Genomic DNA, 57,671 nt, shown 5'->3' on the forward strand with positions numbered 1-57,671 from the left:
CGATGCGCGTGCATGACTTACGTGAACCAGCCAGCCGGATACCGTCCAACGCTGTTGTGGGATAAAGGACGGCGTCGGTATCGCGATTGGCCGTCAGCCGTTACCCGGTGAACAGACGGCCAGTTTTACCTTCAGAGGTTAGCGGTTTTCGTAATGGCAAATAAAAAAGCCGACGCAAGCGTCGGCTTTTCAAAGCAGATTATCAACGTGGCAATCAGGCCAGTTTGTTGATCTGTGCAGTCAGGTTTGCTTTATGACGTGCTGCTTTGTTTTTGTGGATCAGGCCTTTAGCTGCCTGACGGTCCACGATAGGTTGCATATCGTTAAATGCTTTTTGTGCTGCTTCTTTATCGCCAGTAGCGATAGCCGCGTGTACTTTTTTGATAAAAGTACGCATCATGGAACGGCGGCTTGCATTATGTTTGCGACGTTTTTCTGACGTTACGGCGCGTTTCTTAGCTGATTTGATATTAGCCAAGGTCCAGACTCCCAAATGTGTTCTATTAGGACAAATCAAAGGCCGAGGACTATGCCTTTTCGGACTTCTGTTGTCAATGGATTTGTGCAAATAAGCGCCGATTTAACTGCGACGCCTGATTACGGATTTGATGGCGCAAGATTCTATCAGCTTCGCGGTAACGAATACAGCAGTAAACGTAAAAAAGGGCATAAATCTGCTCCGGCCGCGGCCTGCAGATGAAATGCAGACAGAAACAGGACAAAGCGGTGATTAGCGGGTTAACCTTCCGCGCGGTACAAGGTATAATCCGCCGATTTCCATACTGTTGGGCCAGCCATGAAGTTTATTCGCGGCATTCATAATCTGAAGGAGCAGCATCGCGGCTGCGTGCTGACTATTGGCAATTTTGATGGGGTGCATCGCGGTCACCAGGCGTTACTTGCCCGTTTGTGTGAAGAGGGACAAAAACGCCAGCTACCGGTTATGGTGATGCTGTTTGAACCTCAGCCAATGGAGCTTTTCTCGCCGCAAAATGCGCCGGCAAGGCTGACGCGGCTGCGTGAAAAAGTGCGTTATCTGGCCCAGGCGGGTGTTGATACCGTGCTTTGCCTGCGCTTTGACCGCCGTTTTGCCGCCCATTCTGCCGACAGCTTTATTACCGATCTGTTGGTCAGCAAACTGGGCGTTCGTTTTCTGGCGGTGGGGGATGACTTCCGTTTTGGGGCAGGACGCGCAGGGGATTTCGCATTATTACAGCAGGCTGGTAGTCGCTATGGTTTTGATGTTATCAGTACCCACACATTTTGCGAAAACGGTGTGCGTATCAGCAGTACGGCGGTGCGCCAGGCGCTGGCGGATGACAAACTGGATCTGGCCGCATCGCTATTAGGTCGGCCCTTTAGCCTTTCGGGGCGCGTGGTTCACGGCGATGCTCTTGGCAGAACTATTGGTTTCCCGACGGCTAATATTCCCCTGCGCCGTCCGGTGTCGCCGGTACAGGGGGTTTATGCGGTGGAAGTGTATGGGCTCGGGGATAAGCCAGTGCCTGCGGTGGCGAACATTGGTACCCGGCCAACGGTAGGCGGTGTGCGTCAACAGCTGGAAGTGCATCTGTTTGACGTTGAAATGAATCTGTATGGCCGCCATATTGAAGTGGTATTAAAACAGAAAATACGTAACGAGCAGCGCTTTGAATCATTCGGGGCGTTAAAGCAGCAAATTGCTAAAGATGCGGTGACTGCCCGCCAATTTTTTGGGCTGAATACACCGGCTTAAACCGAACCGAAATACGGAATCGAGAAACTGATGAGTGACTATAAATCAACCCTGAATTTGCCTGAAACGGGGTTCCCGATGCGTGGCGATCTGGCAAAACGCGAGCCGGGAATGCTGCAACGTTGGTATGATGACAACCTTTACGGCATCATCCGCGCGGCAAAAAAAGGGAAAAAAACCTTTATCCTGCATGATGGCCCTCCCTATGCGAACGGCAGTATTCATATTGGTCACTCAGTTAATAAGATTCTGAAAGATATTATCGTCAAGTCAAAAGGCATGGCAGGGTACGATTCGCCTTACGTGCCGGGCTGGGACTGCCATGGTTTACCTATTGAACACAAGGTAGAACAGACTATTGGTAAACCCGGGGAGAAAGTCAGCGCAGCGGCGTTTCGTGAAGCGTGCCGCAAATATGCCGCTGAACAGGTGGAAGCGCAGAAAAAAGACTTTATCCGTCTTGGGGTGTTGGGGGACTGGGAGCATCCCTACCTGACAATGGATTTTCGCACTGAAGCCAATATCATTCGTGCACTGGCAAAGATCATTGGTAACGGCCATTTGCATAAAGGTGCTAAACCGGTGCACTGGTGTCTTGACTGTCGCTCGGCGCTGGCAGAAGCCGAAGTGGAATATTATGACAAAGCGTCGCCTTCCATCGACGTCATGTTTGAAGCCGCAGATAAAGCGGCGGTGCAGGCCAAATTCGCTGCGGCACAGGTCAATGGTCCTGTCGATCTGGTTATCTGGACTACCACTCCGTGGACTATGCCAGCTAACCGCGCCATCTCATTGCATCCTGATTTTGACTATCAGCTAATACAGATTGACGGCCGTGCGCTGATCCTCGCCAAAGACCTGGTGACGAGTGTGATGGCGCGCGCAGGGATCAGCGACTGGACGGTTCTTGGCGAATGTAAAGGCGCCGCGCTGGAGCGGCAAGCGTTTCGCCACCCGTTCCTGGCGATCCTTTCGCCGGTAGTCCTGGGGGAGCACGTTACCCTGGAAGCCGGTACCGGTGCGGTACATACCGCCCCGGGACACGGCCCTGACGACTACGTGATTGGCCAGAAATATGGCATTGAAATTGCCAATCCAGTGGGGCCGGATGGCTGCTATCTGCCGGGTACTTATCCCACGCTGGATGGCGTGAATGTCTTCAAAGCTAACGATCTGGTGGTGGATTTACTGAAGGAAAAAGGTGCGTTGCTGCACGTGGAAAAACTGCAGCATAGCTATCCACACTGCTGGCGGCATAAAACCCCGATCATTTTCCGTGCCACCCCACAGTGGTTTATCAGCATGGATCAGAAGGGGCTGCGCGCGCAGTCGCTTAAGGAAATTAAAGGCGTGCAGTGGATCCCAGGCTGGGGCCAGGCGCGCATTGAATCTATGGTCGCTAACCGCCCGGACTGGTGTATCTCGCGTCAGCGTACCTGGGGTGTACCTATGGCGCTGTTTGTGCACAAAGAGAACGAGCAGCTGCATCCGGATAGTCTGGCGCTGATGGAGAAAGTCGCCCAGCGCGTTGAGCAGGATGGCATACAGGCCTGGTGGGATCTCGACCCACGTGACCTGATGGGCGACGACGCCGACAGCTATGTTAAGGTTCCCGACACCCTGGACGTCTGGTTTGATTCCGGCTCTACCAGTTTTTCCGTGGTGGATAACCGTGCAGAGTTTGAAGGTCATCAACCGGATATCTATCTGGAAGGTTCGGATCAGCATCGTGGCTGGTTTATGTCATCATTGATGATTGGCGTGGCAATGAAAAATAAAGCGCCTTACCGCCAGGTACTGACTCACGGTTTCACTGTAGATGGACAAGGACGCAAAATGTCCAAATCTATCGGTAATACGGTGGCTCCGCAGGACGTGATGGATAAACTTGGCGCTGATATTCTGCGTCTGTGGGTCGCTTCCACCGATTACTCCGGCGAGATGGCCGTTTCCGATGAAATTCTTAAGCGTTCGGCGGATGCTTATCGCCGTATTCGTAATACCGCGCGTTTCCTGCTGGCGAATCTTGCCGGCTTTAATCCGGAAACCGATCGGCTGAAACCGGAAGAGATGGTAGTGCTTGACCGCTGGGCGGTTGGCAGAGCCTATGCGGCACAGCAGGATATCATTGCTTCATACGACAGCTATGATTTCCATGAAGTGGTCCAGCGTCTGATGCAGTTTTGTTCGGTAGAAATGGGTTCTTTTTATCTGGACATTATTAAAGACCGCCAGTATACCGCGAAAAGCGATGGCATTGCGCGCCGCAGCTGCCAGACCGCGCTGTGGTACATTGCCGAGGCGCTGGTGCGCTGGATGGCGCCAATTCTTTCTTTCACCGCCGATGAAATCTGGCAGGCCCTGCCAGGTAAACGTGCGCAGTATGTCTTTACTGAAGAGTGGTTCGACGGTTTATTTGGCCTGGCGGACAATGAGCCAATGAACGATGCTTTCTGGGCTGAGCTGCTGAACGTGCGTGGTGAAGTGAATAAAGTGATTGAGCAGGCGCGTAACGATAAACGGATAGGTGGTGCGCTGGAAGCCGCCGTCACGCTGTATGCCGATAAGACGCTGGCAACCTGCCTGACCAGTCTGGGTAATGAACTACGCTTTGTATTACTGACTTCCGCAGCGCAGGTTGCTGACTACGCGCTGGCACCGGAAGAGGCGCAGCAGAGTGAACAGATTAAAGGACTAAAAATCGCCCTGCATAAAGCGGAAGGGCGTAAGTGTCCACGTTGCTGGCACTATACGCATGATGTCGGTCAGAATGCTGAGCATCCTGAACTCTGTGGCCGTTGTGTCACTAACGTAGCCGGTAACGGCGAAGAGCGAAAGTTTGCCTGATGAGTAAGTCTGTATTTTCAACCGGATTATGCTGGCTATGGCTGGTGGTGATAGTAATAGCTGTTGATTTCGCCAGTAAGCAATGGGTCATCAATCACATGATGCTGCATGAAACATTGCCACTGATGCCGTTTTTTAACCTGTTCTATGCACATAACTATGGCGCAGCATTTAGTTTTCTTGCCGATAAAGGCGGCTGGCAGCGCTGGTTTTTTGCCGGCATCGCAATCGCAATTGTGGTGTCATTGCTGGTGATGATGTACCGCACTGCGGCCGGAAAGAAATTGAATAATATCGCCTACGCGCTGATTATCGGCGGTGCGCTCGGCAACCTGTTTGATCGCGCCTATCATGGATTTGTCGTCGATTTTATCGACTTCTACGTTGGAGACTGGCATTTTGCCACCTTCAATATTGCCGATTGTGCCATTTGTATTGGTGCGGCGCTGATCGTGCTGGAAGGCTTTATCTCGCCGTCCGGCAGGCAGGCGAAGGTAAAAGGTTAAGGTTATGTCTGATTCTGTAGAGCATGACAGCGCGCTGCTTGTACATTTTGTCCTGAAGCTGGAAGATGGCACTACGGCAGAGTCAACGCGTAACAACGGCAAACCGGCGCTGTTTCGCCTGGGAGACGGCAGTCTCTCTGACGGGCTGGAAGCGCAGCTGATTGGGTTGCGTACTGGTGATAAAAAAAGCTTTTCGCTGGCACCTGACGCCGCATTCGGGCTGAGCAGCTCCGACCTGATTCAGTATTTTTCGCGGCGTGATTTTGCCGCCGCCGGTGAACCGGAAATCGGGGCAATTATGCTGTTTACCGCGATGGACGGCAGTGAAATGCCCGGCGTCATCCGCGACATTTCCGGTGATTCAATCACCGTGGATTTTAATCATCCACTGGCTGGGCAAACGGTTCATTTTGAGGTTGAGGTTCTGGATACAGATCCTGACCTGGAGGCTACTCATGCGAATACTGCTCGCTAATCCACGCGGCTTTTGTGCCGGAGTGGATCGCGCCATCAGCATCGTTGAGCGTGCGCTGGAGATGTATGGCGCGCCAATTTATGTGCGTCATGAAGTGGTGCATAACCGCTATGTGGTTAACAGTCTGCGCGAGCGTGGCGCTATTTTTATTGAGCAGATTTCAGAAGTTCCGGATGGTGCGATTCTGATTTTTTCCGCTCACGGTGTTTCACAGGCGGTGCGGGCGGAAGCAAAAGCACGTCAGCTGACCATGCTGTTCGATGCCACCTGCCCGCTGGTGACCAAAGTGCATATGGAAGTGGCCCGTGCCAGTCGTAAAGGCGTGGAAGCGATCCTGATTGGTCATGCCGGCCATCCGGAAGTGGAAGGCACCATGGGGCAGTATAATAACAGTGCGGGGGGGATGTATCTGGTGGAATCCCCGCAGGACGTGTGGAATCTGCAGGTTAAAAACGAAAAAAATCTGTGTTTTATGACGCAGACGACACTGTCTGTCGACGATACTTCCGATGTTATTGACGCGCTGCGGGCGCGTTTTCCCGAGATTATTGGTCCGCGCAAAGATGATATATGTTATGCCACCACCAACCGTCAGGAGGCGGTACGTCATCTTTCCGGTGAAGCGCAGGTGGTGCTGGTTGTCGGTTCGAAAAATTCGTCGAACTCTAACCGTCTTGCTGAACTGGCACAGCGTGCTGGTAAGCTGGCGAAGCTGATTGATTCCGCCGATGACATTCAGGAAGAGTGGGTCACTGGCGTCGAGTGTATTGGCGTGACGGCTGGCGCTTCGGCACCGGATATTCTGGTTCAGCAGGTTATCCAGCGTCTGCGCGAGCTGGGCGGCGAAGCGGCGATTGAACTGATCGGTCGCGAAGAGAATATCGTATTTGAAGTGCCTAAAGAGCTGCGCGTTGAGGTCCGCCAGGTTATATAGCCATTCCTGCCTGAACATGCTTTCACCCCTACCGGCAGGCCGGCGTCTGACGGTAGTTTATCTTTTTTACCATTACATTTTCCATACACAATCTGTTTTACTGATAATAGTGTGCGCTTTCACTGAAATTCTTATTATGTGCGTTTAGAGGTGGCACAGGTAACGGCCTGCCGTTAACCTGATGTTGTAACTGAATACCGGGTTTAGGGAATGAATAGTTATGAGTAATGCACAGGTTCGTCTGGCTATTGTCGGGGCCTCCGGACGCATGGGGCGTCAGCTGATCGCCGCCAGTCATCAGATGGCGGGAGTGACGCTCGGCGCGGCGCTGGTCAGGCAGGAATCGACCTTGCTGGGCTCTGATGCCGGCGAACTGGCAGGCATGGGTGCCATTGGTGTCAGGCTGCATCACAGTCTGCAGGCAGTTGCCGACGATTTTGATGTGGTGATCGATTTCACCCGTCCGCAGGGTACGCTGGCCTGCCTCGATTTTTGTCGTCGTCATCATAAAGCGATGGTGATCGGTACCACCGGTTTTGACGAGGCTGGACGTGCGGCCATTGCGCAGGCAGCTGCGGATACGGCGATTGTTTTTGCCGCCAATTTCAGCGTTGGCGTTAATCTGGTACTGAAGTTGCTGGAAAAAACCGCCAGCGTGATGGGCAATGATTGCGACATCGAGATTGTTGAAGCTCACCATCGCCATAAGGTCGATGCGCCGTCAGGCACCGCGCTGGCAATGGGGGAAGCGATTGCCACGGCGATGGACTGGAATCTCAGTGAACACGCGGTGTACAGCCGTGAAGGCTATACCGGAGAACGTCCGCCCCAGGCGATCGGGTTTGCCACAGTGCGGGCTGGCGACATTGTCGGTGAACATACGGCAATGTTTGTCGATAGCGGCGAACGGGTAGAGATTACTCATAAGGCATCAAGCCGCATGACTTTTGCAAAAGGTGCAGTAAAAGCAGCATTATGGCTTAATGGCCGAAAAAACGGCCTTTATGACATGAAAAATGTGCTTGATCTTGATAGTTTGTAGTTTTTAATTACCATCGTGATGTGGTTATTCTGGTCATAACTTATTGACTGGAGGGGTAATAATTTTATTGCCCTTTTATTTTTTCGTGATTATGGTGTTATTTGTTTTTAATTCATTATTTTTGTCTTTTTCTCTCAGTAAAATGCCATAAAACCAACCTCTGTGCCCTGTTTTCGACCCCGCAATGCTGCTTTTCGCCGCCCGGCCAGTCTGTTGATGATAAACTTGCCTTTTAAGGTAAATTTTTCAGCTTTTAAGGCTGAATTTCAGGGCAATCAAACGCTAAAGCTCTCCAGTGACACAAAAATATAAAAAAATTACCTTTCAGGGTGGACAAGTACGAGGACGATCCGTAGAATGCGCGCAATTTGCCAAAAATTGACCAGTCAGGCGGTTTTTGCATTGATTAGCCCCTGCCTATGAATTAATATGCAAATATATTGACTTTTTATTCCCTGGAGGACGTTTTGATTAAGTCAGCGCTATTGGTTCTGGAAGACGGAACCCAATTCCACGGCCAGGCCATAGGAGCAGCGGGGTCGGCAGTGGGGGAAGTCGTTTTCAACACCTCAATGACCGGTTATCAAGAAATCCTCACTGATCCTTCCTATTCCCGCCAGATTGTCACTCTCACTTATCCCCATATTGGTAACGTCGGCACCAACGCCGCAGATGAAGAATCCTCTCAGGTACATGCACAAGGACTGGTCATCCGCGACCTTCCACTGATTGCCAGTAATTTTCGCAATGAAGAAAATCTTTCTGATTACCTCAAACGCCATAATATTGTTGCTATCGCCGGGATTGATACCCGCAAACTGACGCGTTTGCTGCGTGAAAAAGGGGCGCAGAATGGCTGCATTATTGCCGGCGACAATCTGGATAGTGCCCTGGCCTTGCAGAAAGCGCAGGCATTCCCTGGTCTGAAAGGAATGGATCTGGCAAAAGAGGTTACGGTAAGCAGCGCCTACAGCTGGCAGCAGGGAAGCTGGAGTCTGGACAACGGGTTGCCGTCAGCGCGTGCGGCTGCAACGTTGCCTTTCCACGTAGTTGCCTATGATTATGGGGCCAAGCGAAATATTTTACGTATGCTGGTCGACCGTGGTTGTCGCCTGACGGTAGTACCGGCGCAGACCCCGGCTGAAGAGGTGCTGCAAATGCAACCGGATGGCATATTCCTTTCCAACGGCCCTGGCGATCCGGAACCCTGCGACTATGCGATTGCCGCCATTAAAACCTTTTTGACAACGGAAATCCCGCTATTTGGCATCTGCCTTGGCCATCAGCTGCTGGCATTAGCCAGCGGTGCACGGACGGTGAAAATGAAACTTGGTCATCATGGGGGCAACCATCCGGTCAAAGATCTCGATAATAATACCGTGATGATCACCGCACAAAACCATGGCTTTGCCGTTGATGAACAAGGGCTGCCGGCTAACCTGCGCATCACGCATCGTTCCCTGTTTGATCATACGGTGCAGGGTATTCATCGCACGGATAAACCTGCATTCAGCTTTCAGGGACATCCGGAAGCCAGTCCCGGGCCGCATGATGCTGCTCCGCTGTTCGACCATTTTATTGCGCTGATTGAAGTTTACCGTTCTCACGCCCGTTAACCAGGAGCTAATAAATGCCAAAACGCACTGACATAAAATCCATCCTGATCCTGGGTGCGGGGCCGATTGTTATCGGTCAGGCCTGTGAATTTGACTATTCCGGCGCACAGGCTTGTAAAGCGTTACGCGAAGAAGGTTACCGCGTGATCCTGGTGAACTCTAACCCCGCCACTATCATGACTGACCCGGAGATGGCGGATGCAACATACATCGAGCCAATCCACTGGCAGGTTGTCCGTAAAATTATTGAAAAAGAGCGTCCGGATGCGGTGCTGCCAACCATGGGGGGCCAGACGGCACTCAACTGTGCGCTGGAGCTGGAGCGCCAGGGGGTGCTGGCGGAGTTTGGCGTTACCATGATTGGGGCTACCGCCGACGCGATTGATAAAGCCGAAGATCGCCAGCGTTTTGATAAAGCAATGAAAAACATTGGCCTGGGAACGGCACGTTCCGGTATTGCCCATAATATGGAAGAGGCGCTGGCGGTGGCAGAAGACGTCGGCTTTCCCTGTATTATTCGCCCCTCTTTTACCATGGGTGGAACCGGGGGCGGTATTGCCTATAACCGCGAAGAATTTGAAGAAATTTGCGAACGCGGGCTGGATTTATCGCCAACCAGTGAACTGTTGATAGACGAATCACTGATTGGCTGGAAAGAGTACGAAATGGAAGTGGTGCGCGACAAAAATGACAACTGCATTATTGTTTGCTCAATCGAAAACTTCGACGCGATGGGTATTCATACCGGCGACTCCATTACGGTAGCACCGGCGCAGACCCTGACGGATAAAGAGTATCAGGTAATGCGTAACGCCTCACTGGCGGTGTTGCGTGAGATCGGTGTTGAAACCGGCGGCTCTAACGTACAGTTTGCGGTGAATCCCCGCGACGGTCGCCTGATTGTTATTGAAATGAACCCGCGCGTATCACGCTCTTCGGCGCTGGCCTCAAAAGCCACCGGTTTCCCGATTGCCAAGGTGGCGGCGCGCCTTGCGGTGGGTTACACCCTCGATGAGCTGATGAATGATATTACCGGCGGTCGCACCCCGGCGTCGTTTGAGCCGTCAATTGATTATGTCGTTACCAAAATCCCGCGTTTTAACTTTGAAAAGTTTGCCGGTGCTAACGATCGCCTGACAACGCAGATGAAGTCAGTTGGCGAAGTAATGGCTATTGGCCGCACTCTGCAGGAATCAATGCAAAAAGCGTTGCGGGGTCTCGAAGTAGGGGCGGCGGGCTTTGACCCGAAAGTGGCGCCGGATGATGCCGACGCCGCCACGCGTATCCGCCGCGAGCTGAAAGACGCTGGTGCAGAACGGATCTGGTATATTGCCGATGCTTTTCGCAGCGGGATGAGCGTCGACGAGGTGTTTGCCCTGACAAACATCGACCGCTGGTTCCTGGTGCAGATTGAAGAACTGATGCAGCTTGAAGCAAAAGTGGCGCAGCAGGGTATTACCGGCCTTAGCAAGGATTTTCTCTACAGCCTGAAACGCAAAGGTTTTGCCGATGCACGGCTGGCGCAGCTGGCCGGGGTGGCGGAATCCGAAATTCGCAAACTGCGCGATCAGTATCATCTGCACCCGGTCTATAAACGTGTGGATACCTGCGCGGCAGAGTTCGCCACCAACACCGCCTATATGTATTCAACCTGGGAGGAAGAGTGTGAAGCCAGTCCGACCCAGGGGCGGGATAAAATTATGGTACTGGGGGGTGGTCCTAACCGTATCGGCCAGGGCATAGAGTTTGACTATTGCTGTGTACACGCTGCGCTGGCGCTGCGGGAAGACGGTTTTGAAACCATTATGGTCAACTGCAACCCGGAGACGGTTTCAACCGACTACGATACCTCAGACCGCCTCTATTTTGAGCCGGTAACCCTGGAAGACGTGCTGGAAATTGTGCGAATTGAACAACCGAAAGGGGTGATCGTGCAATACGGTGGTCAGACGCCGCTGAAGCTTGCCAGAGCGCTGGAAGCGGCGGGCGTGCCGGTGATCGGTACCAGCCCGGACGCTATTGATCGGGCAGAAGATCGCGCGCGCTTTCAGCAGGCGGTAGAACGTCTTGGCCTGAAGCAGCCGGCTAATGCGACGGTTACTACTGTCGAACAGGCAGTAGAGAAGGCGGTGGCCATTGGTTATCCACTGGTTGTGCGTCCTTCTTATGTTCTCGGTGGCCGCGCGATGGAAATTGTTTATGACGAGATGGATCTTAAGCGTTACTTTGCTAATGCGGTGATGGTGTCAAATGACGCGCCGGTCCTGCTGGACCACTTTCTTGACGACGCGGTGGAAGTCGACGTTGATGCGATTTGCGACGGCGAACGCGTGCTAATCGGCGGCATTATGGAACATATCGAACAGGCCGGCGTGCATTCCGGTGATTCCGCCTGTTCGCTGCCGGCCTATACGCTAAGCGAGCAGATTCAGAATGTGATGCGTCAGCAGGTGGAAAAACTGGCCTTTGAACTCTGTGTCCGCGGCCTGATGAACGTACAGTTTGCAGTCAAAGATAATGAAGTTTATCTGATTGAGGTCAATCCCCGTGCTGCCCGTACCGTACCATTTGTTTCTAAAGCTACCGGCGTACCGCTGGCAAAAGTAGCCGCCCGGGTTATGGCCGGTAAATCACTGCTCAGTCAGGGGATGACGCAAGAGGTGATTCCACCTTATTATTCGGTGAAAGAAGTGGTGTTGCCGTTTAATAAGTTCCCAGGCGTTGACCCTATTCTTGGCCCGGAAATGCGTTCCACTGGCGAAGTAATGGGCGTGGGCCGGACGTTTGCCGAAGCGTTTTCAAAAGCCATGCTTGGTGCACAGAGTAATATGAAAAAAGGCGGCCGGGCGCTGCTGTCGGTGCGAGAAGGGGATAAAAAGCGCATTGCAGCCCTGGCCGGCAAGCTGGTGCAGTCTGGTTTTGAGCTGGATGCCACCCACGGTACGGCAGTGGTGCTGGGAGAAGCGGGCATTAATCCGCGTCTGGTGAACAAAGTGCACGAAGGGCGGCCGCATATTCAGGACCGGATCAAAAACGGCGAGTACAGTTATATCGTTAATACCACTGCCGGGCGTCAGGCGATTGAAGATTCCAGACTGATCCGCCGCAGCGCTCTGCAGTATAAGGTTCATTATGACACCACCATTAACGGCGGCTTTGCCACGGTGAATGCACTGACGGCGGACCCCACCGACCGGGTTATTTCGGTGCAGGAGATGCACAAAGAAATTCACGGTTGAAGGCCCGCCGGTTTGCCCTAAATCTCCCCGCTGCGGCGGGGATTTTTGTGTCTCCCGGTGGTCGGTCTGTGTATGAACACGCGCATTTAACGGCGTTTTTCGGCAAAAACGTCATCGATTCTGACAGAAAGATTTAACCATTCCGGATGGCGTGCCGCCAGACACTGAAAAAGCACTTCGGCAAAGGCGCAACCAATCACCCGATCGAGTACTTCTGCACTGCCTGGCAGTCCCGGTGAGGTGGGTAACAGCACCGTCAGGTCTGCCAGTCGGGATAACGCTGATGAGGCGGTGCCGGTAACCAGCGCCAGCCGTGCGCCATGCTGGCTGGCACAGCGTGCCGCCCATAGCGTTGGCGGCGTACTGCCGGAATGTGATACCACCAGCGCCAGATCCTGCTCATTCAGCAGCGACGCAAGGGTAACCTGGGTATGATACTCCTCGCAAAAACGGACCGGCAGTCCAAGCCGCACCAGCCGCATATAAAGCACCTGGCATACTGCCGCGGACTCTCCGGCCCCCAGCAATAAAATATTTCGCGCTGTTGCCAGCGCCGGAATCAGATCCGTTAGCGTCGTGCTGGCGCTTAATATGCGTGCCATGGCCTGTGCCCGCAGTGCGACGGCCGACATCACCCGGCTGGCTATCTGACCATCAAGATCGTTGTCATCACCCTGACTGGCTGTTGCCAGCGGGTCGTCAGGGACGTTTTCCGCCAGTAGTGCTTTACGCATCTCTTTCAGGCCAGGGTAGCCGAGTTTGCGCGACAGGCGGTCAATACTTGAGCGACTGGCGCCGGAACGCTGTGACAGATCTGAGGAAGTAATAATGCCTATTTCGTAGTGCGGAATGCCAAGCAGCTGCGTAACGATGCGCTGTTCCGCCGGGAATAAGTTTACTGCCGCCACCCGTGCGGCAAAGCTGGGGGCCGCAGTTACCGACGGGCTGCTCAGCGTCTGGTACTCTTTTTCTTGTGACACATGATGTCCCTCACATTTATATAAAACACTAATTGCGACACGTTATGTTCCGCATTAGGGTGGTCAAACCTTAATCAATGCTTCATTTGATACGCACTTAACGATAAGTGGAGAACCTATGAAACAGTTTGTGTCAAATAGTATGACGGTTTGCTGCCTGCTGGCAACGTTAACCTTGTCCCTCTGTTCGTTTGTCTCGCAGGCCAAAACCCCCAGGCTGGTGGGGGTGACGGTGGTGGATCTGGGAAATCCGTTCTTTGGCGCCATTACGCATAATATTGAACAACAGGTAGCCGCCAGTATGCCGGGTGCAAAAACTCTGGTGGTTTCCGGTGACTATGATTTGGGTAAACAGTCGACGCAGTTTGATAATTTCATTCAGGCTGGGGCCGATATCATTATTGTTTCCGCCATCGATTCGCAGGCAATCAGCGCCGCAGTCCGGCGCGCCCGTGCGGCCGGTATTGTTGTGGTTGCTATTGATAATACGGCGGATGGTGCTCAGGCAACGGTGACCACCAATAATGTGCTGGCCGGCCAGCAATCCTGCGCTTATCTGGCGCAACGCCTGAAAGGTAAAGGCAACATGCTAATCATTAACGGTCCGCAGGTGTCCGGTGTGAAAGATCGTGTCAAAGGCTGTGAAGAGGCGCTGAAACCATACCCGGATATTCATATTCTTTCGGATAATCAGAACGGGGTAGGAACACGTGATGGTGGGTTAAACGTCGCCACCGGCCTGCTGACCGCACATGATAACGTGAATGCCATCTTTACCATTAACGATCCTTCAGCCATTGGCGCTGACCTGGCGGCCCGGCAATTACAGCGTCAGGGCATTCTGATCGCCACCGTCGATGGTTCGCCCGACATTGAAGATGCTTTAAAAAATCCAACCTCAATTGTTGCCTCCTCTGCTCAGCGTCCGGCTGAACTGGCGAAGGTTGCAGTGCAAACGGCATTGCAACTGTTTAATCAGTCAGCCCCTGCGCAACCCAATCAGATGGTGTCACCCCAGCTGGTTACGCGTGACAACATCAGTAGCTATCAGGGCTGGAAAAGTCAGTGACCGGCGTTCGCTACACCGTCAGACAGTTAAATACATTTATTCACAGGTGAGGATACTGATATGCCCGTTGTTTCTTTAGACCGACTGTTGTCTCATGCCCGCCAGCATAACTATGCCGTTGGTGCTTTTGTTAGCATGAATATTGAAATTATTCAGGCGGCTATCCGCGCTGCGGAGAAAAAGAATTCGCCGGTCGCCATTCGTATTCATCCGGACAGCAGACAAATTACCCGCTTTGATACCCTGACGACGGTGGCAAGGCAGCTGGCGGCAGAGGCCAGCGTGCCGGTGGCATTCAGTCTCGATCATGGCGCCTGCCTTGCGGATACCATTGATGCGATTCGTGCCGGTTGTACCAGCGTGATGCTTGATGCTGCGGAATTACCGCTGGATGAAAATATTCGTCAGGTGAAGCAGGTGGTGGAGGTGGCAAAACCGCTGAATATTCTGGTAGAAGCGGCGGTGGGTAATATGGAACATGGAGCGGTGCAGGGGCAGGACGATCTGGCTACCGTTGACGAAGCGGTCAGGCTGGTACGGGAGAGCGGCGCAACTATTCTGGCACCGGCTATTGGTAACGTGCACGGTTCCGCCCACGGAGAAGTAAAGGCGACCCCTAACCTTGCTATCGAACGTATTGCCGAACTGCATCAGGCCACCGGCGTACCGATCTGCCTGCATGGCGGGTCGGGAACGCCACCTGCCCAGATGAAAGCGGCGCGTGAGGCGGGCGTGGCGCTGGTTATTTTGTTTACCGATATCATTACGGCGTATAACCGCGAGCTGCAGCGGGTACTGAATGAAAATTCCATAGGGATTGCAATTATTGACGCGCTGGTGCCGGCGCAGCACGCTGCTCAGGCCGTTATTGAAGAAAAAATGGATGATCTTGGTTCCAGCGGCCAGGGGCGGGCATTTATGCAGTGGCTGGCGGAGTAACAGCGATGATTGCGCAGCCTGTGTTGCTCGGGATTGATATTGGCACCACCAATTTCAAAATTGTCGCCGTCACTCCGCAGGGTGAAACGCTGGTTGTGGTGCGGCGTGCGATGGTGATCGACCGTCCATCGCCTGGGGCTGCCGGGTTTAATATTCCTGCGCTTAACCGTCATCTGGTCGAGGGGCTGCGTGAACTGGTGACGCAGCTTGGACCGGGTAATCTTGGTAATCTTGCCGCCGTTAGCGTAACCAGCATTGGTGAAAGTTTTCTTGGCGTGGATGCCAACGGCGAGGTCATCACCCCCTGTCCTGCGTGGTATGACCGGCGTACCGTGCCACGTCAGCAGGCAATCCCGCTGGAGGCAGCATGCTGGTATAACATTACCGGCATGGTGGATGATGACATTTACACTGCCTGCCGCCTATGGTGGTGGCGGCGGCAATCTGCTGACCATTTCCGGCGTGTCCGTCGTTGGCTGATGGTGGCCGATTATGTGGTGTATTTGCTCAGCGGTAATTATGTCACCAGTCCGTCGCTGGCGGCGCGCAGCGGGCTGGCCGATCGTCATCATGGCTGCTGGTCGCCCACATTGCTGCAGGCATTATCTCTGTCTGAGCAGGTGTTACCGCAGCTGAAAGCAGCGGCGCAGACAGCCGGGGTGCTCAATCGTCAGATGGCCGCGCTGAGCGGACTGCCTGCCGGGCTGCCGGTTATTCATGCCGGTCACGATCACCCCTGTGCGGGATTTGGCTGTGGGTTAGTTGACAGCGGACAGTTTATTGATTCCACCGGGACCTCAGAAGCGCTGAAAACGGTTGTCACGCGTCCATTGAGCTGGCAGGAGGTAGGGAACGGTGACTATGACTGTTATCCCCATGTTATCCCCGGCTGCTGGTTACTGTCCGGCCATATTCCATCATCAGGGAGTTTCCTTGACTGGCTGGTGCGCATGCTGTCCGGACCGTCACCACAGCCGGCACAGCGTGACTGGCTGTGGCAACAAGCCGCTGCTTCCCCCGCCGGGGCACAGGGGGTCCGTGTGGCTCCTTTTCTTGAAGGCAGTGGCGCCCCCTGGAACCAGCGTGATGCCCGCGCCAGTTTGACGGCGATTGGTGACGATTGCGCTGCCGGCGATTTGTTACGTGCCGGGGTGGAATCACTGGCAGCCTGGCTTGAAATCAACTTCACGCGTTTTATGCAGATCACCGGCCAGTCTACTGATGCACTGACGCTGACCGGCGGTGGTGCGCGCCAGACGCTCAGCAATCAGATTAAAGCCGCGATGCTGCAGAAAACCTGTCTGATTCCCCAGGTTGAAGAGGCCGCCGGACTGGGGGCCGCCCTGGTCGGTGGTCTCGCCGTGGGGGTATTTGATACTGCCCATCAGGCGGCACAACGTCCGGCAATTTTGCAACAAACACTGTCTCCCGATGCCCGGCTTAGTGCTCAGTACGCCGCTTTGCGGCCGCGGCTGACGGATACGCTGCAGCTGAGGAAATCGCCATGACTCAACCTTTGCTTGAGATGCGCCAGATAGGAAAAACCTTTGGTTCGGTCAGGGCGCTGTACCGCGTTGATCTGCGTATCTACGCCGGCGAAGTCCATGCGCTAATGGGGGAGAACGGTGCCGGGAAGTCCACTCTGATGAAAATTTTGTCGGGGGCTTATAGCGCTGATGCTGGCGGTGAATTTATTGTCGAAGGACAGCCGGTGCGTATAGCCAATCCGCAGGATGCCCGTCGTCTGGGGATTGCCGTTATTTATCAGGAACTTTCGCTGGCAGCGAATCTGACCGTGGCGGAAAACATGATGCTGGGCAATGAACAGAGCAAACGTGGTCTGATCCAGCGTAAGCCGATGGCGGCACGTTGCCAGACCATCCTGACGCGCCTTGGGGCTGATTTTTTTCCGCAAACCCGGGTGGCAACACTGTCAGCGGCGCAGCGACAGCAGGTTGAAATTGCCCGGGCGCTCTGTAGTGAGGCGCGCATTCTGGTGATGGATGAACCCACGACAACGCTTTCAGCGCGCGAAACCGATTTTCTGTTTGCTCTGGTGAAACAACTGCGGCGCGAAGGGCTGGCTATCATCTATATCTCACACCGCATGGAAGAGATTTATTCGCTGGCCGATCGCTGCTCAGTTCTGCGTGATGGCCATTATATTGGCACCCTGGAAAAAGAGCATATTACAGCGGGTAAGTTAATCAGCATGATGGTCGGACGCGATCTGGGCGAATTTTATCGGGCGACGCCTAAAATGCGGCCTGATGGAGAAACCATGCTGACGGTCAACAAGCTGACCGATGGCAAGCGGTTACAACCCTGTTCGCTGACGCTACGAGCTGGAGAGGTGGTGGGGCTGGCTGGCCTGGTTGGTGCCGGCCGCACCGAGCTGGCGCGGCTGATTTACGCCGCGGATAGCGCCAGCGCCGGTGAGGTGGTTATGCAGGGCAGGCCGCTGCGTCTGCGCCATCCGGCGGATGCGCTGAAAGCAGGCATTGTCTACCTGACGGAAGACCGGAAAGGGCTGGGGCTTTTTCTGGATATGAGCATTGCGGAAAACATCAATATCGCGGTGCTGGATCGCGACGCCCTGCCCGGTGGTCTGAGGCGTTTTCGCCCGGGCCGTTTGCGAGCATAGCAGGCGATACATGACCTGCGTATTAAAGCGGCCTCCAGCGCGACCGCAGTGGGTGGGCTGTCCGGCGGTAACCAGCAAAAAGTGTTGCTGGCTCGCCTGTTGTCGCTGGCTCCAAAGGTACTGATTCTTGATGAGCCAACGCGTGGTGTTGATATCGGCGCAAAATTTGAAATTTATAAACTGATTGGCCAGCTGGCGCACAGCGGAGTGGCGATACTGCTGATCTCCAGCGAGCTGACAGAAATTGTTGGTCTGTCAGACCGGGTTATGGTGATGCGTGAAGGTGAACTGGTCGCGACGCTTGAACATCCGCCATTTACTCAGGAAGCGATTATAGCCATCGCCACCCAAAGCGTTATGCCGGACGACAGCGCACAACCCGCTTCGTTATCGGATGCATCCGCAAACTCTCAGGAGAATAGCTATGAGTCATGAATCTGATACGCTGATGCCACAGTCTTCAGCCGGCCAAGGTGCCCGCTGGTCAGCGCGTAGCGGGTTGAGAACGCTGGGCATGTTGCCGGTACTGGCAGCGCTTTGTGTTGCTTTTACCCTCGCAACTGACCGGTTTCTCTCTCTTGGCAACTTGCTGATTGTTCTGCAACAGGCGTCAATCAATCTGGTGCTGGCCTGTGGCATGACCTTTGTTATCCTGACGGGAGGAATTGATCTCTCGGTGGGGTCGGTGCTGGCAGCAACCGCAATGATCGCCCTGATTACCTCGCTAGACCCGACACTGATGATGTTTGCAATACCGGCAGCTTTGCTGACGGGGATGGTGCTGGGAGTGATTAACGGTACGTTAATTGCGGCGATCCGCCTGCCGCCGTTTATCGTCACCCTTGGCGCATTGACCTCGATTCGCGGTATCGCGCGTTTGATGGGGCATGATTCAACGGTATTTAACTCCAGCCTGAACTATGCCGCATTGGGTAATCAGAGCATTTTTGGTATCCCCTGGCTGGCAGTGATTGCCCTTAGCGTGGTGATCGGTTCATGGTTTATTTTACGGCGTACTGTGCTGGGCGTTCACATTTATGCAATTGGCGGTAACCTCGATGCGGCTCGTCTGACCGGCATAAAAACCGGTCGGGTACTGCTGTTTGTTTATGCCCTTTCTGGCTTACTGGCGGGACTGGGTGGCGTGATGGCTTCCTCCAGGTTGTATGCCGCTAACGGTTTACAGCTTGGCCAGGCTTATGAACTGGATGCCATTGCGGCGGTCATTCTGGGAGGAACGTCGTTTGTTGGCGGCATTGGGTCGGTGTGGGGAACGCTGATTGGCGCGCTGATTATTGCGGTTCTGTCGAATGGACTGATACTGAACGGGGTGCCGGATGTCTGGCAGTATATTATCAAGGGGCTGATTATTATTGTTGCCGTAGCGTTAGACCGCTTTCGGCTGGACAGCGGCGCTCGCACCTGAACGCCGGCGGCGTGTCGGTATACCGCTGCCGGCGTTAGCGCGAACTTCAGGGTTCAGGATTGAGCGCGTTTTTTACGCTTAATGATCATGGCGATACTGCCGAACAGGCTGATACAGAGTAATGCAACCGGAATCACCATCAGAATCGCCATTACCTGATCCTGGTGACGTTTAATAAACGGCACCTGGCTGATGGTATAACCGAGGGCGATAACAATGCCGACCCAGAGAAAACCGCTCAGCCAGTTGAACAGCTGAAAACGGGTATTTTTAAGGCCGGAAATGCCGGCAAGTGTTGGTAACAGCGTGCGGACAAAAGCCAGAAAACGCCCGACCAGCAGGGCCATCAGACCATGACGATGGAACAGATTCCAGGCCCGCTGATGATATTGTGCCGGCAGGTGTAACAGCCAGCTTTTGACCAGTCGGGTATTCCCCAGCCATCGTCCTTGCAGGTAACCCAGCCAGCAGCCTAGGCTGGCGGCGGTCGTCAGAATCACCATGGTGGGGACCACCTCCATGACGCCTCTGGAAATCATGGCGCCGGCCAGTAAAAGCAGACTGTCACCGGGCAGAAAAGCAGCGGGTAACAACCCGTTTTCAAGCAGCAGCACCACAAACATGATGCCATACACGACCCATAGTACCTGGGGATTGCCGAGCGCGGCAAAATCCTGATGCCACATTGCCCGCACAATCTCATGCATTACACTCATTTTTTATCCTGAATTAGCTGCATTAAACCCTCATCCTTCACGGGCTATGGCCCAAACCTGCCGGACAATAATACCATTGCAGCGGCAAACATGTTGGTGTCAGGGACACTCCTTCAGCGGAACCGTCAACCGTTAGTTTTCCGTTTAGCTATTTTACCGTGCAGGCCACGATATTACCGTGCCGTTGCACGAATTCTCTCCAGGCCGGCGGCCAGATCGGCGATCAGGTCATCAATATGTTCCAGACCAATATGTAATCGTACCAGGGTGCCGCTGAAATCTACACCACCTGCCGGACGTATGGCGGCAATCTCTTCAGGCTGACTGGCAAGGATCAGCGATTCAAATCCTCCCCATGAATAGGCCATACGAAAATGGGTGAATTTATCCAGAAATTCCGTCAGCTGAGCGTCGCTAAGCCGCTGTTTCAGAATGAATGAGAACAGGCCGCTGCTGCCGTTAAAGTCACGCTGCCAGAACGCATGGCCTTTACTTTGTGCCAGTGCCGGGTGATTGACCCGCGCGACGTCTGGCTGGTCCGCCAGCCAGTTTGCCACGGCCAGACCGCTTTCTTCATGCTGGCGCAGGCGAACCGCGAGGGTACGCAGTCCGCGACTGGCCATATAAGCGGTATCAGCATCAACCATTTGTCCCATCAGATAAGCATTTTCGCGCAGCTGTGGCCAGCAGCGTTCATTGGCTACCGCAGTGCCGATCATGGCATCGGAATGGCCGATCAGGTATTTGGTGCCGGCCTGAATAGAAATATCGACACCCAGCGCCAGTGGCTGGAACAGTACCCCGGCCGCCCAGGTGTTATCGAGCATAATTACCGCATCGGGTGCTGTGCGGCGTACCGCGGCAACAATTGCCGGCACATCCTGTATTTCCATAGTGATCGAGGCGGGCGATTCCAGAAATACCACGCGCGTTTCTGGCCGAATCAGTCCGGCAATCTGCTCGCCGATATTGTGATCAAACCAGGTGGTTTCCACCCCGATTTTACGCAGAATTTTATTGCATAAATCCTGCGTCGGTTCATAAACCGCACCGCTCATCAGAATGTGATCGCCGCTGCTGACAAAAGCCAGAATGGCGTTAGCAACGGCTGCGGCCCCGCAGGGAAAAAGGTAGCAACCGGCACCGCCTTCAAGCTCGGCCATCGCATCCTGCAGTGCAAAGTGGGTCAGGGTACCGCGGCGGCCATAAAACAGTTCGCGTGCGCTGCGTCCGGCGGTGGCCTGCTTTTTATCGGCGACGGTGTCAAAAATCAGTGAGGACGCGCGCTGAATAACGCTGTTTACTGCGCCTTGTGTATAGCGACTGTCACGCCCGGCGGAAACCAGCGTGGTTTCAATTTTTTTACTCGGCATGCTAAACAGGCTCTGTGATTGACAGGTATTGGCTGAGGGTAACACGCCCGCTGGCGTCGGCATATTCATCAGCGGTAAAAGACCGGTACTTTCAGTAAAAAACTGTGGGCACAGGGTGCCAGTTCCATGGAATCAGGTGCAAAGTGTAAATACTAATGAGAACTACTATCAATTCACTATGGTTTTGGTATGATCCGCGCTGGAAATTCTAAAGCAGAATAACGTTGGAGACACAGCGTGACGAATGACTTAATGCAGACGGACCTTTCTGTCTGGGGCATGTACCAGCATGCGGACATCATTGTAAAAATAGTCATGATCGGGTTATTGCTCGCTTCCGTCGTGACCTGGGCGATTTTTTTCGGCAAATTTACCGAATTAAGCAGCGCCAGAAGACGCATTAAAAATGAACAGAATGCGCTGGCTGACGCCCGCTCGCTCGATCAGGCTGAGGCTACCAGCAGCCAGTTTCACCGTAACAGTCTGGCGCAAAGGCTGATTAAAGAAGCGAAAGACGAACTGGCGTTATCACAGGGCAGTCAGGACAACGAAGGCATTAAAGATCGTACCAGCTTTCGTCTCGAACGGCGGGTAGCGGCTTTTAGTCGACATGCCGGACGCGGTAATGGATTTCTGGCTACTATTGGCGCGGTGGCGCCTTTTGTTGGGTTGTTTGGCACCGTCTGGGGCATCATGAATAGTTTTATTGGTATTGCCCAGACGCAAACCACCAATCTGGCGGTGGTGGCCCCCGGCATTGCTGAAGCACTGCTGGCAACCGCCGTCGGGCTGGTTGCAGCGATTCCTGCCGTGGTGATTTACAATATATTCGCCAGGATGATTGCCGGTTACAAAGCCACACTGGGTGACGTTGCGGCGCAAATTTTGCTGCTGCAGAGCCGCGATCTTGACCTGGCCGCGTCAGCTCAGAACGTGCAGTCGCCAGCGACCCAGAAGCTGCGCGTGGGGTAAGTGTATGGCAATGCGCTTGAATGACGACCTTGACGGTGATGGCGAAATGCATGAAATCAACGTGACGCCTTTTATTGACGTCATGCTGGTTTTGCTGATTATTTTTATGGTTGCCGCGCCGCTGGCCACGGTTGATGTGCGGGTCAACCTGCCCGCTTCGACCAGTGCGCCGCAGCCGCGTCCGGAGAAACCGGTCTATTTGTCGATTAAAGCAGACAAACAGTTGTTTCTGGGTAACGATCAGGTGACAGCGGATACCCTGGTCAGCGTGCTGAATGCCCGGACCGAAGGGAAAAAGGACACCACCATTTTTTTCCAGGCAGATAAAAGCGTGGACTATGAAACGTTAATGGGTGTCATGGACCAATTGCGTCAGGCCGGCTATCTGAAAATTGGTCTGATGGGAATGGAAACGGTGTCACACTAATCTCCACGTGATTTGCAGACAAAAAACCCATGCCAAAGCATGGGTTTTTTCGTGATGCAGGGTGATTATGTCCTGCCCGGCGCAGCGCAACTGCCGGGTTGGTTGTTTGCCAGCGCTCAGGAACTGCTCACCACGCTGGCAGTAACAGGACGCTCAACCTGATACTGTCTGACCAGCCGCTTAATACACAAGGTACCCAGCAGACCGCAGATGGCGGCAAACGTCAGCCAGACGCCGGGCATTGCTTTATCGCCGGTAACGTGAATAAGGTAGCTGGACACCGCCGGCGTAAAGCCACCGAACAGCGCGGTTGCCAGACTGTAGGCCAGCGAAAAGCCGGCGGCGCGAACTTCGGCTGGCATGATTTCAGCCAGGTAAACCACCATTGCCCCGTTATAGCTGGCATAGAGGAAAGAAAGCCAGAGTTCGGCAATTAACAGGTGGGAGAAACTCGGCGCGTTCACCAGCCAGAGCAGGACCGGCCATGAAGTTAACGCGGCAAGGATAGTGAAGGTTATCAGCAGCGGACGGCGGCCAATACGATCGGAAAGGGCACCCATTACCGGCAGCCAGATAAGGTTTGACAGCCCGACGCACAGTGTCACAAAGAAACTCTCTTTATCACTCATCATCAGCACCGTTTTACCAAAGGTTGGGGTAAAAGCGGTAATGGCGTAAAACATCACGGTTGTTGTCACTACCATCAGCATGCCTGCGAGTACCAGCGCCCAGTTACTGGCCACTGAACGCATGATGTCTCCCATGGAAGGGTGATGTTTACGTTTACTGAAGGCTTCGGTTTCCGACAGCATGCGTCTTATCCAGAACAGGAAGGGGACGATCAGGCAGCCGACAACAAACGGAATACGCCAGCCCCACTCGGTCACCTGTTGTTTTTCCAGCAGATGATTCAGTGCCAGACCGAGTAGCGCAGCGAAAATAACCGCGATCTGCTGACTACCGGATTGCCAGCTGACGTAAAAGCCTTTGCGACCTTGCGGGGCGACTTCGGAGAGATAGACCGACACGCCGCCGAGTTCCACGCCGGCAGAAAACCCCTGCAATAACCGTCCCAGCAGGATCAGAATGGGCGCGGCGGCGCCAAGGGTTTGATAGCCCGGGACGCAGGCAATGGTCAGCGTACCTATTGCCATTAGCGTTAAGGTCAGCAGCAGCCCTTTACGACGGCCGTGATGATCGATGTAAGCGCCGAGCACAATCGCTCCCAGCGGTCGCATCAGGAAGCCCGCGCCGAAGGTCATCAGGGTCATCATCAGGGAAGCAAAGGGATCATCGCCGGGGAAAAAAGTTTTTGCAATGGCGCTGGCATAATAGCCAAACACCATAAAATCATACATTTCAAGAAAGTTACCGCTGGTCACGTTGAAAATGGTTCTGGCGCCATTCTGTCTGGCTGATGGCGTTGTTATGCTCTGTTCGGTCATAGTGCTTCCTGATTTCCTTGCAATTAAGCTGATGTTTTAGCTGTCAGTTAGCTTGCTTGTTGTGAGCTGGGTCACTATTATCTGTTTACACTTATCAGCAATTGGTAACAACCTATTAACAAGCATCCGGCCGGCGATTAATCAGCGATGCGGGAAATATCAACCTGGGTTAAGAGTTTTTACCGCAGTGCTAACGATGCAACACTTGCTGCCTCGCTCTGCCAACCTATAATAGTGTTCATTTTCTCCATATTGGCCTGTAACAGATGTCCAAATATCAGACGCTGGTGGATAAGATTCGCCAGCAAATAGCCAGCGGCATCTGGCTACCCGGCGATAAACTTCCGTCGCTGCGTGAGCAGGTTGCCCGCAGCAATATGAGCCTGATGACGGTAATGCATGCCTACCAGGTGCTGGAAAGTCTCGGTACGCTGGTATCACGCCCGCAATCCGGGTATTACGTTGCGCCCCAGGCCGAATACCTGCGCCAGCCTGAGACGCATCAGAAAGTCCAGCTGGCAGAGTCGGTGGATATCAACACCTTTATTTTTGACGTGCTTCAGGCTACCCGTGACCCGCATATTCTGCCTTTTGGTTCGGCGTTTCCCGATCCCAGCCTGTTTCCCCAGCGGGCGCTAATGCGATCGCTGAACACCGTTGCTCATAATATGAAACCTGAAGATGCGCTGAATAACCTGCCGCCAGGTAACGAAGCGCTGCGTAAAACCCTGGCACAGCGTTATGCCATGCAAGGGATAGCGGTAACCCCGGATGAAATTGTGATCACTAATGGTGCGATGGAAGCGCTGAATCTCAGTTTGCAGGCAGTAACGGAACCGGGGGATTGGGTGGTCATTGAAAACCCTTGTTTTTATGGCGCTTTGCAAGCCGTTGAACGTCTCCGGTTACGCGCAGTGGCTATTGCCAGCGATCCCCGTGATGGTATTGATCTTGAGGCACTGCGGCAGGCACTATCCCGGTGGCCGGTAAAAGCCTGCTGGCTGATGACGAACTACCAGAATCCGCTGGGCTGTACGCTGAGTGATAAGAAGAAAGCGCAGTTGGTGACTTTGCTTGAGGAAAAAGGGGCTTTTTTAATTGAGGACGACGTTTACGCCGAACTTGGCACCGACGGCGGGCATCGTCATCCGGCGCGTTACTGGGACCGTCAGGGAAGGGTGCTGCACTGCAGTTCTTTTTCCAAGAACCTGGTTGCCGGTTTTCGTGTAGGCTGGGTAGCTGCCGGACAGCACGCGGCAAAAATCCAGCGTTTGCAGCTAATGAGCACACTCTCAACCAGTGTACCAATGCAGCTGGCTCTGGCTGATTATCTCAGCAGCAATAGCTACGAGCGCCATCTGCGCGCGCTGCGCCGTAGTCTGGCACAGCGGAAAATGCAGGCCTGGCGGGCGCTGAGGCGCTGGTTGCCGTCCGGGGTCAATATTAACGACACCCTGGGGGGATATTTTCTCTGGATTGAATTACCGCCAGGCGTGGATGCCATGCAGCTTTATTATCGCGCCCTGGCGCAAAACATCAGCATTGCTCCCGGGAAAATGTTTTCCTCCGGCGACCAGTATGCCAACTATTTTCGCTTTAATGCTTCCTGGACGTGGCAAGCCCAGCAGGAACAGGCTGCACAAATTCTGGGCCAACTTATTCGTAACCTGATGGATCAACAGTAAAACAGGCTACTTAGCCAGTCCTGATACCGGCGCGCGTGCCCCCCAGGTAAGATGAAACATGTCATAGAAATCTACTTCGCCTTTGGTTGTCAGCAGCCGCTGCACACCTTGTTTGATGGCGTCAGGTACTGCCTGATGGTTAAGAATTTCATCAATTGCCGCGCTGGAAAGGGTGCGCACATAATACCATTCGCCGTTATAGCAAACGCGCAGATCGAGGGTGTCGATATCTTCAAAACGGTAGCGCGGATTGATGTCCATCAGCATCAGAATGCTCATGATTAGCACAAACAGCGTTGCGCCCCAGAATGCCGGCCAGCCGAGAAAGTCTGTGGTAAATATCAGGGCAGTGGTGAGCAAGTAGCAGATAAACATCAGTGCCCACAGACCCGGATGTTTTTTCATAAAACCGAGGCTGAAACGGGGCTTATTATCACGCTGTTCTGTCCGATTAATCTGCTCAATTTCGCGCAGCATAATCGCTTTAATGATCTCCATAATTTCCCCTGCAATGAGTAACTGACTTATTAAATCATAACCAGTCAGCGGTCAGCAGGTACAGTTCACAGCGATTAAGCTATAACAGTGCAATCTATTTGGCTTAAGTCAATAAAATTAGCACGTTATGTAATATATAATCGCCCGGGCATGTTGCAACTTACTACGGAAATGCCACAATTAATTAACAGAGGTTTTACCGACCCGGCCATAGGAGATGCCGCATGTTATCTGCTTCTGATAGTCTGATATCGTTAATGTCGTTTGCTGCCGGTAGCCTGATGACCGGGGCACCCTCTCAACCCTACGCATTTTTATTGTCACATGCTGATAACGGGATACCGAATAACCCGCGCTTGCCGCTGATCTTTTATCCGCGAGCCGTCCCGCAAGAAACGGAAGACCTGGCGAGCTGGTTCGAGGGGCGGTTTACCCTGAATCAGTGGCAGCCCCGCTGGCGTTACCCGGTTTATCCTTATAGCCATTTTCATCCGAATAGCCATGAAATGCTGGGGATGTGCGCTGGCTGGGCAGAAATCTTATTTGGCGGTGATGGTGGTCGGGTGATAACGGTCCATGCCGGCGATGCCGTATTGATCCCTGCCGGTGTGGGGCATAAGCAGATTGCCGCCAGCGAGGATTTTTTTGCTGTCGGTGCTTACCCCTGTGGCTTGCAACCGCAAACCCTGCGTGATGATATAACCTGTCTTAGCCAGATGCAGGATGCGGTGAAACAGGTTGCGGTGCCGGCAATGGACCCGTTACTGGGTGATAAAGGCGGAGTAACGCAGCTCTGGCATCCACTGGCTGCGGCGCAAAACCATAGTAACCCCTGATCCCATCGGCCTGACGTTCTGTCGCTAACCCCAACCCCCGGCGCGCTGTTGTTCGATCAGCAGGGTGCCCGTTCGCCTGAATCCGTCATGTTTATTAATGATTTTCGGTATATTTTAAGCAATCACTGAAAGTTAACAACCCGCTAGCGTAACGGCTGACACTATGCCGAGCGTGCTTTTTGCAACTTTGTTATTTGAAAAAACATAGCAGGAGCTTAATATTTCTGTAATAGGATCGTCACAGGCGAGCTTTACTGTCGCGGTAAAAACCCCCGGAGAGAAATTGTGTTCACTGTCGAACATGTTCTTGCAGATCTCTACCCTGAGCATAAACCGGCTGGCTGGCAGCTGGCGTTGCTCAGAAGGCTGCTGCACGAAAAGGAATTCCAGCAATTTGATCAACAATACCGCCACCTGCAGGGCCTTGATATGGTCGAACAGGTGCTGGAATATTTTGATATTCGTTGTGATACCAGTGAACGCGATCTGGAACAGATCCCGTCAACGGGGCCGGTGGTTATCGTAGCAAATCATCCGCTTGGTTCTCTGGATGGTCTGGCCCTGCTTCATGCAGTGTCACAGGTCAGACGCGATGTGAAAATCGTCACTAACCGCCTGCTTGGCTGTCTTCGTTCGCTGCAAAGCCTGATGGTACCGGTAGACAATATGAGTAACCGTACCAACCGTCAGCAGGTAGCGCTGATGCAGGAACAGCTGGATAACCAGGGCGTGCTGATTTTTTTCCCTGCCGGAGAAGTATCGCGGCTGGGCAGCAAGGGTATCCGCGACGGTAAATGGAGCCACGGTTTTGTCCGCCTTGCCGCCCGGTCGCGAGCGCCGGTGGTGCCGGTGCACGTCAGCGGGCGTAATTCCTCCTTCTTCTATGCCACTTCGGCGCTTTATCAGCCGCTCTCTACCATGCTGCTGGTCAATGAAATGTTCGGCCAGCGCGGTAACCGGCTTAAGCTGCAGATTGGTGAACGTATTCCTTTTTCTCACTGGTATGATGGCCATACCCCGGCCAAAGAGCTGGCTGCCCGGTTCCGGCGCCATGTCTATCGTATCGGTCAGGGGAAAAGCGCGCTGTTTCAGACCGAAGCGGCTATTGCCCGCGCGGAAGATCGCGCGGTGCTGAAAAAAGCGCTGGCGGATTGCGAAGTACTGGGGCAGCTGCCGGATGGCAAAATTATTTATCTTTACCGGCGTAACGGTGAGGCCTATGTGCCCATTTTGCGCGAGCTGGGACGGCTGCGGGAAATTGCCTTTCGCGCGGTGGGTGAAGGCAGCGGAACGCGGCGCGATCTTGATGATTATGATGACGATTATTATCACCTGATTTTGTGGGATGACGAGGCGCTGGATATTGTCGGCGCTTACCGGTTTATTCCCACTGCCGGCCAGGTCAGCCGCAAAGGATTGGCCGGTTTGTACAGCTACAGCCTGTTCAATTACGACCATGAAATGAACCCGATTCTTGACCGTGGCATTGAGCTAGGTCGCAGCTTTATTCAGCCGGCTTACTGGGGTAAACGGGGTCTGGATTATCTGTGGATGGGGATTGGTGCTTATCTGGCTAAATACCCACAATACCGTTATCTGTTCGGACCGGTATCCATTTCCGGTGGCTTGCCGCTGGCCGCGCGTGACTTGCTGGTGGCATTTTACCGGCTTTACTTTGCCCCAACGCTGCCGCTGGCCCAGTCACGCCGCCCTTATCCGGCGTCTTTACCGGCGGTCCTGGCGCAGTTCAGCGGTGATGACTATCAGGAAGACTTACGGCGGCTGAAACGGCTGCTGAGCAATCTCGGCACCGCTATCCCGCCGTTATACAAGCAGTATTCTGAACTCTGCGAACCCGGCGGCGTGCAGTTTATCGATTTTGGCAGTGATCCGGATTTCAATAACTGCATCGACGGCCTGGTTCTGGTTGATATCAGCCAGCTTAAAGAGAGTCGTTTTCAGCGTTATATTGCGGTTCATCAGCCAGCGATCGGTCCGTCAGACTGCTAACTGTCCCGCCGTATTTCTTTTTTCCCTGTTAGTGACGGTCTGACAATCTGTACCGTTACGAACGGGGCTGCGACCGTATTTCATGGCGTTGTTATTCTTCCCGGTAATAAGCCCTTAAAAAAAAGCACTTGTTCTCACCGCGCTGGAATGAAAGTCTGTCGCGGTGTGCCGTTTTATCACCATAATTAAAAAGGAATATTTTATGCGTTTGCTGTTTCCGGCTCTGGCCGCGACGCTGCTTGTCAGCCCGTGCCTGCAGGCAAAAACTGAAGCCGATTTTTCTGCTTTGCATCAGATAGTTGAGACCACAACCCCCGCCAGCAAAAGTCCGGAGTTTGTCAGCTTTCAGGCCGATGTCACTCAGCGTCTGCGACGTGCTTTGCAGGGCGATGCGCCGGCGCTGACTCTGCAGCAGGTAAAAGAGGCCAGGCAAAATGCGGTACAGGCAGATGACGCCTGGCTGAAAGCCAGCGGCTTTCATTTTGCTAAAAAGGTGCTGAAGCAGGAAAATGTTGCTTTGCTGAACGCCTTCACCTCGTTGCCTGAAGGGGTATTACAGCAAAATCTGGCAACGGTTGAAAAAATTAATAACCGTGCCAGCGAAGCCGATCGTCATCAGGCGCTGGTGGATGCTGATGGCCGTGCCTATCTCTATTTTCTTGCCGATGCGTTGGGCCCACGCTTAGGCCACGCTTTTCTGCAGGCATATGACAACGGTGAACTGAATAAAGCCGCGGCGTTGATTAAACATACTGAAGTAAGTATTCACCAGGCTAAAGAACAGTACCATAACCCTCGTCCATTCCGGGTAGCAGGAAATACTATCCGGCTGGTAAACGATAACGTCATTGTCAACAACGATGGCCTCTATCAACCCAGCGGCGGTTCCTTTCCCAGTGGTCATACCAATACCGGTTACACCGATGCTTTATTACTGGCGGAGATGCTGCCGGAGCGTTTCGTTCCCCTGTTGAACCGTGCGGCAAAATATGGCTATTCACGCCTGGTAATGGGGGTTCATTATCCGCTTGATTTGGTTGGCGCGCGTATGGTCGCTCAGCGCAACGTTGCTATTTATCTTAACGATGTGGGCTATCGTAAGCTGTTTAATGAGGCGAAGCAGCAGCTGCGTCGCGCGCTGGAAAAAGCGTGTGGTACCTCAATTGCCGTCTGTGCACTGCCGGCAGACAGCGGGCAGGACCCTTACAGTGCGCCGCAAATGGCAACCTTTTACCGCTACACCATGACATGGGGATTGCCGCAGCAGCCTACGCCACAAACTGCGCTGCAGATACCAAAAGGCGCAGAAGTATTACTGGAAGCACCCTTACCGCATCTCAGTGCTGAGCAGCGTCGTCAGCTGATGGTACAAACCGCGCTGGCAAACGGCTATCCGTTGTCCGGCTCCAGTGAACAAAGCTTCTGGCAGCGTCTGAACCTGCATGACGCTGTACAGCAGGGACTGCACGCCGGCCATTAACCGGGCCTGATGTTGCCGCTGCGCTGTGGGCGCAGCGGGTTTACCTCGGTGGAGAATCCTGCTATCACTCGTTAGTCCGGCAAAACCCGATTAAAAACCAGTTTGCCTGGCAGGGATAGCGGGCCGCCTAAGCACAGTGTGCTGAGCCGATGAGGCGTTCTCTGGCGCAATGATTGAGAAAACAGGGTCGCGCGTGGATGCATTATTGATTAAGGTAGAGATCCTCTTTTACGTTGCGCACCATGCAGGAATTTGTTATGGAATCCATCCGTATTCAGGAATGGCGCCCCGATTTTCGCCAGCAGGTTATTGATCTGATTGTTCCCATTCAGACAACAGAATTTTCCATTGCGATTACTGCCCAGCAGCAGCCGGATTTGCAGGACGTCGCCGGGTTTTATCAGCAGGGCAAGGGCGGATTCTGGCTGGCTCTCGCCGGGGATGAGGTTGTGGGCTGTATTGCGTTAAAGGATATTGGTAACCGGCAGGGCGCATTGCGTAAAATGTTTGTGGCAGCCGGGTGGCGCGGTAAACAGCATGGCGTGGCGCTGGCATTGTTAACCCGGCTGTTGTCCCATGCCCGTGAGCAGGAAATGCAGGCGGTTTATCTGGGCACCACGGCCGCTTTTCTTGCTGCACATCGTTTCTACGAAAAGCACGGCTTTAGCCTGATTGATGGCGACGATTTACCTGTCGCCTTTCCGCGTATGGCGGTTGATTCGCGTTTCTATAGCCTGGCGCTATGATTCACCTATGCCGCTGTAGCGCAGCGGCACACAGGATCACACCGGTTGCTGGGCGCCCATTTTGCCCAAATCTTTGTCTGCCAGATAGAGGCCTTTACCGTCTTCACCCACCAGGGAGAGCTTATCGATAACCGCTTTAAACAGCTTCTCTTCTTCGTGTTGTTCTGCAACATACCACTGCAGGAAGTTAAAGGTTGAATAATCCTGGCTGGTCATGGCGGCATGGGCCAGTTCATTGATTTTTCTGGTGATGAGCTTTTCGTGCTCGTAAGTCAGCGCAAAGACTTCAGACAGCGAGTTAAAGGTTACCGGCGGCGCGTCAATACTGCCCAGTACTGGCATTGCTCCGGTATCGCTTAAATAGTTAAACAGACGCTGCATGTGATCCATCTCTTCGCGTGAATGTTCACGCAGAAAGGCCGCTGCACCTTCGAAGCCTTTATCGCTACACCAGGCGCTCATTTGCAGGTAAAGGTTGGCAGAATAAAATTCAAGATTCAGCTGCTCGTTGAGCTTCGCCGTCATATCATTGGTAAGCATGGTGACTCCCGGAGGTTATTTTGAATATAAGTATCAGGTGATGTTACATATTATGCATAGCCGAATAAAAATAGAAATGGTGAAAAGGCTTATTTTTTAATTTTTTGTTTATATCCCTCAGTAAAATGATTAATTAGTAATTATTTCGCTGTTAAAAAGGAATTATTCTCAATATTCAATGTGGATGATAATTATTTTTATTATCGCTACATCATTATGGTGATCGGTGTTGTGGGATACTGCCTGCTATCAGCTGCGGGTAGCCTGAGGCGCGACATTACTGCCGGCCGACGCCGGGCAATATCGTTGCCACATGGAATGAATGCTATATCTGTGTCAGTAATAAAACGCTGATAGCCGCAATGGGTTTCTGATAAATTCTGGAAAGTAACAGCTTTGCGAAAAATAAGCCGGATAATATAAATGTACGAAAAGAATAACTGCCAGAAAATAGCAATAAACGGGTTAAATATTCTGTGCAGAAATTATTCTGCGCTAAAACACCGGTGCGTTGTTCCATAAAACTGATGCTAAGCGCGCTTTTCACCAGGGCGGTGAGCGGCCAGTCATAGCAGCAGCCGGCAGAAGCCGATCGCACTGCGCGCAACTGGCGGTCTGGCAATAGCAAAGGACAGTAGGTTTGTTGTCAACGGGCAGTCAGATTGCCAGCTCGGGCTATAACAGTAAAAGCGCTGGGGTTTATAACAGATTGCGGGTAACGTTTTTTCCGGTTAATCATGTTTAATATCAGTAAGTTGTTTTCTTTATGTTGCGTCATTGTTAGCGATATTTTTCCTCTTCATTAACATTTGTTAACATTTTTTGCGGCTTACCCTGACAAAAAATAAGATTATTTTATCTCCAGTTAAAATACTTCAAAAAACTATTAGCGTGCTTAACGTTGTTGTAGCTGATGGTTACGTTATGCACTTGTTTTGTTTGGTTATCACCGACTGGAAAGCACAATGAGCAAGAAAAGCAACGAGGGCGTGCCCTCGCGGCGGCGTTTTCTTCAAAAAACGCTGTCGATTATCCCATTGGCTGCCGTAGGTAGCAGCAGCGTCGTTTCTCTTGGTTCCCTTGCTGCTGATGCAGATACCAAAGCAGAAGGGGTTTCAGCGCATTACGTTCCTGTTTTTTTTAATAACGATGAGTGGCGATTTATTCTTGCCGCCACCGATCGTCTGATCCCGACCGATGCCAACGGGCCGGGGGCAGTGAGTGAAGGCGTGCCGGTTTTTATCGATAAACAGATGGAACTGCCCTACGGTTATGGCCATTTGTGGTATATGCAGGCACCTTACGCCAGTGCCCCTGCTGAACTGGGCTATCAGTCAAATCTGGTGCCGCGTGAAACGTATCGCCGTGGTATCAAAGCGGTTAACGGTCACTGTCAGCAGCAGTTTCAGAAAGTGTTTGCCGATCTCAGCCATCAGCAGCAGGAAGATATTTTGCACCAGCTGGAGCAGGGCAAACTGACCTTTGATGATGTGCCGGGCAAATTATTCTTTGAACAGCTGCTGGAAAATACCAAAGAAGGATACCTCGCTGATCCGCTGCACGGTGGTAACCAGACGCTCGCCTCCTGGAAATTAATCGGATTCCCCGGCGCTCGTGCCGACTATCAGCAGGTGATGGATAACCCTAACAAACCTTATCCGTTAGGGCCGGTGAGTATTTCCGGAAAAAGGAGCGTTTAATCGTGGCAATTAAAAAAGATCCGGTTGATATCGTTATTGTCGGCTTTGGCTGGACAGGTTCGATGATGGCAATGGAGCTGGCTGATACAGGGCTGAAGATCCTCGCACTGGAGCGCGGCGAAGCGCGTGATACCTATCCTGATTTTGCTTACCCGCGCATTATTGATGAACTGACCTATGGAATTCGTCTCAAGCTTTTCCAGAATGCGTCAAAAGAGACCGTAACGGTGCGGCATACCAGTGGTGAAACTGCGCTGCCTTATCGCCGTTTTGGTTCATTTTTGCCTGGTGATGGCGTAGGTGGTGCCGGAGTGCACTGGAATGGCATGCTGTGGCGTCCGCTGGAAGCGGATATTAAAATGCGCAGCACCGTGATTGAAAAATACGGTGCGGACTTTATTCCCAAAGACATGACGGTGCAGGATTATCCCTTCAGTTATGAAGAGATGGAGCCGTTTTTTGATAAATTTGAAAAAATTTGTGGAACAGCAGGCCAGGCCGGCAATATTAACGGCGAAAAAATTGACGGCGGCAATCCGTTTGAAGCGCCGCGCAAAAATCCCTATCCGACGAAAGCGCTGAAGCAGCAGTACAGCGGCATGCTGTTCAGTAAGGTGGCAAAAGAACTCGGCTATCATCCGTTTCCGGTGCCGGCGGCAAACTGCTCAGAACCTTACACCAATCCCTATGGTATTGACCTTGGCGTGTGTAATTACTGTGGTTTCTGTGAGCGTTACGGCTGTTTTAACTACTCGAAAGCATCGCCTAATGCCAACGTATTACCAGCGTTGCGTCCTTATAAAAACTTTGAGTTGCGTACCCAGTCACATGTTTTGCGGGTGAATACCGATGCCACCGGCAAGAAAGCGACCGGTGTTACCTATATCGATGCTAACGGGCAGGAAGTTGAACAGCCGGCAGATCTGGTGGTGCTGAGCGCCTTCCAGCTGCATAACGTTCGTTTGTTGCTGTTATCTAAAATTGGTAAACCTTACGATCCTGCTACAGGTGAAGGCGTGGTTGGCCGTAATTATGCTTATCAGATGACCGGTGGTATTAAACTGTTCTTTGATAAAGACACTTACTTCAATCCGTTCGCGGCCACCGGTACCACCGGGATGTATATCGACGAATTTAATGCGGAAAACTTTGATCACGCCAGCCTCGGCTTTATCGGCGGTTCAACTATCTCCGCGACCACCACCGGCGGCCGACCAATTCAGCAAATGACCCTGCCAGGTAAAGCGCCCAAATGGGGATCCGGCTGGAAAGCGTCTATCAAAGATAATTACCTGCATTCGATGGGGGTCGGGGCTTCCGGTTCGGTTATGCCCTATAAGCAGTGCTACCTTGACCTCGACCCAACTTACAAAGATGTCTTTGGACAGCCGCTGCTGAGGATGACCTTCGACTGGCAGGAAAATGAGCTGAAAATGACGGGATTCATCGGCAGTAAAGCCGAGGAGATCGTGAAGCATATTGCACCAAAATCCTATGAAATGGGTTTTAAAGGCATGAAGGCCCATTATGATGTGCGCCCCTATCAGTCAACCCACACCACTGGCGGTGCGGTGATGGGCGACAATCCTAAAAACAGCGTGGTGAATAAATATTTGCAGAGCTGGGATGTGCCCAACCTGTTTGTGCTGGGTGCTTGCTGCTTTCCGCAAAACCTGTCTTACAACCCGACGGGCATCGTGGGTGCCACGGCGCTGTTTGCTGCGCACGCTATTCGCACTCAGTATCTGGCTAACCCCGGACCGCTGGTCCAGGCATAAACAGGGTAGAGACGACAATGACTATGCGTTTAAAAGGAATCATTTCCCTGTTATCACTGGCGTGGCTGCCACTTGGTGCTTACGCCGTTGATGGTAGCTCCGCGATCAGCAAGGGACAGTATCTGGCAACGGCGGGTGACTGCGTGGCCTGTCATACTGCCGCAGACGGCAAACCTTTTGCGGGTGGCCTGAAAATGTCAACGCCGGTCGGGGCAATATACAGTACTAACATTACCCCGGATAAAGAGACCGGTATTGGTGAATACAGTTATCAGGAGTTCGCCACCGCGCTGCGAGACGGAATTGCGAAAGATGGTCATCATCTTTATCCGGCGATGCCTTATACCTCGTTTGCGAAAATTAATGACGAAGATATGCACGCGCTGTACGATTTTTTTATGCAGCAGGTGCAGCCGGTTAAACAGGCTAATCGTGACAGTGATATTCCGTGGCCGCTCAATATGCGCTGGCCGCTGGGGCTCTGGAACCGGCTATTCCATGACAACGACGTGTTTCAGCCCGATGCCAATCAGAGTGCTGAATGGAATCGCGGCGCTTATCTGATACAGGGGCTGGAACACTGCGGTACCTGCCATACGCCGCGTGGTATTGCTTTTGAGGAAAAAGCACTGGATCAAAATGACAGTGCCTATCTGACGGGTGGAACGCTGGAAGGCTGGCATGCGCCCAATCTGACCGGCAACATGAAAGATGGCCTGGGACGCTGGAAGCAGGAGGAGATTGAAACCTTTCTGAAAACCGGCCGAACCAGCAACACCATGGCGTTTGGTTCAATGACGGATGTGATTGAGCATAGTACCCAGTATCTCAGTGATGCTGACCTGAAGGCGATGGCGGTCTACCTGAAATCGCTTAAACCTTCCGATCCGGCTGCCAAAGCACCTGCACAACAGGATGACACCACGGCCGCCCTGGTAAAAGGTGACGTCAGCCAGCCTGGTGCCCAAGAATATATGGACAACTGTGCCGCCTGTCATCGCATTGATGGTAAAGGTTATACCAATGCATTCCCGGCGTTGGCGCACAATAGCGCGCTGATGAGTGATGATCCCTCATCATTGATCAGTATTGTGCTGAAAGGGGGCAAAGCCGCGGTTACACAGAGCGCGAAAAGCGGTATGTCGATGCCGGATTTTGGCTGGCGGCTTAACGATCAGCAGGTTGCCAGTTTGCTGACCTTTGTGCGCAATAGCTGGGGGAATCAGGCCAGCGCGGTGACGGCCGATCAGGTCAAAGAGGTGCGTAAAGCGTCTTCTACTGCAGAACAGAAAGACGTTCATCATAGTGATAAGCGTTAAGACGCATCCTGCCAAATGCTAAAAAAGCAGCGCTATTGCGCTGCTTTTTTTAACCTGCCAGCGGGCAGTGTTGCGCTATCTGTGCGCTGAGCTGGTCTAGCAAATCATAACGCCGGCGATATTCAGCCCGCTTTTTACTGGCAATATCGTCAATTGCTTTTCTTGGCATCTGTAACGGTAGCACGAAGCGGTTTTTCGCATCCTGTACCGCACCAAGCGACTCCCAGAACTGATCGTAGTCTGCGTGAATTTTATCTTTTTTCCTGCTCTTGTAACGCCAGGACGCATAAATATGATTCACATTACTGACGGCGATAACCTGCTCAACCGATAATTGGCGCGCCAGATTAATCATGGCCTCGGTCAGTAAACGCTTCGGGAACAGTCCATGACAGGACTTGGTTGCCAGCTGAATTTTCTCGTGCGGCGTCTCGTTTCTTGCCCCTTGCAGGCCACCAATGAAAATGGTTTTTCGGTTATCGATGTTGACTAATGCAAAGGTCAACAGAGCCAGTACGGTATTCTCTTCGTCACAGAATTGCAGCGAGGCTTCGCCTTCCTTACTCAGAAAGTCGTGAGCCGTTAATTTAATGCTGAACTTTTCCTGGTTTTTGCCGCTAATCTCCGCCAGCGTTGCGCCACGATCGGACAGATAACCGTCAGTAATATTAGCCGGCAGCGCCTCGCAGAACGTGCGGTAGTGGTTGTTAATACCAGCAAGTTTCTGGCTCTGGCTAATACCCAGCGCCATCCACGGCCGCTGTAAGCGACAGGGCAGGCCAGGCTGGGCCTTTATAATCTGATTAAAAAACGGATTTTTTGCCATTTCAGAGAGATAAAAAAAAGTGTGAAATGGCATACAAAGAGAACGTATGACAAATTTTCTACGGTATTTTTTTTCCAGCCAGTACTTGCCCGGAGTCATATTACCCCGAGCCAGACTCAAAAAAAGAGACCAGCCGTTTAACGGTTTAGCGCCATAAATGTTATTTGCTGTATGAATAGATGACACAATAGTTCCGCCATAATAATCTGAACCACGATGCAGGGTAAACGATTGATTATAATTGCTAACATTACCCGTAACATAAGGCGTGGCAATAATATCATCAGTATGATAAACGGATTTTAAACCTGCAGTTAGGCTATTTTCTTCCGTAGGGCAACAAAAGGTGTTTTATTTAACTTCCGTTTAATAATCTTTATTAAGGCCAGAAAGGTCTTATCCATAAGAAACGGATAAAACAGGGCGATAAATTAAATTTATCAATGAAAATAACGTCCTGTCTCGGGTGGCTGGACGTTAATACTATTGCCTGAGAATGGCGTTTAATTTCTCAGACAAACTGCACAGTTCTTCGTCCGGCGTGCGGTGGGTTTATCGGTAAACCGGAAAAAGGTGATTATTGCCAGGATACGACAACCTGCCGGTGTTTACTGAATGCCAGGGCGGATGACCCTTTCTTCGTGCGCTGAGCACCTGTTAACTCTGTGTTCCGTGCGGCGGTCGCAGAGGGCAGCCGGCTAACCGCTCGCCAGTATGTGGTGTGGTAGAATAACGGCTGTGGTGATGGGACCGGCCGGTGCCAGGCTTAAACCACCTTTGAAGATACCGTCATCCCCGCAGCGTTATGGCAGTCAGTGACGATGTCTGTCAGGTGTCCGTGCCGCCAGTCTCTATTCTGGTCGCCTGTTTTAATTATGACGCTGCGCTCGTCAGTCAGCGCATAACAGCCTGACAGAATGCGGTTGTCATAAATAAAGCAAAAGATGTTAAATAAACTGACTGGCACGGCAATCTGGATTTAAAAGACAGGGGGTTATAATATGATATTATAATAATCTCAGCAATTACAGTCAGTTACTTTGTTTTATGTTGGTCAGGTTTGTGATGCGTGGGTTATTATTTTGCACAGACTTATCCGAAAAACGATTTAAATAATATGACAAAATGTGTTGGTTAATAACTGATAATAAATCAGCGCGCTATATTTTTGATCTCTTTTACATTGTAGGTGTTTTGATTCCAGCACGCCTTCCTCTATAATAAGAAACGTCATCCGCAAATAAGTATTACGTCAGGTTCCCGACGACGTATAAGGAGGAGGTTATTATCAATATTCAGCATAAAGATATCGATAACATCTATCCTGGCAGTAACGACGAAGAGAAGAACCTGTTCAACAAAGACTGGGAAATTATTCCTGCCGATCCGGCTGAGGTCGAACCCCAGCCGGAAGTGATTCATGGTATGCCGGTTCCGGATGTTCTGACGCCGGCAGACCGATATCTTGAGCTGTTCGAGACGGTTCAGCTTGAACGTGTCTTTGCTGACAGCAAAACGTTTGCCGATTGCGCACCGCTCAAAGATCCGCAGCTGATCCTTGACGAGTACCGCCGGCTGCGCCATCTGCCGGAATTCGATCTAAAACAGTTTGTTGCCGACAACTTTGAATATACTCCGGTCGAAGAGAGCGACTACGTTTCCGATCCGCGCAAAACGCTTGCTCAGCATATTGATGAACTGTGGCCGATCCTGACGAAGGAGCCGCGCAGCCAGTCACCGTTTTCATCGCTATTACCTCTGCCTAAATCCTATGTTGTACCCGGTGGGCGCTTTAGTGAGACCTATTACTGGGATTCCTATTTCAGCATGCTTGGGCTGGCAGAAAGCGGACGCGAAGATTTGTTGCGCAATATGGCTGACAACTTTGCCTGGCTCATTGATAATTACGGTCATATCCCCAATGGCAATCGTACCTATTACCTGAGTCGTTCACAGCCGCCGGTTTTTGCGCTGATGGTTGAACTGTTTGAAGAGGACGGCATTCGCGGTTCAAAACGTTACCTCAGCCAGTTAATTAAAGAACATGATTACTGGATGGATGGCGCTTCTACACTGGAACCACAGCAGGCGTATCGTCATGTAGTGAGATTGCCCGATGGTTCTTTGCTTAACCGTTACTGGGATGATCGCGATACGCCGCGCGATGAGTCCTATGCCGAGGACGTGGAAACCGCCCGAATGTCTTCGCGGCCGGCCAGCGAAGTGTATCGCGATCTGCGCGCTGGAGCGGCCTCTGGCTGGGATTATTCCTCGCGCTGGCTGCGTGATCCGGACCGGCTGGCCAGCATTCGCACCACCCAGTTTTTGCCGATCGATCTTAATGCGTTGCTGTATAAGCTGGAATGTATGATCGCTACCATTTCCGCCAGCGCGGGTGACGAAACCACTTCGGCACGTTTTAATCAGTTTGCGATTCGGCGGCGGCGCGCAATTGATCGCTATATGTGGGATTATCATGCCAACATTTATCGTGACTATGACTGGCGTCGTCAGCGGCTGGCTGCCTACACTGCGGCGGTTGTCGTGCCGCTGTATGTCGGACTGGCCAGCCCGGTGCAAGGCACTTTTGTTGCCCGCGCGCTGGAAAAAGACCTGCTCAGTGCCGGTGGTCTGGTCACTTCCCTGCACCATTCCGGTCAGCAATGGGATAGTCCTAATGCCTGGGCGCCACTACAATGGATGGCGATTCAGGGGCTAAATGCTTATGGTGAAGAGGCCATGGGTGCCGAGCTGGCACGACGCTGGCTGACCACGGTACATGATTTTTATCGCCAGCATGCCAAGCTGGTGGAGAAATATGACATTGTTGGTAGTGAGGTAAAAGCTGGCGGTGGCGGTGAGTATCCGTTACAGGACGGGTTTGGCTGGACCAACGGCGTGACGCGCCGGCTGATCGCGCTTTATCCCGGCGTGGTTGATTAATACGCCGCCGTTTGTGCTTCTGGCGATATCCTTTTTTTCTGATTAGCGCGCCGCCGACTGGCGGCGTAATGATGAGCAATAAAATAGTTGCTCAGGGATATTGCTTAAAATATTTGAATAATACTAACAAAAGCTTTTACTAACCTGCGCCAGCAGAATTCTGCACAATCACTATTCCATTCTGAATAAAAGGGCCGACGAATGTCAGTAATGAAAAAATGGTGTGTACCGCTGGTAATGGGACTGGGTATCTATTCGCAGCTGGCCGCTGCTGCAGGTGAAAGTTATGCCATTGATCCTGGCCATACTTCGGTGATCGTCTCCTGGACCCACTTCGGTTTTTCCCATCCGACCGCCTCCATCAGCGATGCATCAGGTCATATTCTGTTTGATAAAGCCGACCCCACGCAATCAAAAGTGGATGTCACTCTGCCGCTGAAAACCATTGATACCAGAGTACCGGCTCTGACTAAAGAGTTTTTGGGAGCCAAATATTTCGACGTGAAAAAATACCCGACGGCCACTTTTCGTAGCAGCAAAGTCAGCGCAACCGGTGATAATAAATTTGATGTTGCCGGCGATCTGACCATAAAAGGCATTACCAAACCGGTGGTGTTTCACGCGCTGCTGAATAAGCAGGATATGCACCCGATGGTGAAAAAGCAGGCGATTGGCTTTGATGCCACTACCACCATTAAACGTTCTGATTTCAAACTCGACCAGTATGTTCCGGCGGTCAGTGATGAAGTTGAACTGCGTATTTCTACTGAAGCCTACGCAAAATAATCGTTTGCCGCGACCCGGCCCGTGAGCGAAGAGCCACGGGCCTGGGCGCCGGAGAAGGGTTATGCGCGTTTGCCGCAGGCGCGCTCTGAGACGGTCCAGCGCCGTGCCTGTTCACTGATAGTAATCCCCAATCCATGGCGTGCCGGGATGATCATCCGACCATCCCGTAATTCAAGCTGTTCGTCAAAAAGCGGGTTCAGCCATTCAAAATGTTCAAGCCACGGCTCGGAGGGATAAGCTGCCGCCAGGTGCAGGTGAATCTCCATCGCAAAATGGGGTGCCAGTTTCTTACCGTGGCGGGCTGCCAGATCCATAATTTGCAGAAAAGGTGTAATACCGCCAACGCGCGGCGCGTCGGGTTGAACCACGTCGCTGGCGTTGCCAAGGATCAGCTGTTGATGTTCACCTAAGCTGGTAAGCATTTCGCCGGTGGCTATCGGGGTGTCCAGTGCGCTGGCCAGCGCGGCATGCCCGTCCACGTCATAGGCATCAAGCGGCTCCTCAATCCACACCAGATTAAAACTCTCCATTTTACGTCCCATACGCATCGCCGTTTCCCGATCCCACTGCTGATTAGCATCAACCATCAGCGGAAAATCATCACCTAATTCGGTGCGTACTGCGGTGAGACGCCGCAGATCCTGTTGGTTATCCGGGTGACCGACTTTCAGCTTAATACCGCCAATACCGCTTTCGCGCGAAATGGCGACATTTTTTATCACCTGCTCCAGCGGCGTATGCAGAAAGCCGCCGGAGGTATTGTAGCAACGTACAGAATCCCGCTGTGCGCCTAACAGTTTTGCCAGCGGCAGGCCGGCGCGGCGGGCTTTCATATCCCACAAAGCAATATCAATTGGTGAGATTGCCTGTACTGCCATGCCGCTGCGTCCGACCGATGCCCCGGCCCACAGTAATTTGCTATAGATTTTCTGAATATCATTTGGATCTTCACCCAGCAGGTTATCGGCTATTTCTGCGGCGTGTGCATAAATTCCTCGTCCGCCTGCGCGCTTGGAGTAGCTGAAACCCACGCCTTCAAACCCGTCACGGCTGCGGATTTCAGCAAAGATTATCGCCACTTCAGTCAGGGGCTTTTGCCAGCCGGTAAGAACCTTGGCGTCACTTACCGGGGTCGCCAGCGGTAAAAACGCCAGCGTAATATTCACCCATTCGATACGATCAGCATTTTCTGCGGCGCTGCCGCCACCGCTGGCCTGCGCATAGCGGACCGCGTCGGAATTTCCACTGGTTACCATGTTTGCCTCCTCCAGGTTAAAATGTTTGCGCTAACATTTTTGCTGTTGCGATTATCTATAATAAAAATTATCTTTAAACCGCTCATGATCACAGAATATGCTAGAGGTATTAGAATTTAACCGATTATTTGATTGCGCTAACATTTTTTGTTTTCCGCTATACCACTGCTGGCAAAGCCGGTGAGCATGCCAGATAATAAAACCTTCAGCTGCATCATGAAGAGGCCGGGATGACAAGGGGAAAGCAGAGGGGGGAATACGCCGTTGCACCGACGCTGGAAGACGTCGCGCGCGAAGCCGGATTATCGTCGATGACTGTCAGCCGGGCCTTGAATAACCCGGCTATTGTGCGTCCGGCCACGGTGGCGCGGGTGATGCTGGCGGTAGAAAAAACCGGCTATATTCCTAACCTGCTGGCCGGTAGCCTGGCGTCGCGACGCAGCAGGCTGATTGCCGTCGTGGTGCCACAAATCAATAACAATATGTTTGTCGATACGATTCAGGCCATTAGCGATACCCTGGCGCAGCGTGGCTATCATATGCTGCTGTGCGTCGGGGGTTATGCTAGCGATAGCGAAGCGGCGCTGGTGGCAACCTTGCTGTCACGTAAACCGGATGGCATTGTGCTGACCGGCATTCATCATGCGGCGGCACTGAAGAAACGCCTGATTAATGCAGCGCTGCCGGTGGTGGAGATTTGGGACCTGACGCCAACGCCGATTGATATGCTGGTCGGCTTTTCCCATGAGAAGGCCGGTAATCTGAGCGCGCGCTTTTTGCTCGACAAAGGCCATCGCCGTTTTGGCTTATTATGGACCGGTGACCAGCGGGCTTTATTGCGTAAGCAAGGGGCTATCGCTGTTTTGCAAACCTGTCGCGAATGTCAGTTTGTTGAAGCCGAAGCCGGGCTACCGGCAACTCTGCGTCTTGGGCGTGAAGGGATGCAAAGATTGCTGGCACAGACGCCGGTGCCTGATGCCGTGATCTGCAGCTCTGATACCCTGGCACAGGGGGCGATTCTTGAAGCCAGTGCGCAAGGCATTGACGTTCCCCGGCAGCTGGCAGTGATGGGATTTGGCGATCTTGACTTTGCCGCCTGGCATTCACCCTCTATCACCACCGTGGCGATTGATCGCTGGCGTCTCGGCGAGGAGGCGGCCACGATGCTGGCCGATAAAATTGAGGGGATAATGCCCACTGAACCGGTACGCGACCTGGGATTCTGGCTGTGTGAACGACAGTCGGCCTGATTGTTACAATCCTGGGTAAATGTCACACTTTTCGTTTACTGATGCCCCTTTTTAGCTGGCACACTCTGCATGAACCCTGTGTTTTCCCCCCGTGTCTACCCGGATATGCCTGCTTATGAAATTGCCCGATTTTGAACAACAAGAAAAGCTGTTTATCCGTCGGGCGTTTACCGCATTCACGCTGGTGCTCTGCGGGTTTATCGTGCTGATCATGAATCTCTGGCATTTGCAGATTGAAGACTCTCAGTATTATCAGACTCGCTCCGATCAAAACGCCATTAAAATGATCCCACTGGCCCCGACTCGTGGGATCATTTATGACCGCCATGGTACGCCGCTGGTGAAAAATATCAGAATGTTCGATCTGAGCGTGATGCCCTATAAAATTCATAATATGGCGGCACTGGTTAAGGCGCTGACGCCCATTATTTATCTGACACCGGACGACATTAGCACCTTCTGGCATACGCTCAGTCGCAGCAGTCGCTACCGGCCGGTTGTGCTGAAAAATCAACTCAATAGCCTTGAAATGGCGCGTTTTGCGGTGAATCAGTTTAAATTTAGCGGGGTCAGTATTGAGAGCTACTTTCAGCGACAATATCCTTATGGCGCCGCGTTGTCACACGTGCTTGGCTATGTTTCCCGGATTAACGCAGCGGATGAGCAACGACTGATAGCGAGTGGACAGCAGGAAAATTATCTGGCCGATCGCAATATTGGTAAGCAGGGAATTGAAGGCTATTACGAGTCGCTGTTGCACGGTAAAACGGGCTATCAGGAAGTTGAGGTCGACAACCGCAGCCGGATTGTTAGGGTGCTGAAAGAAGTGCCGCCAGTCGCCGGTAAAAATCTCTACCTGACTCTCGATTTACCCTTGCAACTGTTCGTCACCCGCCAGTTGCAAGGGCAGCGCGCCGCAGTGCTGATAGAAAATCCGCAGGATGCTTCTGTGCTGGCAATGGTTTCCTGTCCGGGTTATGACCCTAATCCTTTTGTTAAAGGCATCAGCTACCAGGCCTATCATCAATTGTTAGCAGATCCCGGTCTGCCGCTGATTAACCGCGTTACCCAGGGCCTTTATCCGCCGGCTTCAACGGTCAAGCCCTATATGGCTATGGCGGCGCTGCTGGATAACGTCATTTCACCACAAACGACGTTTTATGGTGGCGCGCAATGGACCCTGCCGGGCACCCGCCGTCGTTACCGTGACTGGAAAAAAAGCGGGCATGGTGTGCTGAACGTCAGTAAAGCGATTGAGGAGTCGGCCGACACTTTTTTCTATCAGGTAGCCTTTGAAATGGGTATCGATCGCATTCACACTATGCTGTCACAATTTGGTTATGGCCAGCTGACAGGGATTGATCTGCATGAAGAATATCCCGGGCTGCTGCCTTCACGTCGCTGGAAAAAGCGTGCGCACCACCAGCCCTGGTATCAGGGGGATACCATTTCGGTTGGTATTGGCCAAGGTTACTGGACGGCGACGCCGATTCAGATGGTAAAAGCGTTGGTGACACTGCTGAACAACGGCCGGGTGATGACTCCCCACTTACGTTATGCAATCCGTTCCGGCCGGCAGGTTAGTGATTACCGTTCGCCGGCAGCGGTCGGGCAGATAGCTTCAGCCAGCTCGCCTTACTGGGCACTGGTTCGTCAGGCCATGTTTGGCATGGCGAACGCGCCAAACGGTACTGGCTATAAATATTTCCACAGCGCGCGCTACGGCATCGCGGCCAAAAGTGGTACGGCACAGGTGTTTGGCCTGAAGCAAAATCAGGCCTATAACGCCCGCGCAATTCCGCTGCGCCTGCGCGATCATATTTTTTACACTGCCTTCGCGCCATACCAGCATCCCGCGGTTGCCATGGCCCTGATACTGGAAAACGGCGGTGACCATGGGGTGGTTGCTGGTCAGGTTGTGCGCCATATCCTTGACTTTATGTTCCAGCCAGAAACCACAAAACCCCGGCTGGCAGGCGCGGCGACTCACGCCCCCCGCCGTCTGGTTGCCGGCGAAGCTGCATGACGCCGGTGCGCAGTTTGCCGGCGAATACAAAGGGTTTTTTTAAAGTTATCAGCAATGTCGCCGATAAAACGGTTTTTAGCGATTGGAAAAGCCGCTATGTCTGCTGAAGCCCCGACTGGTATAAAAAGTTATCCCCCCGAAGGAACCTCTTTAATCCGCATCTGGCGTCAGGCCGACAGGCTGATGTTTTCACTATGCTGTGCGCTGTGGCTGATCGTTATGTTGCTGGGCGGGTTGACGGATCAGTTCCACCTGGCAGTTATCACCGGTGCGATACTGGTGCTTCTGGCGAGCGGACTGCGTTATCTGTTCTGGGGCAGTGTTGTCAGCCGGCTTGGCTTTGCAATAGTGTTGCTGGCCTTTGCCGGGTTGCTTATTCAGCTGGGTAATGGTGAGACAGAATACCACTTCTCGGTTTTTGTGTTGCTGTCCGCGTTACTGGCCTACCGTGATTATCTGCCGCTGCTGGCTGGTGCCGCGACGGCTGCGCTGCACCACATACTGTTTAATTATCTTCAGCAACATCATTTGTTTGGCGTGGTAGTCTTCGTCCATAGCGGCTGGCATATGGTGTTTGTACATGGGTTATTTGTGATATTGCAAACCATTATGCTGCTATGGATTGCCCGCCACATGGCCGCAGATGCCCGTGCAGCCAGCGAGGTGGCTCAGCTGGCCGCCTGGATTAATCGGGAACCCGGTTATCTGACGCTGGTTGCGGATAATGCCGCCAGTAAGACCCCTTTTGCCCGTACCTTTAGCTCTACGTTAGGCACCATGCACAGTACCTTAAACCAGGTCAATCAGAGTGTCGTGGCGCTGTTAAGTGAAGCGGAAAGCATGCTGCAGCGTAATGCCAATCTGTCACAACGTAGTCATGCTCAGGTGGGTTCGCTGGCGCAGGTCGCCAGCGCCATGGCCGACATGAACCTCGCCGCCGCAGATACCAGCGACAAAACCCTGGCCGCCTGCCAGCTGGCCGGCAATGCTCGCCATGTCGCCGCTCGGGGTCAGGAGAACATTGATGCGGCCAGGCAGTTAATGGACCGGGTAAGTGAAGACTCACTGCGGGTAAGTGGCGTGCTGGAATTGATTAACAGTATCGCCTTCCAGACCAATATTCTGGCGCTGAATGCCTCGGTGGAAGCGTCCCGCGCCGGGGTGCATGGCCGCGGTTTTGCCGTGGTTGCGACAGAAGTCCGCACCCTGGCACAACGCTGTGAAAACGCGTCAGAAGATATTCGTCAGCTGATTAATGCCGCGGCCGACAGTACGCAAAGCGGGCAGCGTCAGGTTGAACACGCCGGGCAGACGATGACTGAAGTAATGAGCTGTATTGACGCGCTGTCTCAGCTGATATCAGAACTGTCACAAATGAGCGAGGAGCAGGGAAGCCGCACCCGTCAGATGAAAGACAGCATCGTCAGCATTGATCAAAGCGTGCAGGATAACCTTGAGCATGTGGCACAAACGTTACAGGTGGCACAGCAACAGCAATCAATGGTGAATTCGCTTAAACAGGCCATCTCGGTATTTCGTCTTGCCTAGCCGGCTTATCTGATGGACTTAGCGTGCCAGTAGGCCACGGCCCGTATCCGCTCTTTTTCCAGTGGTCGGGTTTCCAGCAGTCGGTCGGTCAGCTGTTTTACCGCCGAGCCTTCACCGGTTATCCAGATAAAGTAGTCGGCGCCGGTTGTCTGTGCCTGTAACGCGCTTAACGCTTGCTGTAAATTTTCGCCGTGCATCATGCCGCTGCCAAGCCAGTGGCGCTCCAGTTGCAGGGGAGTGTCAAGATAGGCCTCACCAATACTGGCATCGGTGAACGCATACAGACAAAGTTCGCGTTCACCAGGGGTGGCGGCAAGATCGTTCAGACGTCGCTGCACGGCGGGCAGACCGGTTTCATCACACAGATAAATTTGCTTAGCATAGTCAGCCGGGACCAGTAAGGATGCGCGTGGGCCACCAATGAGCAGGGTGTCACCCGGCGTGGCGGCTGCGGCCCAGTCACTGGCTACGCCCGGCGCATGAATATAAAAATCAATGGTTAAGTGGTTGTTTTGTGCATTAAAGGCCAGCGGCGTGTAATCACGCATCACCGGGCGCGGCCCTTCAGGCGAGATGATGCCATCGTCGCTGACGCTGGGTACCAGCAGCGTGCCGCTTTGCGGGTCAGGGAAAAAAAGTTTGATGTGATCGTCAAAACCGCGGGATGTAAAGCCTGATAGCGCCTCACCGCTAAACGTCAGACGGTAAAAAGCGCTGGCCAGCCTGACTTTCTTTTCAAGTGTAATCTGGCGAAAGGCCAGTTCGTTCCGTACCCGCTGTGGCAGTGGTGTTAATATCGGGGAATCGGACATTGCAGTCATCCTGTCAGGGTGAAAGTGATTATCATTTACCGAAAAATTATGACGAGGTTAGCCGGCGGCTTCAAGTTGCATGCTGTTCATTCCGTGCCTTTTGCTGCGTCAGTTTCATGCTCCGGGGCGGTCGGTACAGCGGTACCAGTAATCTGCGGCCTCTTTTCACGCATAAGGTTAAGGCATTTACGCAAACGTGCCGGATCGTCACTGGCACAAGAATACAAAAGCCAGACTGGCAGGGGCTGCGCTTCCCGGTTACTCAGCAAATGTTGCAGGCACCCGGCAGCACTATCCTGTCTCACCGCCTGTGGTGAGACGATGGTGACGTCAGGCAGGTCAATGCCGGCGATGAGAGAGGTGTCTTGTCTGCGGGTTATCCATTGATGCTTGCTCCACAGGATTGTCATATTTCACCGCGTGCCGCCTGTGATGATAGGCTCAGGCAACGGCCATTTCACCCAGCTGCCAGCGGATTGCGCTGACGCCTCTTTCGCGGCTAAGACGGCTGACCAGTTTCTCAACGTGGTGAGCGGCGCCAGGCAGTCCCAGCATATCGGCCTGAACCCGCATTTTTCCGGCCTGCGGCAGATCCTCACTTTCCAGCCCCTGTAGCTGCAGGCGACCATTTTTCAGTCCTTCCAGAATCAGGCTACGCATCTGAACTTCTTCCTCAGCCAGGCAGGTTAGTTGCAGATGATAGAGCTGGGCGGCTTCACTGGCCGCCAGTCCGTGCTGGCCGTTAATGCGTAGCGTGACTTCACGCAGCAGTATATTTGCGCACAGAATAATGACGCAGCCGAGAGCTGCTTGCAGAATCAGCCCCATACTGCAGAGTACGCCGATTGCCGCCGTACACCACAGCGTGGCGGCCGTATTCAGGCCGCGTACGTTCATACCATCGCGCATGATCACACCGCCACCAAGAAAGCCGGTACCCGATACCACGTAAGCAGCCACGCGGGTGGCGTCCAGCCCCTGAACACACTGGGTCATGACAACGAATAAGCAGGCGCCGGTGCAGACTAACGCATTGGTACGTAAGCCAGTAAGACGCTGACGAAATTGCCGCTCTGCGCCAATCAGCGCGCCGAGCAGTAGCGCGACCAGTGCGCGCAAAAAAAAGATTTTCCAGTCCATGTTACACCTCAATTTAGCGGTTTGTGTTCCGCAGATCGTGAGGGGTTACATACAGGTTAAACCTGCTATCGTCAGATATAGCAAAGAGGGAACAACAGAAAAGGTCTGCCGTGCCGACAAGAGTAAGCCAGCGACCAGCAGCGTGGGACTGACTTACTGATTAACCTGGCGTAACCCGCCGGGATGACTGTCCAAGAGTGGACTCCTCAGTAAGTGATTGATAAAAGCGGGGGAATGATAGTGTTATCAGCCGCGTGGTGCAAGGCAACTTCATTAACCAATTGACAACGAAGCGCAGAATCCGCCAGTTTAGGTGGATGAATCAATACGTTGCCGCTGCCTGGCTTTTTGCCTGTAATGCGCGTCAGCCGAAAAAAAACCTTTTCTCGTACGCGTTAACGTTAATCAACGCCATTAACCATGACGAAAACAGCCATGATAAGGTACGCGTAACATGATTAAACCGCCGCCGTCTTCCGTTCCCAGCCTGCTGACCCTTAGCGCCATTATTTTATTGGGCGCAACGTTACGCGCGCCGATTACCAGCGTAGGTCCGTTGCTCGGCCCGCTAATGATGACTTTTCATCTTAGCGCCGTTTCAGCCGGCTGGCTTAATGCCTTGCCTCTGCTGGCGTTTGGTCTGCTGGCTCCGCTGGCCCCGTTGCTGGCTCGTCGGGTTGGACTGGAGCGTGCGCTGTTTATCGCGGTGCTGCTGGTGGCCTCCGGCACGCTGATACGCTCTCTGGGGTCGCAGTGGGCACTGTGGTTGGGTACGCTGTTAATGCCCGCCGGAATTGCGCTGGCAAACGTGTTGCTACCGGCACTCGCCCGGCGTGATTTCAGCCGTAACCCCGCGGCGATTATCGGATTATACGTTACCGTGATGTCGGTCACCGCTAGCCTGGCTTCTGGCATTGCCAACCCGCTGGCAGCACTGAGTGGCAGCTGGCAGTTTGCCCTTGGCATCTGGTCATTACCGGCAATACTGGCGGCAATCCTTTGGGGCTATCGCGCCAGGGCATTGCCGCGCAGCGGGGGGGGCTGAAGCGGGGCAGATGACGGCAAAGCTACCTGTTTCTTCGCCGCCCGCCGGGCCGCTGCCCAGCCCGTGGCGAAGTGCACTTGGCTGGCAGGTTTCGCTGTTTATGGCCCTGCAAAGCCTGAGTTTTTACACGCTGCTTGCCTGGTTTACCCCTTATGCCCAGAGTCAGGGATTTAGCGCGAATGCGGCGGGCGGCTTGCTGTTTTGTTACCAGATCGTGGCGATTGTGGTTAACCTGTTTGGCGTCGCGTTACTCAAAAAGTCCAGCGATCAGCGCCTGCTGGCCTTTGTTGCTAGTCTGGCCATTTTTATTGGTATTGCCGGGCTGCTTATCGTGCCGGCGCTGGCGTTGTGGTGGATGCTGATAACCGGTATTGGCAACGGCGGCGCGCTGCTTATCAGTTTGTCACTGTTCGGTCTGCGTACGCGCAATCATCATCAGGCGGCGGCGCTGTCAGGCATGGCGCAATGTGTCGGTTATATTACGGCTTCTGTCGGCCCGCTGGTTTTTGGCGTGATCCAGCGGGTATTTCATGCCTGGCAACCGGCGCTGGTCATATTGCTGCTGACTGTGGTTGTGCAGATGCTGTTTGCCATGCTGGCAGGACGTAACCTGAAAATATGACTTTGCCCCGGCCGGTGCCAGCATAGACGCAATAGCTATGCGACCCGGCACCGCCTTGTTACGCTCAGGGATGTAATCCCTGCCAGCCGTGATAAGCCATCATCCCTGCCATGGCGAGCATCAGCGCAACGGAAAACCACGGCGCGCGCCGGGCAAGCGCATCAAAACCGTCCCAGCGTTGTGCCAGCTGGTTGATACTTAGTGCTGCGGCCACGCCTACGGCAACCAGGGTTAATGCCAGTCCGAGACTGAAGCACAGTACCAGGGCACAACCCACCACCAGCGCTTTCATTTGCAGGCAGAGCAGCAACACCGTGACGGCCGCCGGGCAGGGGATCAATCCCCCGGTAAGGCCGAACAGGATAATCTGACCGTGAGTGACAGCCTGGCCACTAAACCGTTTTTTAATCTGCCTGGCATGGGCTTGCTGGTGTGCATCCGGCAAAGGGCCGGCTTCACCGTCCGGCCGGGCAAACCGCAGATCGTATTCATGGCTATGTCCACCATGACTGAGCATCAGCCGGGCACCGGCAGGCGGCTGAACTGAGGTGACTGCCTGCGTTGAATGCAGGACCCCGTCGACCATCCGAAACTGAAACAGAGGGGCAAAGCCGCCGCCAGACGCTGCGGCTATGGTCACTTCATTAGCCTGCCAGCGGCGGCCGCTGCGTGTACGCAGTTGCCAGCGTTTTTCCCCCTGCTGTTGAACCAGCGAGACTTCAACCCGCCCATGTCCGGTATCCACCACGCAAAGAGGGGTGTCTGTGGTGAGCGGCTGGCGGCGCATCTGTTGCTGGCGCCAGTTTTGACAGGCAATCCAGCCGGCGATGACAACAATAATCAGTGCAGAGACCAGGGTTAGCCAGGGTTCAGCTGCCGCGACGGTAAAGCGAGTGCTAAGCCAGGTTCCTGCCAGTGCTACCAGCCAGACCACCAGCGTATGAGAAAGCGTTGCCGCTACGCCCAGTAATATTGCCTGACGAACGCTGCCACGGATAGCAACGATAAACGCTGCCATCATGGTTTTCGAGTGACCAGGTTCCAGTCCATGCAGGGCGCCGAGAAGAATGGCCCCCGGCAGATATAGCCAGGCATTGCTGTGCTGAATAAAGGTAGCGAAGTCAAACATCTGTCAGTTCCTTATTATTAAATATACCCCAGGGGAGTATTTTGGCAGTGAGAGTATATATACTCCCCCCTGGTATATCAATGTTCATCTGTTATACTGCGCCCAGCGAACAGAGGAGAGATACCATGGCGCATACCATCCATGACAAGAAAAAATTACAGGCACGGGTAAACCGTATTCAGGGCCAGCTTAGTGGGTTAGGTAAGATGCTGGAGCAGGAAGCCGATTGTGATTTAGTGTTGCAGCAGATAGCGGCAGTACGCGGTGCGGTTAATGGACTGATGCAGGTAGTGATTGAAGGGCATCTGCATGACCATCTGGTGCATGAAGATGATCCGGCAAAGCGTGCTGGCGGACTGGATATTATGCTCAGAGTAATGAAAGCCTATATGAAATAATGCTTCAGCCGGGCCATCCCCGGTTCTGAAAGGTTCGCTAAACGCCCGGTTGATTATTCATCCTGTAGTTTCTTCCGCCCGTTGACCGTATTACGCGTCGTTGAGCGGCGAAAACGCCTTGTGGTGCCCCCCCTGCAACAATAAAGTTGCGAACGGTTTGTTATTATCCAATTGTCAAATATAAAAATTAACATATATTTACATGCTTAATACTAATGCGTATAGTTCTCATTTGTTTTTGTGGGCTCATTCTGAATTGCATTAATTGCAGGTCGTACAAGCCACTTTTCAATTAAGCGCACGCTCAGGATCCGGACACAACATCCCGGCAGGGAGAGGCGTATCTGGCTTATCTCCGTCCGTAAGCAGCGGCGAGCAGGACCCTGAAGAGGTTCGCTCCATAATCAGAAATACACAGAGGAATAATCATGTTTTACGAGCTTTTTCGTATCAGGGAAGGCGCGCGTGCGGGGGGGCGTCCGGCATTCTCCGTACTGGCAATGATGATAGCGGGGACATTGTACGCACCCACGGTCGCAGCTGCCAGCAGCAGTAAAGAACAAACCATGACCGTCAATGCCAGCAGTGATAGCAGCGACAGCGACAATACCAGCCACGATTACAGCCGGCCGCTGACCAAATCGGGCACGAAAATGCAGCTGGCGCCCCGTGACGTCCCGCAGTCGGTGAGCACCATTACCAAACAGCGTATGCAGGATCAGAATCTGCAAAGTCTGACCGATGTGCTGACTAATACTACCGGAGTGAGTGCTTACAGCGTTGACTCAAATCGCACCACGTTCTATTCGCGCGGTTTTATGATCAACAAGTATCTTTATGATGAGATTCCTACCACAATCAGTAACGTATGGAACTTTGGTGACGCAACCAGCGACACCGCGCTGTATGATCGCATTGAAGTCACCCGTGGTGCCACCGCGCTGCTGACCGGCACGGGTAATCCGTCTGCGGCGGTGAATATGGTCCGTAAACACGCTGACAGCAAAACCTTTACCGGCAACCTGTCTGCCAGCTACGGTAGCTGGGATAAACAGCGTTATGTGATGGATCTCTCTGCACCGCTTACCGAGTCAGGTAACGTTCGTGGCCGCGTAGTGGCAGGTTATCAGGATAATGACAGCTGGCTGGACCGCTACCATTTCCGTAAAAAATTCCTCTATGGTGTTGTCGATGCCGACCTGACAGATTCCACCACCCTGTCACTGGGCTATGAGTATCAGCAGGGGCACACCAGTAGTCCGACCTGGGGCGGTCTGCCACCCTGGTACAGTAATGGCAGTACTACCCATTATGATCGCAGCTTTAGCGTATCGCCGAGCTGGGCCTATTCCGATAATGAATCGAAAAAAGCTTTTGCCACGCTGACCCAGCGCTTTGATAACGGCTGGGAAGTCAAGCTGAATGGCACCCATGCTGAAGCTACTCTCGACAGCAAAATGACCTATCCCTACGGTTACCCGGATCAGGTTACCGGCCAGGGGGTAACCTATTACGGTGGCTGGAACCGGGGTAAACGTAAAGTGGACGCCGGCGATCTGTATGCTAACGGCCCGTTTGAGCTGTTTGGCCGCCAGCATCAGCTTATCGGCGGTCTGAGCTACAGCCGTGAAGATAACAAATTCTGGAATTCGTCTAATCCCACCGTTGATTATGGTGATTTTAACCATTTCGACGGCTCGTTACCTGATGAAGGCTGGAGCGACTGGAAAGAGTCACAGCACGACACCATCCGTCAGAAAATGGGCTATCTGGCTACCCGCCTGTCGCTGGCTGATCCGCTTAACCTGATCCTTGGCGCTACCTACACTGATTGGCAAGCGGCTGGCTCTTCCGGCAATCTCAGTGATGATAACCTCGCGCCTTATGCCGGCCTGGTCTATGACATTAATGATACCTACTCCGCCTATGTCAGCTATACCTCTATTTTCCAGCCGCAAACCCGACGTGACGGAAACGGCCAGTATCTGGCTCCGATGCAGGGCAAAAGCTACGAAACCGGGATAAAAGGCGACTGGAATAACGGGCGTCTGAGTGCCAGTCTGTCGCTGTTCCGGACCGACGTGGATAAATACGCGGTCGCCACCGAAAACTATGTGCCGGGCACCACGGAAACGGCCTATGATGCGGTTGACGGCACCAAAACCAGAGGGGTTGATTTTGAAGTTAACGGCGCGTTAACCGATAACTGGCAGATGACTTTTGGCGCCAGTCGCTTCTACGCGGTGGATAATCAGCACAATGAGCTGAGTACCTTTATGCCACGCACCACCATGAAATTGTTCACCAGTTACCGGCCAGCGGTACTGCGTGATCTGACGCTGGGTGGCGGGGTAAACTGGCAAAACAGCATCTGGCAGAGCGTGACCGGTCCGGATGGATCAAGCATTCGTGCCAGCCAGGGCAGCTATGCACTGGTTAATCTGTTTGCTCGTTATCAGTTGACAAAACAGCTGGCGGTGCAGGGTAACGTTAATAATCTGTTTGACCGGTCTTATTACGACTACATTCAGACATATGCTGTTTACGGCGCACCACGTAATTTCTCTGTTTCTCTCGACTACAAATTCTGACTGAAAGTGCAGGGGGCAATGCTGCCCCCTTTTTTCTCAGACAGCCTGCCAGCGAAACCCCTGTTTTTGCCGCTGAATATATCCGGCAGAACGACCGGCAAAATGTGAACTGAACCACAAAGCATGGCGATCGGCTGCCCAGTCGAGCATCCGGCGACGTTGGCTTTCAGCCTGCTGACGATGTTCGCAAAAACGTGAAGCCAGCCCGGGCTGACTGACCTGGATTTCATTGTGCATCAGATCGCCGCTGAACAGGGCATACTCTCCGGCACTGTGTAAAATGATTGAGGCATGATCATAACTGTGGCCCGGCGTCGGTTCATAGTGCAGCACCCCGGCAAATTGCGGTCGTTCGTGGGGACTAATGGTATGCAGTAAGCCGGCGTTAATAACCGGCGTCAGGCTGTCTGCCACCATCGCGGCGCGCGACGGGTCCTGCTGCCAGCGTGTTAGTTCTGCATCAGAACAGATATAGCGGGCATGGGGAAACATAGGTTGCCATTGGTCATTCACCCGGTGTGTGTTCCAGCCAACGTGGTCACCGTGTAAATGCGTCATCAGTACCCAGTTTACCTGCCGGCGATCGCCCAGTATGTTATTCAGACGCTGTGCATAGTCAGTATTAAGCTGATGAAACATCGGGCTGGCCGGACGTTCACGCTGATTGCCGCTGGCGGTATCAATCACTATGAGTGCGTCCGGGGTTTTAACTACCCAGCTGTGTACTGACAGTTGCAGAGTGGATGGCTGAAAGTGATCCGTTAGCTGATCGGGAAACAGCATGGTTGCTGGAAGGGGGATTTCCTGTTCCAGCACTTTAAAGATTTCGCACTCGCCTACCCGAAAATGGTCGGTTTTCGTCATGTCTGATTCCGTGGTGTTATGGCGGAGCCGGCAGGCTCCGCAGGTCAGAGAGGTTACTTCAGCTTATCAAAGTCGGTGGCGTCATGGCGTTCGGCGAGCTGTTCGTTCTGATCACCCCAGGTGCGGTTGACGATACGCCCGCGCTTCACTGCAGGACGGGCCGCAATGGCATGCGCCCAGCGCAGAACGTTTTTGTAGCTGGCAACGTCCAGGAATTCCCCGGCGTCATACTGCTGGCCGAACACCAGGTTGCCATACCACGGCCAGGTGGCAATATCAGCAATACTGTATTCCTCACCCGCCAGATAGGGGTGAGTGGCAAGATGCCGATCCAGCACATCCAGCTGACGTTTGGTCTCCATGGTGAAGCGATCGATGGCATATTTGATTTTTTCCGGCGCGTAGTGATAGAAATGGCCAAATCCCCCGCCGAGATAAGGCGCGGAGCCCTGCAGCCAGAACAGCCAGTTAAGCGCTTCGGTACGCTGAGCGGCCTGTTTCGGCAGGAAATGGCCAAATTTTTCTGCCAGATAAAGCAAAATCGCACCGGATTCAAACACCCTGCGCGGCGGTGTGACACTGTTATCCAGCAGCGCCGGGATTTTTGAATTTGGGTTAACCTCAACAAAGCCGCTGGAAAACTGCTCTCCTTCATTGATGCGAATCAGATGGGCATCATATTCTGCGCCGCTGATGCCCAGTGCCAGCAGTTCTTCTAATAAGATGGTAACTTTCTGGCCGTTAGGCGTTGCCAGCGAATAGAGTTGCAGGGGATGCCTGCCGACGGGCAATGCTTGCTGATAGCGGGCTCCGGCGGTGGGACGGTTAATGGCAGACCAGGTTCCGCCACCTTCCTGATGCCATTGCCATACTTTTGCAGGCTGGTAATTGTTGTCTGACATACCGATTTCCTCCGTTCAGATTGTGCAGGTTTCATCAACAATAATGGCCTGCTATGACAAAACCATCAGCGTAATGTGCTACCTGAAGTGTATCAGTCTGAGAACACTCGCCAGCGTGCTCTGCTGCATTTCATTGCAGTCTATTGATTATTAAGCTAATAAAATTTTTTTTGTCTCCGCTGCCTTATCCTTCTCCCGGTGCGAAAGCACAAATAATTTATGGCCAGAGGGCGCCATGATGGGATAATTCATCGACACTTATCTGGCGGGCGTGGCTGTAATGTCGCTATTGAATACCATCTGGTCGTTTATTGCTGAAAACTATATTCTCTACGTGATTTTTTTCAGTGGCGTGTTGCTCATATCCGGTCTGGTCTCCTGGCTTATCGGTAAGTTCTTTTTAGTCTTTCTGGTGCGCCGGCTGTTTTTTGCCACCCACAAACAGGACGTGCCGCTGGAAAAAGATGTGCGTATTGCCGACAAGCTGGCGAATATGGTGCCGGTGGTCACGGTATATACCCTCAACCAGTTTATTCCCAATCTGCCGTTGCATATG

General features: G+C 53.0%; 47 protein-coding genes and 1 pseudogene (1 of these 48 cut by a window edge). 33 read left to right on the forward strand and 15 right to left on the reverse strand.

The window, feature by feature from the left end; translation table 11 throughout:
* Positions 1-214: 214 nt before the first annotated feature.
* On the reverse strand, positions 215-478 hold the full coding sequence (rpsT, locus tag BL249_RS07330) for a 30S ribosomal protein S20 (RefSeq protein ID WP_099705995.1): 264 nt from the start codon (positions 476-478) through the stop codon (positions 215-217).
* Between the two features lie 318 nt (positions 479-796).
* On the opposite strand from rpsT, the gene ribF reads away from it, so the two are divergent.
* The 8 genes from ribF (at position 797) to carB (ending at position 12,394) form a co-directional block, all read left to right on the forward strand.
* On the forward strand, positions 797-1,735 hold the full coding sequence (gene ribF / locus BL249_RS07335; protein ID WP_099705996.1) for a bifunctional riboflavin kinase/FAD synthetase: 939 nt from the start codon (positions 797-799) through the stop codon (positions 1,733-1,735).
* Positions 1,736-1,765: 30 nt separating this feature from the next.
* Positions 1,766-4,582, forward strand: a complete 2,817-nt coding sequence (gene ileS, locus BL249_RS07340; RefSeq protein ID WP_099705997.1) for an isoleucine--tRNA ligase — start codon at positions 1,766-1,768, stop codon at positions 4,580-4,582.
* Positions 4,582-5,088 (forward strand): signal peptidase II, encoded by a 507-nt coding sequence (gene lspA / locus BL249_RS07345; RefSeq protein WP_199073447.1) that lies wholly within the window; start codon positions 4,582-4,584, stop codon positions 5,086-5,088. Before ileS ends, lspA begins: the two co-directional genes overlap by 1 nt.
* A gap of 4 nt (positions 5,089-5,092) precedes the next feature.
* Positions 5,093-5,563, forward strand: coding sequence for an FKBP-type peptidyl-prolyl cis-trans isomerase (fkpB, locus tag BL249_RS07350; RefSeq protein ID WP_099705999.1), 471 nt, complete (start codon positions 5,093-5,095; stop codon positions 5,561-5,563).
* Positions 5,544-6,497, forward strand: a complete 954-nt coding sequence (gene ispH / locus BL249_RS07355) for a 4-hydroxy-3-methylbut-2-enyl diphosphate reductase (RefSeq protein WP_099706000.1) — start codon at positions 5,544-5,546, stop codon at positions 6,495-6,497. Before fkpB ends, ispH begins: the two co-directional genes overlap by 20 nt.
* A gap of 220 nt (positions 6,498-6,717) precedes the next feature.
* Complete coding sequence (gene dapB, locus BL249_RS07360) at positions 6,718-7,539, forward strand: 4-hydroxy-tetrahydrodipicolinate reductase (RefSeq protein WP_099706001.1); 822 nt, start codon at positions 6,718-6,720, stop codon at positions 7,537-7,539.
* 467 nt (positions 7,540-8,006) lie between these two features.
* Positions 8,007-9,155, forward strand: coding sequence for a glutamine-hydrolyzing carbamoyl-phosphate synthase small subunit (gene carA, locus BL249_RS07365; RefSeq protein ID WP_099706002.1), 1,149 nt, complete (start codon positions 8,007-8,009; stop codon positions 9,153-9,155).
* A 14-nt stretch (positions 9,156-9,169) separates the two neighbouring features.
* Positions 9,170-12,394, forward strand: a complete 3,225-nt coding sequence (carB, locus tag BL249_RS07370) for a carbamoyl-phosphate synthase large subunit (RefSeq protein ID WP_099706003.1) — start codon at positions 9,170-9,172, stop codon at positions 12,392-12,394.
* Between the two features lie 86 nt (positions 12,395-12,480).
* On the opposite strand, the gene BL249_RS07375 is transcribed toward carB, so the two are convergent.
* Positions 12,481-13,374, reverse strand: coding sequence for a MurR/RpiR family transcriptional regulator (locus tag BL249_RS07375; RefSeq protein WP_099706004.1), 894 nt, complete (start codon positions 13,372-13,374; stop codon positions 12,481-12,483).
* A gap of 118 nt (positions 13,375-13,492) precedes the next feature.
* On the opposite strand from BL249_RS07375, the gene BL249_RS07380 reads away from it, so the two are divergent.
* The 5 genes and pseudogenes from BL249_RS07380 to BL249_RS07400 all read left to right on the forward strand — a co-directional run bounded on the left by BL249_RS07380 (position 13,493) and on the right by BL249_RS07400 (position 19,452).
* On the forward strand, positions 13,493-14,443 hold the full coding sequence (locus BL249_RS07380; RefSeq protein WP_446717698.1) for a substrate-binding domain-containing protein: 951 nt from the start codon (positions 13,493-13,495) through the stop codon (positions 14,441-14,443).
* 60 nt (positions 14,444-14,503) lie between these two features.
* The gene (locus BL249_RS07385) at positions 14,504-15,382 is read left to right on the forward strand and encodes a class II fructose-bisphosphate aldolase (protein ID WP_099706005.1); all 879 of its coding nucleotides are present in this window, start codon (positions 14,504-14,506) and stop codon (positions 15,380-15,382) included.
* Positions 15,383-15,387: 5 nt separating this feature from the next.
* On the forward strand, positions 15,388-16,890 hold the full coding sequence (locus BL249_RS07390; protein ID WP_099706006.1) for an FGGY-family carbohydrate kinase: 1,503 nt from the start codon (positions 15,388-15,390) through the stop codon (positions 16,888-16,890).
* A 17-nt stretch (positions 16,891-16,907) separates the two neighbouring features.
* Positions 16,908-18,461: pseudogene (locus BL249_RS07395) on the forward strand (sugar ABC transporter ATP-binding protein).
* Positions 18,451-19,452 carry an ABC transporter permease subunit gene (locus tag BL249_RS07400; RefSeq protein ID WP_446717699.1) on the forward strand — a complete coding sequence of 334 codons (1,002 nt, stop codon included), beginning with the start codon at positions 18,451-18,453 and terminating at the stop codon, positions 19,450-19,452. The pseudogene BL249_RS07395 and the gene BL249_RS07400 overlap by 11 nt, the downstream one beginning before the upstream one ends.
* Positions 19,453-19,505: 53 nt before the next feature.
* Here the strand turns inward: BL249_RS07400 and BL249_RS07405 are convergent, their stop codons facing one another.
* Positions 19,506-20,168: a DedA family protein gene (locus tag BL249_RS07405; protein ID WP_099706007.1), complete on the reverse strand. Its 663-nt coding sequence runs from the start codon at positions 20,166-20,168 to the stop codon at positions 19,506-19,508.
* Positions 20,169-20,341: 173 nt separating this feature from the next.
* Entirely contained in the window at positions 20,342-21,541 is a 1,200-nt protein-coding gene (gene metC / locus BL249_RS07410; protein ID WP_099706058.1) for a cystathionine beta-lyase, read from the reverse strand.
* A gap of 237 nt (positions 21,542-21,778) precedes the next feature.
* Between metC and exbB the strand changes: the two genes are divergently transcribed.
* Positions 21,779-22,513 (forward strand): tol-pal system-associated acyl-CoA thioesterase, encoded by a 735-nt coding sequence (gene exbB, locus BL249_RS07415; RefSeq protein ID WP_099706008.1) that lies wholly within the window; start codon positions 21,779-21,781, stop codon positions 22,511-22,513.
* Between the two features lie 4 nt (positions 22,514-22,517).
* Positions 22,518-22,940 carry a TonB system transport protein ExbD gene (gene exbD / locus BL249_RS07420; RefSeq protein WP_099706009.1) on the forward strand — a complete coding sequence of 141 codons (423 nt, stop codon included), beginning with the start codon at positions 22,518-22,520 and terminating at the stop codon, positions 22,938-22,940.
* Between the two features lie 116 nt (positions 22,941-23,056).
* Here exbD and tcuC read toward each other — a convergent pair whose 3' ends face one another.
* Complete coding sequence (tcuC, locus tag BL249_RS07425; protein WP_099706010.1) at positions 23,057-24,385, reverse strand: MFS transporter; 1,329 nt, start codon at positions 24,383-24,385, stop codon at positions 23,057-23,059.
* A 266-nt stretch (positions 24,386-24,651) separates the two neighbouring features.
* Here tcuC and BL249_RS07430 point away from each other — a divergent pair, with 266 nt between their 5' ends.
* Positions 24,652-26,070 (forward strand): aminotransferase-like domain-containing protein, encoded by a 1,419-nt coding sequence (locus BL249_RS07430; protein ID WP_099706011.1) that lies wholly within the window; start codon positions 24,652-24,654, stop codon positions 26,068-26,070.
* A 6-nt stretch (positions 26,071-26,076) separates the two neighbouring features.
* Here the strand turns inward: BL249_RS07430 and BL249_RS07435 are convergent, their stop codons facing one another.
* Positions 26,077-26,568, reverse strand: coding sequence for a YlaC family protein (locus BL249_RS07435; protein ID WP_099706012.1), 492 nt, complete (start codon positions 26,566-26,568; stop codon positions 26,077-26,079).
* A gap of 224 nt (positions 26,569-26,792) precedes the next feature.
* Here BL249_RS07435 and BL249_RS07440 point away from each other — a divergent pair, with 224 nt between their 5' ends.
* From BL249_RS07440 to BL249_RS07455, 4 genes are all read left to right on the forward strand, one after another.
* Positions 26,793-27,404 (forward strand): hypothetical protein, encoded by a 612-nt coding sequence (locus BL249_RS07440; protein WP_099706013.1) that lies wholly within the window; start codon positions 26,793-26,795, stop codon positions 27,402-27,404.
* Between the two features lie 285 nt (positions 27,405-27,689).
* Positions 27,690-29,414, forward strand: coding sequence for a lysophospholipid acyltransferase family protein (locus tag BL249_RS07445; RefSeq protein ID WP_099706014.1), 1,725 nt, complete (start codon positions 27,690-27,692; stop codon positions 29,412-29,414).
* Positions 29,415-29,616: 202 nt separating this feature from the next.
* Positions 29,617-30,894 carry an acid phosphatase gene (locus tag BL249_RS07450; RefSeq protein ID WP_099706015.1) on the forward strand — a complete coding sequence of 426 codons (1,278 nt, stop codon included), beginning with the start codon at positions 29,617-29,619 and terminating at the stop codon, positions 30,892-30,894.
* A 257-nt stretch (positions 30,895-31,151) separates the two neighbouring features.
* A complete protein-coding gene (locus tag BL249_RS07455; protein ID WP_099706016.1) occupies positions 31,152-31,640 on the forward strand; it encodes a GNAT family N-acetyltransferase in 489 nt (162 codons plus the stop codon).
* Positions 31,641-31,676: 36 nt separating this feature from the next.
* Here the strand turns inward: BL249_RS07455 and ftnA are convergent, their stop codons facing one another.
* Positions 31,677-32,180, reverse strand: coding sequence for a non-heme ferritin (gene ftnA, locus BL249_RS07460; protein ID WP_099706017.1), 504 nt, complete (start codon positions 32,178-32,180; stop codon positions 31,677-31,679).
* 965 nt (positions 32,181-33,145) lie between these two features.
* On the opposite strand from ftnA, the gene BL249_RS07470 reads away from it, so the two are divergent.
* The 3 genes from BL249_RS07470 to BL249_RS07480 are packed head-to-tail and all read left to right on the forward strand — an operon-like array spanning position 33,146 to position 36,977.
* Positions 33,146-33,880, forward strand: a complete 735-nt coding sequence (locus BL249_RS07470) for a gluconate 2-dehydrogenase subunit 3 family protein (protein WP_099706019.1) — start codon at positions 33,146-33,148, stop codon at positions 33,878-33,880.
* 2 nt (positions 33,881-33,882) lie between these two features.
* Entirely contained in the window at positions 33,883-35,658 is a 1,776-nt protein-coding gene (locus tag BL249_RS07475; RefSeq protein WP_199073449.1) for a GMC family oxidoreductase, read from the forward strand.
* Between the two features lie 17 nt (positions 35,659-35,675).
* On the forward strand, positions 35,676-36,977 hold the full coding sequence (locus BL249_RS07480) for a c-type cytochrome (protein WP_099706021.1): 1,302 nt from the start codon (positions 35,676-35,678) through the stop codon (positions 36,975-36,977).
* A 49-nt stretch (positions 36,978-37,026) separates the two neighbouring features.
* Here the strand turns inward: BL249_RS07480 and BL249_RS07485 are convergent, their stop codons facing one another.
* The gene (locus BL249_RS07485; protein ID WP_241898960.1) at positions 37,027-37,989 is read right to left on the reverse strand and encodes a VirK/YbjX family protein; all 963 of its coding nucleotides are present in this window, start codon (positions 37,987-37,989) and stop codon (positions 37,027-37,029) included.
* 1,164 nt (positions 37,990-39,153) lie between these two features.
* Here BL249_RS07485 and treF point away from each other — a divergent pair.
* Together treF and BL249_RS07495 are read left to right on the forward strand one after the other, a co-directional pair.
* The gene (gene treF / locus BL249_RS07490) at positions 39,154-40,746 is read left to right on the forward strand and encodes an alpha,alpha-trehalase TreF (protein WP_256385423.1); all 1,593 of its coding nucleotides are present in this window, start codon (positions 39,154-39,156) and stop codon (positions 40,744-40,746) included.
* A 237-nt stretch (positions 40,747-40,983) separates the two neighbouring features.
* The gene (locus tag BL249_RS07495; protein ID WP_446717702.1) at positions 40,984-41,532 is read left to right on the forward strand and encodes a YceI family protein; all 549 of its coding nucleotides are present in this window, start codon (positions 40,984-40,986) and stop codon (positions 41,530-41,532) included.
* Positions 41,533-41,591: 59 nt separating this feature from the next.
* Here BL249_RS07495 and BL249_RS07500 read toward each other — a convergent pair whose 3' ends face one another.
* A complete protein-coding gene (locus BL249_RS07500; protein ID WP_099706024.1) occupies positions 41,592-42,788 on the reverse strand; it encodes an L-talarate/galactarate dehydratase in 1,197 nt (398 codons plus the stop codon).
* 230 nt (positions 42,789-43,018) lie between these two features.
* Between BL249_RS07500 and BL249_RS07505 the strand changes: the two genes are divergently transcribed.
* The 3 genes from BL249_RS07505 (at position 43,019) to BL249_RS07515 (ending at position 47,612) form a co-directional block, all read left to right on the forward strand.
* A complete protein-coding gene (locus tag BL249_RS07505; RefSeq protein WP_099706025.1) occupies positions 43,019-44,038 on the forward strand; it encodes a LacI family DNA-binding transcriptional regulator in 1,020 nt (339 codons plus the stop codon).
* Positions 44,039-44,153: 115 nt separating this feature from the next.
* Positions 44,154-46,064, forward strand: coding sequence for a penicillin-binding protein 2 (mrdA, locus tag BL249_RS07510; RefSeq protein ID WP_099706026.1), 1,911 nt, complete (start codon positions 44,154-44,156; stop codon positions 46,062-46,064).
* A gap of 96 nt (positions 46,065-46,160) precedes the next feature.
* On the forward strand, positions 46,161-47,612 hold the full coding sequence (locus BL249_RS07515) for a methyl-accepting chemotaxis protein (protein WP_099706027.1): 1,452 nt from the start codon (positions 46,161-46,163) through the stop codon (positions 47,610-47,612).
* A gap of 5 nt (positions 47,613-47,617) precedes the next feature.
* Here the strand turns inward: BL249_RS07515 and BL249_RS07520 are convergent, their stop codons facing one another.
* The 3 genes from BL249_RS07520 to BL249_RS07530 all read right to left on the reverse strand — a co-directional run bounded on the left by BL249_RS07520 (position 47,618) and on the right by BL249_RS07530 (position 49,564).
* Positions 47,618-48,424: a siderophore-interacting protein gene (locus BL249_RS07520; RefSeq protein WP_342633904.1), complete on the reverse strand. Its 807-nt coding sequence runs from the start codon at positions 48,422-48,424 to the stop codon at positions 47,618-47,620.
* Positions 48,425-48,510: 86 nt separating this feature from the next.
* Positions 48,511-48,834 (reverse strand): hypothetical protein, encoded by a 324-nt coding sequence (locus tag BL249_RS07525; RefSeq protein ID WP_099706029.1) that lies wholly within the window; start codon positions 48,832-48,834, stop codon positions 48,511-48,513.
* Positions 48,835-48,865: 31 nt separating this feature from the next.
* Positions 48,866-49,564: an MgtC/SapB family protein gene (locus BL249_RS07530; RefSeq protein ID WP_099706030.1), complete on the reverse strand. Its 699-nt coding sequence runs from the start codon at positions 49,562-49,564 to the stop codon at positions 48,866-48,868.
* Positions 49,565-50,018: 454 nt separating this feature from the next.
* On the opposite strand from BL249_RS07530, the gene BL249_RS19120 reads away from it, so the two are divergent.
* On the forward strand, positions 50,019-50,609 hold the full coding sequence (locus BL249_RS19120; RefSeq protein WP_199073451.1) for an MFS transporter: 591 nt from the start codon (positions 50,019-50,021) through the stop codon (positions 50,607-50,609).
* Between the two features lie 10 nt (positions 50,610-50,619).
* Entirely contained in the window at positions 50,620-51,231 is a 612-nt protein-coding gene (locus tag BL249_RS19125) for an MFS transporter (RefSeq protein ID WP_199073453.1), read from the forward strand.
* Between the two features lie 64 nt (positions 51,232-51,295).
* Here BL249_RS19125 and BL249_RS07540 read toward each other — a convergent pair whose 3' ends face one another.
* Positions 51,296-52,360 carry a HoxN/HupN/NixA family nickel/cobalt transporter gene (locus tag BL249_RS07540; RefSeq protein ID WP_099706031.1) on the reverse strand — a complete coding sequence of 355 codons (1,065 nt, stop codon included), beginning with the start codon at positions 52,358-52,360 and terminating at the stop codon, positions 51,296-51,298.
* A 125-nt stretch (positions 52,361-52,485) separates the two neighbouring features.
* On the opposite strand from BL249_RS07540, the gene BL249_RS07545 reads away from it, so the two are divergent.
* Entirely contained in the window at positions 52,486-52,758 is a 273-nt protein-coding gene (locus tag BL249_RS07545; protein ID WP_099706032.1) for a metal/formaldehyde-sensitive transcriptional repressor, read from the forward strand.
* A 428-nt stretch (positions 52,759-53,186) separates the two neighbouring features.
* The gene (gene fhuE, locus BL249_RS07550) at positions 53,187-55,349 is read left to right on the forward strand and encodes a ferric-rhodotorulic acid/ferric-coprogen receptor FhuE (protein ID WP_099706033.1); all 2,163 of its coding nucleotides are present in this window, start codon (positions 53,187-53,189) and stop codon (positions 55,347-55,349) included.
* Positions 55,350-55,385: 36 nt separating this feature from the next.
* On the opposite strand, the gene BL249_RS07555 is transcribed toward fhuE, so the two are convergent.
* The gene (locus BL249_RS07555) at positions 55,386-56,213 is read right to left on the reverse strand and encodes an MBL fold metallo-hydrolase (protein ID WP_099706034.1); all 828 of its coding nucleotides are present in this window, start codon (positions 56,211-56,213) and stop codon (positions 55,386-55,388) included.
* A 53-nt stretch (positions 56,214-56,266) separates the two neighbouring features.
* Positions 56,267-57,115, reverse strand: coding sequence for a glutathione-dependent disulfide-bond oxidoreductase (yghU, locus tag BL249_RS07560; protein ID WP_099706035.1), 849 nt, complete (start codon positions 57,113-57,115; stop codon positions 56,267-56,269).
* 280 nt (positions 57,116-57,395) lie between these two features.
* Here yghU and BL249_RS07565 point away from each other — a divergent pair, with 280 nt between their 5' ends.
* Positions 57,396-57,671, forward strand: the beginning of a protein-coding gene (locus BL249_RS07565; protein ID WP_099706036.1) for a mechanosensitive ion channel family protein. Its footprint extends 951 nt past the window's final position; 276 of the gene's 1,227 nt are visible here — the first part of the coding sequence; its start codon is at positions 57,396-57,398; the stop codon falls past the right edge of the window.

This window comes from Erwinia sp. OLFS4 (genome assembly GCF_002752165.1).
GTDB lineage: Bacteria > Pseudomonadota > Gammaproteobacteria > Enterobacterales > Enterobacteriaceae > Izhakiella.

Bases quoted from the DNA above. Each gene is read 5' to 3' on its own strand.
- ribF (WP_099705996.1), top strand. From the start codon at position 797: ATGAAGTTTATTCGCGGCATTCATAATCTGAAGGAGCAGCATCGCGGC.
- ileS (WP_099705997.1), top strand. From the start codon at position 1,766: ATGAGTGACTATAAATCAACCCTGAATTTGCCTGAAACGGGGTTCCCG.
- lspA (WP_199073447.1), top strand. From the start codon at position 4,582: ATGAGTAAGTCTGTATTTTCAACCGGATTATGCTGGCTATGGCTGGTG.
- fkpB (WP_099705999.1), top strand. From the start codon at position 5,093: ATGTCTGATTCTGTAGAGCATGACAGCGCGCTGCTTGTACATTTTGTC.
- ispH (WP_099706000.1), top strand. From the start codon at position 5,544: ATGCGAATACTGCTCGCTAATCCACGCGGCTTTTGTGCCGGAGTGGAT.
- dapB (WP_099706001.1), top strand. From the start codon at position 6,718: ATGAGTAATGCACAGGTTCGTCTGGCTATTGTCGGGGCCTCCGGACGC.
- carB (WP_099706003.1), top strand. From the start codon at position 9,170: ATGCCAAAACGCACTGACATAAAATCCATCCTGATCCTGGGTGCGGGG.
- BL249_RS07380 (WP_446717698.1), top strand. From the start codon at position 13,493: ATGAAACAGTTTGTGTCAAATAGTATGACGGTTTGCTGCCTGCTGGCA.
- BL249_RS07385 (WP_099706005.1), top strand. From the start codon at position 14,504: ATGCCCGTTGTTTCTTTAGACCGACTGTTGTCTCATGCCCGCCAGCAT.
- BL249_RS07390 (WP_099706006.1), top strand. From the start codon at position 15,388: ATGATTGCGCAGCCTGTGTTGCTCGGGATTGATATTGGCACCACCAAT.
- BL249_RS07400 (WP_446717699.1), top strand. From the start codon at position 18,451: ATGAGTCATGAATCTGATACGCTGATGCCACAGTCTTCAGCCGGCCAA.
- BL249_RS07405 (WP_099706007.1), bottom strand. From the start codon at position 20,168: ATGAGTGTAATGCATGAGATTGTGCGGGCAATGTGGCATCAGGATTTT.
- metC (WP_099706058.1), bottom strand. From the start codon at position 21,541: ATGCCGAGTAAAAAAATTGAAACCACGCTGGTTTCCGCCGGGCGTGAC.
- exbD (WP_099706009.1), top strand. From the start codon at position 22,518: ATGGCAATGCGCTTGAATGACGACCTTGACGGTGATGGCGAAATGCAT.
- tcuC (WP_099706010.1), bottom strand. From the start codon at position 24,385: ATGACCGAACAGAGCATAACAACGCCATCAGCCAGACAGAATGGCGCC.
- BL249_RS07430 (WP_099706011.1), top strand. From the start codon at position 24,652: ATGTCCAAATATCAGACGCTGGTGGATAAGATTCGCCAGCAAATAGCC.
- BL249_RS07435 (WP_099706012.1), bottom strand. From the start codon at position 26,568: ATGGAGATCATTAAAGCGATTATGCTGCGCGAAATTGAGCAGATTAAT.
- BL249_RS07440 (WP_099706013.1), top strand. From the start codon at position 26,793: ATGTTATCTGCTTCTGATAGTCTGATATCGTTAATGTCGTTTGCTGCC.
- BL249_RS07450 (WP_099706015.1), top strand. From the start codon at position 29,617: ATGCGTTTGCTGTTTCCGGCTCTGGCCGCGACGCTGCTTGTCAGCCCG.
- BL249_RS07455 (WP_099706016.1), top strand. From the start codon at position 31,152: ATGGAATCCATCCGTATTCAGGAATGGCGCCCCGATTTTCGCCAGCAG.
- ftnA (WP_099706017.1), bottom strand. From the start codon at position 32,180: ATGCTTACCAATGATATGACGGCGAAGCTCAACGAGCAGCTGAATCTT.
- BL249_RS07470 (WP_099706019.1), top strand. From the start codon at position 33,146: ATGAGCAAGAAAAGCAACGAGGGCGTGCCCTCGCGGCGGCGTTTTCTT.
- BL249_RS07480 (WP_099706021.1), top strand. From the start codon at position 35,676: ATGACTATGCGTTTAAAAGGAATCATTTCCCTGTTATCACTGGCGTGG.
- BL249_RS07495 (WP_446717702.1), top strand. From the start codon at position 40,984: ATGGGACTGGGTATCTATTCGCAGCTGGCCGCTGCTGCAGGTGAAAGT.
- BL249_RS07500 (WP_099706024.1), bottom strand. From the start codon at position 42,788: ATGGTAACCAGTGGAAATTCCGACGCGGTCCGCTATGCGCAGGCCAGC.
- BL249_RS07505 (WP_099706025.1), top strand. From the start codon at position 43,019: ATGACAAGGGGAAAGCAGAGGGGGGAATACGCCGTTGCACCGACGCTG.
- mrdA (WP_099706026.1), top strand. From the start codon at position 44,154: ATGAAATTGCCCGATTTTGAACAACAAGAAAAGCTGTTTATCCGTCGG.
- BL249_RS07515 (WP_099706027.1), top strand. From the start codon at position 46,161: ATGTCTGCTGAAGCCCCGACTGGTATAAAAAGTTATCCCCCCGAAGGA.
- BL249_RS07520 (WP_342633904.1), bottom strand. From the start codon at position 48,424: ATGTCCGATTCCCCGATATTAACACCACTGCCACAGCGGGTACGGAAC.
- BL249_RS07525 (WP_099706029.1), bottom strand. From the start codon at position 48,834: ATGACAATCCTGTGGAGCAAGCATCAATGGATAACCCGCAGACAAGAC.
- BL249_RS07530 (WP_099706030.1), bottom strand. From the start codon at position 49,564: ATGGACTGGAAAATCTTTTTTTTGCGCGCACTGGTCGCGCTACTGCTC.
- BL249_RS19120 (WP_199073451.1), top strand. From the start codon at position 50,019: ATGATTAAACCGCCGCCGTCTTCCGTTCCCAGCCTGCTGACCCTTAGC.
- BL249_RS19125 (WP_199073453.1), top strand. From the start codon at position 50,620: ATGACGGCAAAGCTACCTGTTTCTTCGCCGCCCGCCGGGCCGCTGCCC.
- BL249_RS07540 (WP_099706031.1), bottom strand. From the start codon at position 52,360: ATGTTTGACTTCGCTACCTTTATTCAGCACAGCAATGCCTGGCTATAT.
- BL249_RS07545 (WP_099706032.1), top strand. From the start codon at position 52,486: ATGGCGCATACCATCCATGACAAGAAAAAATTACAGGCACGGGTAAAC.
- fhuE (WP_099706033.1), top strand. From the start codon at position 53,187: ATGTTTTACGAGCTTTTTCGTATCAGGGAAGGCGCGCGTGCGGGGGGG.
- BL249_RS07555 (WP_099706034.1), bottom strand. From the start codon at position 56,213: ATGACGAAAACCGACCATTTTCGGGTAGGCGAGTGCGAAATCTTTAAA.
- yghU (WP_099706035.1), bottom strand. From the start codon at position 57,115: ATGTCAGACAACAATTACCAGCCTGCAAAAGTATGGCAATGGCATCAG.